General features: G+C 62.7%; 68 protein-coding genes and 1 tRNA gene (2 of these 69 running past the window's edge). 25 read left to right on the top strand and 44 right to left on the bottom strand.

The window, feature by feature from the left end; translation table 11 throughout:
- From NKJ04_RS08145 to NKJ04_RS08095, 11 genes are all read right to left on the bottom strand, one after another.
- Positions 1–182 carry the start of a phage connector family protein gene (locus NKJ04_RS08145; RefSeq protein WP_352554728.1) on the bottom strand. It extends 415 nt beyond the left edge of the window, so 182 of the gene's 597 nt are visible here — the first part of the coding sequence; the start codon lies at positions 180–182; its stop codon lies off the left edge, out of view.
- A gap of 345 nt (positions 183–527) precedes the next feature.
- The gene (locus NKJ04_RS08140) at positions 528–854 is read right to left on the bottom strand and encodes a hypothetical protein (protein WP_352554727.1); all 327 of its coding nucleotides are present in this window, start codon (positions 852–854) and stop codon (positions 528–530) included.
- Positions 851–1186, bottom strand: coding sequence for a DUF6973 domain-containing protein (locus NKJ04_RS08135; protein WP_352674266.1), 336 nt, complete (start codon positions 1184–1186; stop codon positions 851–853). Before NKJ04_RS08135 ends, NKJ04_RS08140 begins: the two co-directional genes overlap by 4 nt.
- A 97-nt stretch (positions 1187–1283) precedes the next feature.
- A complete protein-coding gene (locus tag NKJ04_RS08130; RefSeq protein WP_023814092.1) occupies positions 1284–1709 on the bottom strand; it encodes a hypothetical protein in 426 nt (141 codons plus the stop codon).
- A gap of 474 nt (positions 1710–2183) precedes the next feature.
- Entirely contained in the window at positions 2184–2510 is a 327-nt protein-coding gene (locus tag NKJ04_RS08125; RefSeq protein ID WP_023814094.1) for a hypothetical protein, read from the bottom strand.
- Positions 2511–2613: 103 nt separating this feature from the next.
- Entirely contained in the window at positions 2614–3039 is a 426-nt protein-coding gene (locus NKJ04_RS08120) for a hypothetical protein (RefSeq protein WP_023814095.1), read from the bottom strand.
- Entirely contained in the window at positions 3039–3671 is a 633-nt protein-coding gene (locus tag NKJ04_RS08115) for a hypothetical protein (protein WP_352674264.1), read from the bottom strand. Before NKJ04_RS08115 ends, NKJ04_RS08120 begins: the two co-directional genes overlap by 1 nt.
- A gap of 46 nt (positions 3672–3717) precedes the next feature.
- Positions 3718–5451, bottom strand: coding sequence for a hypothetical protein (locus NKJ04_RS08110; protein WP_352674263.1), 1734 nt, complete (start codon positions 5449–5451; stop codon positions 3718–3720).
- A 372-nt stretch (positions 5452–5823) separates the two neighbouring features.
- Positions 5824–6813, bottom strand: coding sequence for a Coat protein (locus tag NKJ04_RS08105; RefSeq protein WP_352554723.1), 990 nt, complete (start codon positions 6811–6813; stop codon positions 5824–5826).
- A gap of 181 nt (positions 6814–6994) precedes the next feature.
- Complete coding sequence (locus tag NKJ04_RS08100) at positions 6995–7906, bottom strand: hypothetical protein (RefSeq protein ID WP_352674262.1); 912 nt, start codon at positions 7904–7906, stop codon at positions 6995–6997.
- 252 nt (positions 7907–8158) lie between these two features.
- Positions 8159–8731, bottom strand: a complete 573-nt coding sequence (locus NKJ04_RS08095; RefSeq protein ID WP_352674260.1) for a hypothetical protein — start codon at positions 8729–8731, stop codon at positions 8159–8161.
- Between the two features lie 256 nt (positions 8732–8987).
- Between NKJ04_RS08095 and NKJ04_RS08090 the strand changes: the two genes are divergently transcribed.
- The gene (locus NKJ04_RS08090; protein WP_027040217.1) at positions 8988–9302 is read left to right on the top strand and encodes a YMGG-like glycine zipper-containing protein; all 315 of its coding nucleotides are present in this window, start codon (positions 8988–8990) and stop codon (positions 9300–9302) included.
- A 242-nt stretch (positions 9303–9544) separates the two neighbouring features.
- On the opposite strand, the gene NKJ04_RS08085 is transcribed toward NKJ04_RS08090, so the two are convergent.
- The 5 genes from NKJ04_RS08085 to NKJ04_RS08065 form a co-directional block, all read right to left on the bottom strand.
- Entirely contained in the window at positions 9545–10081 is a 537-nt protein-coding gene (locus NKJ04_RS08085; RefSeq protein WP_352674258.1) for an SMI1/KNR4 family protein, read from the bottom strand.
- Complete coding sequence (locus NKJ04_RS08080; protein WP_352674256.1) at positions 10082–10519, bottom strand: hypothetical protein; 438 nt, start codon at positions 10517–10519, stop codon at positions 10082–10084.
- Positions 10520–10841: 322 nt separating this feature from the next.
- Complete coding sequence (locus NKJ04_RS08075; RefSeq protein WP_352674255.1) at positions 10842–11267, bottom strand: hypothetical protein; 426 nt, start codon at positions 11265–11267, stop codon at positions 10842–10844.
- A gap of 533 nt (positions 11268–11800) precedes the next feature.
- Positions 11801–12121, bottom strand: a complete 321-nt coding sequence (locus NKJ04_RS08070) for a Bbp19 family protein (RefSeq protein WP_352674253.1) — start codon at positions 12119–12121, stop codon at positions 11801–11803.
- On the bottom strand, positions 12118–13887 hold the full coding sequence (locus tag NKJ04_RS08065; RefSeq protein ID WP_352674251.1) for a portal protein: 1770 nt from the start codon (positions 13885–13887) through the stop codon (positions 12118–12120). Before NKJ04_RS08065 ends, NKJ04_RS08070 begins: the two co-directional genes overlap by 4 nt.
- A 301-nt stretch (positions 13888–14188) precedes the next feature.
- On the opposite strand from NKJ04_RS08065, the gene NKJ04_RS08060 reads away from it, so the two are divergent.
- The gene (locus NKJ04_RS08060) at positions 14189–14800 is read left to right on the top strand and encodes a class I SAM-dependent methyltransferase (RefSeq protein ID WP_352674249.1); all 612 of its coding nucleotides are present in this window, start codon (positions 14189–14191) and stop codon (positions 14798–14800) included.
- Between the two features lie 285 nt (positions 14801–15085).
- Here NKJ04_RS08060 and NKJ04_RS08055 read toward each other — a convergent pair whose 3' ends face one another.
- Together NKJ04_RS08055 and NKJ04_RS08050 are read right to left on the bottom strand one after the other, a co-directional pair.
- Positions 15086–15211: a hypothetical protein gene (locus NKJ04_RS08055; protein WP_281035567.1), complete on the bottom strand. Its 126-nt coding sequence runs from the start codon at positions 15209–15211 to the stop codon at positions 15086–15088.
- Entirely contained in the window at positions 15180–15764 is a 585-nt protein-coding gene (locus tag NKJ04_RS08050; protein WP_352611222.1) for a hypothetical protein, read from the bottom strand. The genes NKJ04_RS08055 and NKJ04_RS08050 overlap by 32 nt, the downstream gene beginning before the upstream one ends.
- Before the next feature lie 125 nt (positions 15765–15889).
- Between NKJ04_RS08050 and NKJ04_RS08045 the strand changes: the two genes are divergently transcribed.
- The gene (locus tag NKJ04_RS08045; protein WP_352674247.1) at positions 15890–16261 is read left to right on the top strand and encodes a nuclear transport factor 2 family protein; all 372 of its coding nucleotides are present in this window, start codon (positions 15890–15892) and stop codon (positions 16259–16261) included.
- Between the two features lie 840 nt (positions 16262–17101).
- Here NKJ04_RS08045 and NKJ04_RS08040 read toward each other — a convergent pair.
- The 4 genes from NKJ04_RS08040 to NKJ04_RS08025 all read right to left on the bottom strand — a co-directional run bounded on the left by NKJ04_RS08040 (position 17102) and on the right by NKJ04_RS08025 (position 19685).
- Positions 17102–17857, bottom strand: a complete 756-nt coding sequence (locus tag NKJ04_RS08040; protein ID WP_352674245.1) for a phage terminase large subunit family protein — start codon at positions 17855–17857, stop codon at positions 17102–17104.
- A gap of 374 nt (positions 17858–18231) precedes the next feature.
- The gene (locus NKJ04_RS08035) at positions 18232–18933 is read right to left on the bottom strand and encodes a terminase large subunit domain-containing protein (protein ID WP_352674243.1); all 702 of its coding nucleotides are present in this window, start codon (positions 18931–18933) and stop codon (positions 18232–18234) included.
- Positions 18890–19279 carry a hypothetical protein gene (locus NKJ04_RS08030; protein WP_352674241.1) on the bottom strand — a complete coding sequence of 130 codons (390 nt, stop codon included), beginning with the start codon at positions 19277–19279 and terminating at the stop codon, positions 18890–18892. The genes NKJ04_RS08035 and NKJ04_RS08030 overlap by 44 nt, the downstream gene beginning before the upstream one ends.
- Positions 19272–19685, bottom strand: coding sequence for a hypothetical protein (locus NKJ04_RS08025; RefSeq protein ID WP_352674240.1), 414 nt, complete (start codon positions 19683–19685; stop codon positions 19272–19274). The genes NKJ04_RS08030 and NKJ04_RS08025 overlap by 8 nt, the downstream gene beginning before the upstream one ends.
- 697 nt (positions 19686–20382) lie before the next feature.
- Between NKJ04_RS08025 and NKJ04_RS08020 the strand changes: the two genes are divergently transcribed.
- Positions 20383–20652, top strand: a complete 270-nt coding sequence (locus NKJ04_RS08020) for a hypothetical protein (protein WP_352674238.1) — start codon at positions 20383–20385, stop codon at positions 20650–20652.
- 73 nt (positions 20653–20725) lie between these two features.
- On the top strand, positions 20726–21031 hold the full coding sequence (locus NKJ04_RS08015; RefSeq protein ID WP_023813813.1) for a hypothetical protein: 306 nt from the start codon (positions 20726–20728) through the stop codon (positions 21029–21031).
- A gap of 14 nt (positions 21032–21045) precedes the next feature.
- Here the strand turns inward: NKJ04_RS08015 and NKJ04_RS08010 are convergent, their stop codons facing one another.
- The gene (locus NKJ04_RS08010) at positions 21046–21474 is read right to left on the bottom strand and encodes a DoxX family protein (protein ID WP_352441241.1); all 429 of its coding nucleotides are present in this window, start codon (positions 21472–21474) and stop codon (positions 21046–21048) included.
- Positions 21475–22040: 566 nt separating this feature from the next.
- Between NKJ04_RS08010 and NKJ04_RS08005 the strand changes: the two genes are divergently transcribed.
- The 4 genes from NKJ04_RS08005 to NKJ04_RS07990 all read left to right on the top strand — a co-directional run bounded on the left by NKJ04_RS08005 (position 22041) and on the right by NKJ04_RS07990 (position 23517).
- Positions 22041–22220, top strand: coding sequence for a DUF3606 domain-containing protein (locus NKJ04_RS08005; protein WP_023813816.1), 180 nt, complete (start codon positions 22041–22043; stop codon positions 22218–22220).
- Positions 22221–22482: 262 nt separating this feature from the next.
- Positions 22483–22926, top strand: coding sequence for a GFA family protein (locus NKJ04_RS08000; protein WP_352611206.1), 444 nt, complete (start codon positions 22483–22485; stop codon positions 22924–22926).
- Between the two features lie 94 nt (positions 22927–23020).
- Positions 23021–23257: a DUF982 domain-containing protein gene (locus NKJ04_RS07995; protein ID WP_023813818.1), complete on the top strand. Its 237-nt coding sequence runs from the start codon at positions 23021–23023 to the stop codon at positions 23255–23257.
- Between the two features lie 14 nt (positions 23258–23271).
- Complete coding sequence (locus NKJ04_RS07990) at positions 23272–23517, top strand: DUF982 domain-containing protein (protein ID WP_023813819.1); 246 nt, start codon at positions 23272–23274, stop codon at positions 23515–23517.
- A 90-nt stretch (positions 23518–23607) separates the two neighbouring features.
- Here the strand turns inward: NKJ04_RS07990 and NKJ04_RS07985 are convergent, their stop codons facing one another.
- Both NKJ04_RS07985 and NKJ04_RS07980 read right to left on the bottom strand, forming a co-directional pair.
- A complete protein-coding gene (locus NKJ04_RS07985; protein ID WP_352674235.1) occupies positions 23608–23745 on the bottom strand; it encodes a hypothetical protein in 138 nt (45 codons plus the stop codon).
- An 88-nt stretch (positions 23746–23833) separates the two neighbouring features.
- Positions 23834–24142, bottom strand: coding sequence for a hypothetical protein (locus tag NKJ04_RS07980; protein ID WP_352674234.1), 309 nt, complete (start codon positions 24140–24142; stop codon positions 23834–23836).
- Between the two features lie 147 nt (positions 24143–24289).
- Here NKJ04_RS07980 and NKJ04_RS07975 point away from each other — a divergent pair, with 147 nt between their 5' ends.
- The gene (locus tag NKJ04_RS07975; RefSeq protein WP_352674232.1) at positions 24290–25228 is read left to right on the top strand and encodes an alpha/beta fold hydrolase; all 939 of its coding nucleotides are present in this window, start codon (positions 24290–24292) and stop codon (positions 25226–25228) included.
- Here NKJ04_RS07975 and NKJ04_RS07970 read toward each other — a convergent pair.
- Positions 25208–25756 (bottom strand): MgtC/SapB family protein, encoded by a 549-nt coding sequence (locus NKJ04_RS07970; protein WP_127297318.1) that lies wholly within the window; start codon positions 25754–25756, stop codon positions 25208–25210. The two genes, NKJ04_RS07975 and NKJ04_RS07970, sit on opposite strands and share 21 nt — an antisense overlap.
- Before the next feature lie 141 nt (positions 25757–25897).
- The gene (locus tag NKJ04_RS07965) at positions 25898–26965 is read right to left on the bottom strand and encodes a sensor histidine kinase (protein WP_352611202.1); all 1068 of its coding nucleotides are present in this window, start codon (positions 26963–26965) and stop codon (positions 25898–25900) included.
- A gap of 199 nt (positions 26966–27164) precedes the next feature.
- Here NKJ04_RS07965 and NKJ04_RS07960 point away from each other — a divergent pair, with 199 nt between their 5' ends.
- The 5 genes from NKJ04_RS07960 (at position 27165) to NKJ04_RS07940 (ending at position 29374) form a co-directional block, all read left to right on the top strand.
- Positions 27165–27641 carry a pyridoxamine 5'-phosphate oxidase family protein gene (locus NKJ04_RS07960; RefSeq protein ID WP_352674230.1) on the top strand — a complete coding sequence of 159 codons (477 nt, stop codon included), beginning with the start codon at positions 27165–27167 and terminating at the stop codon, positions 27639–27641.
- A gap of 375 nt (positions 27642–28016) precedes the next feature.
- Positions 28017–28310 carry a hypothetical protein gene (locus NKJ04_RS07955; protein WP_127297320.1) on the top strand — a complete coding sequence of 98 codons (294 nt, stop codon included), beginning with the start codon at positions 28017–28019 and terminating at the stop codon, positions 28308–28310.
- An 83-nt stretch (positions 28311–28393) separates the two neighbouring features.
- A tRNA-Gln gene (locus NKJ04_RS07950) sits at positions 28394–28467 on the top strand.
- Between the two features lie 316 nt (positions 28468–28783).
- Positions 28784–28969, top strand: a complete 186-nt coding sequence (locus NKJ04_RS07945) for a hypothetical protein (protein WP_127297322.1) — start codon at positions 28784–28786, stop codon at positions 28967–28969.
- A gap of 198 nt (positions 28970–29167) precedes the next feature.
- Complete coding sequence (locus NKJ04_RS07940; protein ID WP_013530768.1) at positions 29168–29374, top strand: hypothetical protein; 207 nt, start codon at positions 29168–29170, stop codon at positions 29372–29374.
- A gap of 92 nt (positions 29375–29466) precedes the next feature.
- On the opposite strand, the gene NKJ04_RS07935 is transcribed toward NKJ04_RS07940, so the two are convergent.
- A complete protein-coding gene (locus tag NKJ04_RS07935) occupies positions 29467–29709 on the bottom strand; it encodes a hypothetical protein (protein WP_023813828.1) in 243 nt (80 codons plus the stop codon).
- Between the two features lie 281 nt (positions 29710–29990).
- Between NKJ04_RS07935 and NKJ04_RS07930 the strand changes: the two genes are divergently transcribed.
- Positions 29991–30308, top strand: a complete 318-nt coding sequence (locus tag NKJ04_RS07930) for a hypothetical protein (protein WP_023813830.1) — start codon at positions 29991–29993, stop codon at positions 30306–30308.
- Positions 30309–30411: 103 nt separating this feature from the next.
- Here the strand turns inward: NKJ04_RS07930 and NKJ04_RS07925 are convergent, their stop codons facing one another.
- Complete coding sequence (locus NKJ04_RS07925) at positions 30412–31281, bottom strand: NmrA/HSCARG family protein (RefSeq protein ID WP_352674228.1); 870 nt, start codon at positions 31279–31281, stop codon at positions 30412–30414.
- A 103-nt stretch (positions 31282–31384) separates the two neighbouring features.
- Between NKJ04_RS07925 and NKJ04_RS07920 the strand changes: the two genes are divergently transcribed.
- The 3 genes from NKJ04_RS07920 (at position 31385) to NKJ04_RS07910 (ending at position 34017) form a co-directional block, all read left to right on the top strand.
- Positions 31385–32275, top strand: coding sequence for a LysR family transcriptional regulator (locus tag NKJ04_RS07920; RefSeq protein WP_352441248.1), 891 nt, complete (start codon positions 31385–31387; stop codon positions 32273–32275).
- A gap of 424 nt (positions 32276–32699) precedes the next feature.
- Positions 32700–32945, top strand: a complete 246-nt coding sequence (locus tag NKJ04_RS07915) for a DUF982 domain-containing protein (protein WP_023813833.1) — start codon at positions 32700–32702, stop codon at positions 32943–32945.
- A gap of 70 nt (positions 32946–33015) precedes the next feature.
- Positions 33016–34017 (top strand): aldo/keto reductase, encoded by a 1002-nt coding sequence (locus tag NKJ04_RS07910; protein ID WP_352441249.1) that lies wholly within the window; start codon positions 33016–33018, stop codon positions 34015–34017.
- 57 nt (positions 34018–34074) lie between these two features.
- Here the strand turns inward: NKJ04_RS07910 and NKJ04_RS07905 are convergent, their stop codons facing one another.
- From NKJ04_RS07905 to NKJ04_RS07875, 7 genes are all read right to left on the bottom strand, one after another.
- Positions 34075–34563 (bottom strand): GNAT family N-acetyltransferase, encoded by a 489-nt coding sequence (locus NKJ04_RS07905; protein WP_352441250.1) that lies wholly within the window; start codon positions 34561–34563, stop codon positions 34075–34077.
- Positions 34564–34671: 108 nt separating this feature from the next.
- The gene (locus NKJ04_RS07900; protein ID WP_352441251.1) at positions 34672–35343 is read right to left on the bottom strand and encodes a glutathione S-transferase family protein; all 672 of its coding nucleotides are present in this window, start codon (positions 35341–35343) and stop codon (positions 34672–34674) included.
- Between the two features lie 147 nt (positions 35344–35490).
- Positions 35491–37476 carry an AI-2E family transporter gene (locus NKJ04_RS07895; protein ID WP_352441252.1) on the bottom strand — a complete coding sequence of 662 codons (1986 nt, stop codon included), beginning with the start codon at positions 37474–37476 and terminating at the stop codon, positions 35491–35493.
- Between the two features lie 153 nt (positions 37477–37629).
- Positions 37630–38697 (bottom strand): D-alanine--D-alanine ligase family protein, encoded by a 1068-nt coding sequence (locus NKJ04_RS07890; RefSeq protein WP_352441253.1) that lies wholly within the window; start codon positions 38695–38697, stop codon positions 37630–37632.
- 24 nt (positions 38698–38721) lie between these two features.
- Positions 38722–39339: a cysteine peptidase family C39 domain-containing protein gene (locus tag NKJ04_RS07885; protein ID WP_352441254.1), complete on the bottom strand. Its 618-nt coding sequence runs from the start codon at positions 39337–39339 to the stop codon at positions 38722–38724.
- A 94-nt stretch (positions 39340–39433) separates the two neighbouring features.
- Positions 39434–39949: a hypothetical protein gene (locus NKJ04_RS07880; RefSeq protein WP_352674224.1), complete on the bottom strand. Its 516-nt coding sequence runs from the start codon at positions 39947–39949 to the stop codon at positions 39434–39436.
- Between the two features lie 189 nt (positions 39950–40138).
- Positions 40139–40567, bottom strand: coding sequence for a VOC family protein (locus tag NKJ04_RS07875; RefSeq protein WP_128304593.1), 429 nt, complete (start codon positions 40565–40567; stop codon positions 40139–40141).
- Positions 40568–40897: 330 nt separating this feature from the next.
- On the opposite strand from NKJ04_RS07875, the gene NKJ04_RS07870 reads away from it, so the two are divergent.
- Positions 40898–41200, top strand: coding sequence for a hypothetical protein (locus NKJ04_RS07870; RefSeq protein ID WP_245273301.1), 303 nt, complete (start codon positions 40898–40900; stop codon positions 41198–41200).
- Here the strand turns inward: NKJ04_RS07870 and NKJ04_RS07865 are convergent.
- The 3 genes from NKJ04_RS07865 to NKJ04_RS07855 form a co-directional block, all read right to left on the bottom strand.
- Entirely contained in the window at positions 41177–42376 is a 1200-nt protein-coding gene (locus NKJ04_RS07865; RefSeq protein ID WP_352674334.1) for an aminotransferase-like domain-containing protein, read from the bottom strand. The two genes, NKJ04_RS07870 and NKJ04_RS07865, sit on opposite strands and share 24 nt — an antisense overlap.
- A gap of 174 nt (positions 42377–42550) precedes the next feature.
- Positions 42551–42994, bottom strand: a complete 444-nt coding sequence (locus NKJ04_RS07860) for a GNAT family N-acetyltransferase (RefSeq protein WP_352674222.1) — start codon at positions 42992–42994, stop codon at positions 42551–42553.
- Between the two features lie 60 nt (positions 42995–43054).
- A complete protein-coding gene (locus NKJ04_RS07855; RefSeq protein WP_352554528.1) occupies positions 43055–43807 on the bottom strand; it encodes a pyridoxamine 5'-phosphate oxidase family protein in 753 nt (250 codons plus the stop codon).
- A 35-nt stretch (positions 43808–43842) separates the two neighbouring features.
- Here NKJ04_RS07855 and pdxR point away from each other — a divergent pair, with 35 nt between their 5' ends.
- Complete coding sequence (pdxR, locus tag NKJ04_RS07850; protein ID WP_352674220.1) at positions 43843–45267, top strand: MocR-like pyridoxine biosynthesis transcription factor PdxR; 1425 nt, start codon at positions 43843–43845, stop codon at positions 45265–45267.
- A 50-nt stretch (positions 45268–45317) separates the two neighbouring features.
- Here the strand turns inward: pdxR and NKJ04_RS07845 are convergent, their stop codons facing one another.
- Positions 45318–45812: a hypothetical protein gene (locus NKJ04_RS07845; RefSeq protein WP_352674218.1), complete on the bottom strand. Its 495-nt coding sequence runs from the start codon at positions 45810–45812 to the stop codon at positions 45318–45320.
- Positions 45813–45929: 117 nt separating this feature from the next.
- On the opposite strand from NKJ04_RS07845, the gene NKJ04_RS07840 reads away from it, so the two are divergent.
- Entirely contained in the window at positions 45930–46529 is a 600-nt protein-coding gene (locus NKJ04_RS07840; RefSeq protein WP_352674217.1) for a DUF922 domain-containing Zn-dependent protease, read from the top strand.
- An 82-nt stretch (positions 46530–46611) separates the two neighbouring features.
- Here the strand turns inward: NKJ04_RS07840 and NKJ04_RS07835 are convergent, their stop codons facing one another.
- Both NKJ04_RS07835 and NKJ04_RS07830 read right to left on the bottom strand, forming a co-directional pair.
- A complete protein-coding gene (locus NKJ04_RS07835) occupies positions 46612–47670 on the bottom strand; it encodes a Gfo/Idh/MocA family protein (protein ID WP_352674215.1) in 1059 nt (352 codons plus the stop codon).
- 50 nt (positions 47671–47720) lie between these two features.
- On the bottom strand, positions 47721–48425 hold the full coding sequence (locus NKJ04_RS07830) for an SDR family oxidoreductase (protein ID WP_023813851.1): 705 nt from the start codon (positions 48423–48425) through the stop codon (positions 47721–47723).
- Positions 48426–48552: 127 nt separating this feature from the next.
- Between NKJ04_RS07830 and NKJ04_RS07825 the strand changes: the two genes are divergently transcribed.
- Entirely contained in the window at positions 48553–49452 is a 900-nt protein-coding gene (locus tag NKJ04_RS07825; RefSeq protein ID WP_352674214.1) for a LysR substrate-binding domain-containing protein, read from the top strand.
- Here NKJ04_RS07825 and NKJ04_RS07820 read toward each other — a convergent pair.
- Entirely contained in the window at positions 49449–49910 is a 462-nt protein-coding gene (locus NKJ04_RS07820; RefSeq protein ID WP_023813853.1) for an Lrp/AsnC ligand binding domain-containing protein, read from the bottom strand. The genes NKJ04_RS07825 and NKJ04_RS07820 overlap by 4 nt on opposite strands.
- A gap of 127 nt (positions 49911–50037) precedes the next feature.
- On the opposite strand from NKJ04_RS07820, the gene NKJ04_RS07815 reads away from it, so the two are divergent.
- The gene (locus tag NKJ04_RS07815; RefSeq protein WP_352674213.1) at positions 50038–51033 is read left to right on the top strand and encodes an ornithine cyclodeaminase family protein; all 996 of its coding nucleotides are present in this window, start codon (positions 50038–50040) and stop codon (positions 51031–51033) included.
- Positions 51034–51391: 358 nt separating this feature from the next.
- Here the strand turns inward: NKJ04_RS07815 and NKJ04_RS07810 are convergent, their stop codons facing one another.
- Positions 51392–52009, bottom strand: coding sequence for a helix-turn-helix domain-containing protein (locus NKJ04_RS07810; RefSeq protein ID WP_128306018.1), 618 nt, complete (start codon positions 52007–52009; stop codon positions 51392–51394).
- A gap of 137 nt (positions 52010–52146) precedes the next feature.
- Between NKJ04_RS07810 and NKJ04_RS07805 the strand changes: the two genes are divergently transcribed.
- Positions 52147–52817, top strand: partial view of an NAD(P)/FAD-dependent oxidoreductase gene (locus tag NKJ04_RS07805; protein ID WP_352674211.1) — the 5' portion only. It continues 463 nt past the right edge of the window; only the first 671 of its 1134 coding nucleotides appear in the window; its start codon is at positions 52147–52149; its stop codon lies beyond the right edge, outside the window.

The raw sequence follows: 52817 nt of genomic DNA, 5'->3' as shown, positions 1-52817 counted from the left end.
GCAACCGTGGCGCGCAGGATGGCGAACACCCAGGCACATTTGGTAAGTTCTGCTTCCCTTGCGAGGTCGAAATGCAAGTTGAGCAGCCGTGCCGCCTTGACGTCCTGATCGAGACTGTCGATCGGCGCCTCGTCGAGCACGGCCAGCGCCATGTTGGCGATATCGAGCGGGGTGATGGCCATGGGTCAGCGCCTCGTCCATGTGGGTCGGGTCATGATTTTCTCCGGGCATGAAAAAAGCCGCTGCGAAGCGGCTGGGGGTTTGGATGGCGATATTCAGAGATCGTGCTCTACGCCCCCTCCGATCTCCCTTCGTGGGGTTGAAGAGTGGTCCGCGTAGCGGACGGAAAGCCAACTGCTTGGCTTTCCGAATGACGAAAGCCGGCAGGACGGAGGGGGCGCTAAGAAATATTGTCAGAACGAGGAACTACGGCGGCAGCGCACTATTTTCCAAGTCTCAGTCCGGACATGCTATCGACAAAACGCGCGAGATCTCCGGCATCTCACTGTTATTCGTGATTCCAACCCTTAAAATATCGGACGAAATCCACTAATCGAGCAATTCGAAAGATGGAAACTTACGGACCACCCAAGCCATGGAGATAGATATCCATCCCGGCTTGTAACTTTCCCATCCTTGCTGCAAGAAACGCTCGCGCTGGATTCCTCATTCACGAAAACGAGGTGGTACGTCGTTCCAGATCCTGCCGCTTCATCCAGTTTGGTGCCTGCAATTTCCAGCGTTCCGCCCACAAATCCGTCCTTCTCAAGCTTGACGAGAAGAGGGCTGCAATAAACAAAAATTGCAGCAGCCACCAAGATAGTTGCGGTCGTCAGAACCATCACTTTCTTCATTTTCTTTTCTCGTGAAAGATCATTGCCGGAGGCAGTGAAGTCTGAAGTAGTCCGGCCTCCAGGGCAAGGCGCGCGATTTCGTCGGGCGCGACCCCGGGTAAAGCTTCGCCCAACACACGGCCGACATTGTTATTTATCAAATCCATCGCGCGCTCATATCGGTCATTCGGATGGGATATCTCATAGGCATCCGATATCTTCTTCGCTTCGTTGACCCCAAGCGATTGCGCCATCTTGGCCGACCATCCGGCATGTCTCAAAGCACCCGCTGCATTATTGACGCCTGGATGAGATTGGAGCGATGCCGTTCCCATGAGGAATTGCGGTGACAATGCACTATTTCCAGTTCTCAGTCTGAAGATTCACTGCAGTCACATGGGTGCGGCCGACAAAAATGAGCCGTCGTCGCAATTCAAAAGCGTAATCCCGTTACTGTTCGTAAGGCTCGACCACGGCAAACGGTATTCCCAACGACTCCAGCAGATCGAGAATGCGTTGCGAGATGACGAGGCGATAATCTGCTGCGATACCGAAGTCGTCGCGGCCAGCCTCGCCATTCACTTTCAACCAGACAAATGGCGGAAGTTCCTGCCCAGGCTGGTCCTCATGGAACTCTTCGGAGGTTGTCACTTCGACTTCGGCGAACGTCGCACCTGAAAAGCCCATCTTGTGCAGAGCGCGCTGGGTTTCTTCGGTGGCGAGGTAACACGGGAACGTCGTAACGAGCACATCGCCGAACCAGCCCTCTACCTCGTAGTGAAGCTTGGTCACAATCGGCGGATGGACACTCGTGTCAAGAACGGTGTGGTTGCCAAGCCCACCAGCAACGTTCGGTTCTATGTAAAAATATTGCATCACTCACCTATCGGAGGATTGAACAGATTTCAGTATTTCTTATCGAGGTAATGGCGATTATTGATCATCCCCGTTGACGGGGAGAAGGTCCCGGCAGGAGGTTGAGGGGCAGCGAAGGTCTGAAAATCTGGCGCTACAGAACGCCCAATCCGCGAAGTTGTTGTCCACGAATATCTCGGCAAATCTCTCGGGCGGGAGGGTCGTGCCGTTGACGCGAGCGATTTTGAGATTCCTTGCCCACATATCCCGGATTGCTGCCGGGATTCCTCCGGGCATGTGCATGGCTTGGGCAATTGCGTGATGCCACCGTCCATCGCCACCAAACAGAGATTGCAGTTTGGGGGCCATTCTTTTCAAGCCCTCTTCCGACTCTTGAGAAAGTTCTCCGATCGCCCAGAGCACATAAACATCCAGCAGTCTAAGCAGCGGCTGTCCGTCATAACGTGGGTTAGTCGACATTTAACCTCTCACGCATCATAGGTGGCATAATAAATAACGCGTTCGCAGATAGCGGAAACGCTTGGCTTTTCTTTCTGCGGATGCAACCAAAGCCTCGGTAATCTCGATCGCAAGGTTGATTTCGAGAAAGTATGCCAGGCCCTCTTTAGCTGCCTCGGCTGGTACCAACACCCCATCCTGCTGAGGCAAAACCATTGCGTCTGAATCCTCGGTCCAAGGCTCCGCCGCGTAGATTGTGGGCTCCGCTGCGTAGACCGGGTCCTCCTCGTCAAATTCCGACAACCGTCCAACGATATCCAGCAACTTCATTTTTTCCCCATAGGGAAAATCCTCCTCGGCCATTCGGATGCAGTGTCTTCTGGAATTACGGTGACAGTGCACGCTGCAGTCACATGGTGCAGCCGACAAAAGACGGACTGTTATCGCATTCAACAAGCGTAATCCGTTACTGCTCGTAGGGTTCGACCACTGCAAACGGTATTCCCAATGATTCCAGCAAATCAAGAATGCGCTCCGAGATGACAAGGCGATAGTTTGCTGCGATCCCGAAGTCGTCGCGGCCAGCCTTCCCATTCACTTTCAACCAGACGAAAGGTGGAAGTTCCTGCCCAGGTTGATATTCATGAAACTCTTCGGATGTCGTCACTTCGGCTTCAGCGAACGTCGCACCCGAAAAACCTATGTTCTGCAGTGCACGCTGGGTTTCTTCGGTGACGAGGTAACACGGGAACGTCGTAACGAGCACATCACCGGTCCAGCCCTCTACCACGTAGTGGAGCTTGGTCACAATCGGAGGATGGACGCTGGGGTCCAAAACGGTGTTTCTGCCAAGCCCACCAGCCACATCAGGTCTGATATAGAAATACTGCATTATCCACCTATTGGAGGGTTGAACAGATGTCCGTATTTTTTGTCGATATAAGCCACGTAGTCCAGCACCTGCTGACGAGTGGCCTGAGGATGCGACGCATAAAATTCGTCCCATTCGTATCGGAAAATTTTGTTGTGCAAGAGGTTGTCCAAGCTTTTAGGAATCCCACGCAGATTCTGAAGCGAGTGCATCTCCTCTTCGGCCACGAGCCCGAGATATCTGTTCAAGATTTGCTGCTCAGCCGCGTGGTGGACCACAACTTCACCCTCCAGTTTCGGGTTCGCGTCGAGAAACGTTTTGCGGTAATTTTTTGAAAGAGCCTTGCCAAACGATGCCCCCGCGTACTTTATCTTTGAGGGGTCTCTCGCGATTGACTTTATTATTTCAAGAAGCTCGGCCTTGTCGGGCTTTGCACCTGTGCCCAAGCGGTAAGCGGCCTCATTTGCTGCATTTACTGCACGAGCCTCCGCACCGACGGCTTGGCGAGCCACCGCGCCCTCAGCGGCAAGCTCCGATGTGGCGCGCGAACCACTTGTTGCAAACTCCTCCAGCGGTTTGGCAAACTTGCCGGTCCCGCCGCGGATTATGGCCAAGCCTTTTGCAACAGCTTCGCCGACTGTCTCTAATGCCAAGCGCCCTTCAGCAACCGCCCCCGAGCCAGGGGTGGCGGGCAGTTGCTCAAGGAAACCCAAACAAAGGAGAATCGTGCAGATCCTGGAGAGCTATCCCAATGTCATGCGGGATTCGGCCTAGGGCCTCGAAACCCTCGCTCAGATAATCGCCGAAGTCGTCCGCAGCTCGTTGGAGTGCAGACCGGGCTTCGCCAGGAGGCGCTGATGGAAGCCGTCCTTGCACTGTCGCAGCAGTGACGATCGGGCCGACTTGGGCCGATCGAGAAAGGCCAGCTTGATCCAACTGCTGAGATAAGGCCTGGCGGACACCCGGATCGGGCGCTGCTGCTAGAAGATCACGCAGGATGATGTCCTTCTTAGCCTGCGGCATGTTTTTGTCGCCGAAGGTGTCAGCTATGCTTTGGACAACGGCCTTCGGCAGAGGTTGAGGGGTCTCGATGCCGAGTTGCCTCTGGGCTGCGACAGAGACGGCGATGGCCCATTTGTACGCCTCCGGATTGCCGGTCTCCGACTTGCCATCCGGGCTCGTTGTCGCCTTCCACGCGGCGTCGACATTGGGGAAGACCTCGCGGACGTAGCCAGCAGGGTCCGCCCGCCTCATGTCCAGGGTCTTGAGCGCAGCGGCAGCCGTAACCCGATACCGTGTCTCCTCTTCGTTGGAGCCGACCGGCCCAGGCTCCGCATCGCGCAGCGCTGCGTGGATCGCCTGGTTGGGCATCGTCCGCATGCCAAAGGCTTGGCGGCCGACATCCATCTTCAAGCTGAAGTCTTGGTACCGATCGCCGCCTTCCTCGGCGCCATAAACGGCGGCGAAGTCGGCGGGGCTGGGCATCTTGCCGGAATAGCTTCCCGTATTGGCGATCGCGTTCGGGGCGTTCTGCGCAGCGAGAGCGATGTTGGTGCGCGCCTCGATCAATTGGGCCGTATTCGCGGCGTGTGCCTGGTTGATCAGCCGCTGAATGTCATCTGGAGACAGGTCGGCGAGATGGTCGGTTGCGGGCTTGATCGCCGTATCAGGCGCCGGAGCAATGTCCCCAAACGCCTGCGCCACGCGCTCGTCTGGCGTGAGCTTGCCAACGCGATCGCCTTTCCCGGCAGCCGCCTCTGATCTGCCCGAGGCAAGAACCCAAGTGATCGGCTGAACGTCTCCCGAAGACTCTTCCGGGGTCCTGACACCAAACGTCTCCAGCGCGCGTTTCGGATCCTTGGCGATCAGCGCCTCGAAACGCGTCTTGGCCGCGGTGCCGAACCAGTCCTTCACCTTCTGCTGTCTGATCCCGGGGTCGAGCCCCATCTTGGCGATCAAGTCGAGCCCTTCCTGGCGGGCTACTTCGAAGGTGACAGGATCGTCGGGATCGGCGTTGCCGATGGCGATGCCGCTGGTCGTGAGCACCGTGTCGACCTGCGCTTGTTCATAGTCTTCGCGCTGCTGAAGCTGCCGCTGCGCCATGCGCAGCGAGCCAACCCTGCGCATCGTCTCCTTGTGCTCGGCGAAAGCGGCGCGCTGGCTCTCAGGCATGTTCGGCAAAGCCTTGTCGAACAGCCTGTCGAACAGGCCGGTCTTGACGACCCTGCCGTCGTACGCATTGACCTGGCCGTACATGGTCTCATGCAGGCCGGCGCCGTCAGCCGGGGCGTTGGCCGTCACCTCATCTTCCGCCTGCGCGATCTGGCCGTGGAAGCGGCGGCGGGCCAATTCGGCGTCGAACGCCTCCTGCTGGTCCTTCATCTGCTGGTAGCGCTCGGCGACAGCGGAAAGGTGATCGCCCAGCCCGTGCATGGCGCCGCCGATTGGCGACCCCTGCGGATATTGCGGCGCGTTGCCGGTGTCGAGCCGGCGCTGGCCAATGGAAAGGGGGATGATGTGTACCATGGCTGTTCCCTGCTCACGAAGCACTGAGGGCTGAACGGCCGAAAATCACCCGGCCGCTGCGGCACGGCCGGCAATGGCGCTCGAGGCCGATGCCTTCGTCGGATCCGGATTTTGGAGAGGCCGCCAACGAGCGTGTTGCCCACGCATTGATTCGGCGGGCCAATCCTGTGCCGGCGATGGATTCCGGCTCTGTTTGTCACGCCAGGATCGGAACATGGCCGGCGCCAAGTTTAGAAAAGAAGCGGGAGCGCATCGCCCCCGCCCCCCGCCTCGGTCCTATCAGGCCTCGGTCGTCTTCAGCGCGATGAACGTCATGTTCTTGACGCTCGACGCGGTGCGGTCCCAGTTCGCAGCCAGCGCCAGTTCCGCATCGGTGGCGAATTCGCCGGCCGAGGAGGCGTCGAGGAAGCGGGTGCCGGGCACATGCGGCACAAAATGCCGGCGGCCGACCATTTCGGTGATGCCGCCGCCATGGCCCTGGCGCGGCTTGCGGTCGAACTCCAGCGGGCCGCCCTCGGTGTTGACCGGCAGCTCGTTCCACAGGATCGCCTTGTCCTTGAACATGAAGGCGGTGTAGACGCCCGCCGTGACCGGGATATCGTCGTCGACCACGGCCCGCAGACCCATATAATAGGGGATCAGCGGTCCGCCCTGCTCGGAAGACGGCACATAGTCGATGAGGTCGGCGAGCTTCAGCGCCTTCATCTGCTTGGAGTGCATCCAGATCGTCTTGAACTTGTCCGCGCGGTCGCCCATCAGATAGGCGGCCTCGATGATGTCGGTGTCGACGATGGAGGCGCCGGTGGTGCGCACCAGGTCGCCGCCGTCATTGGCGACGTTGTCAGCGACGACGCCTTTCAGGATGCCGAGCAGGGTCAGCTTGTTGGCGCGCTGCCAGTACTCGGTCTGCCGCTTGACGATCAGCTTCTGCGGATCGTCGCCGGCTAGGATCGAGGTCAGGTCCGGAACGCCCCACGCCTGGGCGCGGACATTGCGGGCGGCGACCTCGCGGCGCGAGCCGATCTTCTTCATCTCGATGGAATCGGCCGGATCGTCATTGACCGGCTCGGACGGGTCGTTGCCGAGATCCTTCCAACCGGGCATGTCGACGGAGCGGCCGCCCATCGACAGCTTTGACGAGATGGCCGGGTCGGAAAACAGGATTCCGGCCTGGTAGATTTCGAGCGACTGGACATGCTCCTCGAAAGCATATTGCGCATAGACGGACGGAACGATCGCGTCCGCGATACGGGTGTAGGCATCTGCCATTTTTCTCTTCCTTCAGGTTTGGGTTGGCGGCGGGTGCCCCCTCACCCAGCCTCTGCTTCGCTCGGCTGACCTCTCCGGGGGAGAGGAGACTTGCGACGTCGGCGCGCCTCTTCTCCCTGACGAGGAGAAGGTGGACGCGAAGCGGCCGGATGAGGGGCGTTTCAGTGCGGCTGATCGATCGTCAGCGCGGGTTGTTGGGCATCCAGCGGTCGGGATTTTCCCCCGCCTCGCGAGCCAGCCGCCTTGCGCGGGCGGGGTCGCTTTTGACGAGGGCTGAAATATTGGTCAGGTTGCGTTCGCCGGCGGCATTGCGCTTGAACGGATTGGCTCCGCTGAAAGAAGCACCGCCGTCGATCGTGTCTTCCCGGAACATCGCCTCGCCGATCGCCTGGAACGCCCTGGCGATCTGCGGATCGGTCAGCGCCCCGTCAGGCAGAAGGATGCCCTTCGCCTTGTAGGCGTCGACCAGGCCGAGCTTCTTCATCGCCCGGTTGGCGACCTCCAGTCTCTGGCGAAAGCCGTCGCTGTCGGTCGGTCCCCAGTCTCTGACAAGCTCGTCATGGGTGGCTTCCACCGAGTGGGCCAGCGCGATCTCCTTGTGCTTGGCCTGCTCGGCCATGTAGCCGACGAACTTGTCGTGATAGGCCTGCGCGGTCTTCGGCGAAGCGCCCGCCTCGACCGCCCAGGCCTTGGACGCCTGAGCGAGTTCGTCCGAATAGGCGAAGTTTTCCGGCAGCCCTTCCGGCCTGAGGTATCCGACCTTTTCGGACGAGGTGACCGGACGCATGGCCTCGGGCAGCCGGGCATGAAACCGGTCCCAGTCTTCCCGAGATGCGTCAGGCTGGGGAATGCGCAGGCTCTCACCCTGCTGCCGCTCCAGCTCCGCATAGGATGTGAAAACCCGATCGAGGCTTTCAGGCTTGGTCCAGCCCTTGGTTTCAGCGAGCTTGCGGTTGCCTTCGGAAAGACCGTCAAACCAACTTTTGCCGCCAGGCGCGACGGATCCGTTATCCGCGCCTGCCGGTGACTGTGCCGGGTTGCCCGCCGGCTGCGCACGCGCCGCCACGGACCCGGCGTCTGCCAGATCTGTCATGTAATGTTCCTTTGCTAGGGGTTAGAAATGAGCCGGCGGCAAAGCTGCCAATCTCCCCACCTGTGGGGGAGATGTCCGGCAGGACAGAGGGGGGCGCGAAGGAACGCAAGCGTTCGACGCTCTTCGTCACCCGATGCCCTCCCGAGGCATTCAAATGCTAATCAGCAGGACAGGCTGGCGGGACAGCGCCCCCTCTGCCCTGCCGGGCATCTCCCCCCTTGCGAGGGGGGAGATCGGCAGCGTCATCGGCGTTTAGGCGTTGTCCCCCCAGTTCTCCCAAAGCAGCGTGATCGTACCCGTGATCGCCAGCACACCGTCGGCATCGATATCCGTGCCGGTGGCAAACGCCAGGTTGAGATAGAGATCGACCGGCGTCACCGTGCCATCCAGCGTCACGGCGGCGGCGATGTCGGCGGTCAAGGCGGTGGAGAGTGCGGCGCCAGTGCCGTCGAGTGTGCGGACCGTCGAGGCCAGCACGTTGACCATGGTCGAGGCCAGCGTCGCGCTCGATGCGGCGGCCGAGCCCAGCGACCAGGTCAGCGCCGCATTGTCGTTGATGGTCGCCGCACGGGTGCCGAGGACAGCGAACTGCAGCCGGGCCGTGCCGCCCTTGATGCGCACTTTGCCCTTGGTGAAGTCGAAGATCTTTTGGGCGGCATAGGCCAGCGCATCGGTGACCGGCACCTGCATGCCGTCGAAGGCGAAGACGGTCCGGTACGATCCGCCCTGCCCTGTGGTGACGGCTTTCAGGCCAGGCCTGGGCGGGGCAAGGCCGGCCTCGCGGGCGGCGGCACGGGCAAGCGTCCGGGGAAGACCTCGGGTCATGGCATTTCTCCATTTTTTCAGTGGCAATTCTGGCAGCTCGACCAATCAAGCCCCAGCGGGGCGAGCCGTCGAAGGCTGAATCATTTTGACAAGGAGCACCGCTAGCGCCTTGTTCGAAAGAGATGTTTTCGGCCCTCGGCCTATCAACGCCCGAGAAACCATGTCTTATATCGTGAGGCTTCGTGCCCCCGTTCCGCCGCAATGCAACCGCACGGGACGAGCCATAGGGATTTCAGGCCTTTAAGGGAGACCGCACATGAACTTTCACAAAGCCATCGCCGCCGTGCTGATGACCGCCGCACTGGCAGGCTGCGCGCAGACCGAAGGCCAGCAGCGGGCCGGAACCGGCGCGCTGATCGGCGGCGCCGGCGGCGCCCTCGTCGGCCAGGCCATCGGCGGCAACACCGAAAGCACGCTCATCGGCGCCGGCGCCGGCGCCCTGCTCGGCGCGGTCGTCGGCAGCTCCACCACGCCGCAGCGCCGCGGCGAACAGATGTGCCGCTACCAGGACCGCCGCGGCCGCATCTACACCGCGCCCTGCGACGACCGGTACTACAACGGCGATTATTGATCACTAGCCCCTTCTCCCCGTTTACGGGGAGTTGGGGAGTGTTCCGCGCAGCGGACGAAAAGCCAATTGCTTGGCTGGTCGAACAACTAACGCCGGCAGGCAAGGTAGCTTCATCGCCACCGCCTCACCCCTCCGCCCGTGAAGCCTTTTCCAGTGCCGCCTTACGCTGAATTTCGATAGTTCGATTCCAGAAGCGCACCACAGTTCCATGCCCTTGGAGCGCGAAATTGTATCTTGGACGCTCATTTCCAGTCCTCCAGCCGAGCAAATAGATCGGCGAGGTCTCGCGCTATCGCCTCGGCGGATTGCCGTTCCATAAATATAAACGGGATGCGCACGATTGGCATTTCCACTTGGTGGGTGTCGAAGCCATAGGGCCTCCCCTCCTCCGTTTGATGCAAACAACAGGATGCCTGGTGCGTATTTTCAACCTCATATCCTCGATTGAAGTCAGCCAATTCTTCGGCTTTGAAAAAAATTAAATAGCTATCGCCAATGAAGCCTTCACCCCCATTATGCTCCTTGAGGAAGTCAGTGTAATCCTTGGGTAGCGTGACTCCCAAGCCTGCGGACAGGCCATCGACGACCGCGGATTCAGCCGGTGCCTCGAAACTTCCCTCAGTTAAACTATATCCCACCGCTATCCTCTCAGGTCCTTCAGCAACTGATTCCACCACGGCGTAGCCTGTTGTCGGTGAACTTCGCGAGGCAGTGCGAGCCGGGGCAGAATCGAGCTCGTCATCTCCGCTCCTGATTACCTGCGCCGTCACCAGGATCATTCAATCCATTTCCGGCTCGTCGAATGAACGAATCCCGGCTGACTCATTGCCGAGGCGCTCAAACACGTCCAGGGCACGTTCTGAAACAACAAGCTCGTGGTTCGGAGCCATCCCAAAGTCGTCATGTCCACGCTGCCCATGGATCTTCATCCAGACGAAAGGTGGAAGTTTCGTCTCTGGCTGCAGCCGATGGAACAGCTCCGAGGCAGTCACCTCGACATCGGCAAACGTCACCCCCGAAACACCTATCTTCAACAATTCCCGCTGAACTTCTTCGGTAACAAGATAGCAAGGAAAACTCCTTATCAGGACATCACCGATCCAAACATCGATCTCATAGTGCAGTTTGTGCACGATCGGCGGGTGAACGCGGTTGTCGAGAACCGTGTTTTTGCCAAAGTCGCCAGCAACAAATGGCTGTACATAGTAATAATCCATTGCTCACCTATATTTTCCGACAGGCGGGACGAAATGATGACCATACTTCTTATCCATCATTCTCCGATGATCAAGAACTTGCCGCTCTGTCGGATTCGGGTAATTTGCGTAGAATTCGTCATTTTCGGCTCTAAGGATAACAAGATGCAGAATATCATTAAATTTCTTAGGGATACCGCGAAGATTTTCTGCTGAATTTAGCTTTTCTCCGAATTACGGTGACAGTGCACTATTTCCAGTTCTCAGTCTGAAGGTTCACTGCAATCACATGGGTGCAGCCGACAACAATGAACTGTCATCGCAATTCAAAAAGCGTAATCCGTTACTGTTCGTAAGGCTCGACCACCGCAAACGGTATTCCCAATGATTCCAGCAAATCGAGAATGCGTTTCGAGATGACGAGGCGGAAGGGTATTGCGATCCCGAAATCGTCGCGGCCGGCCTTCCCATTTACCTTCAGCCAGACGAAAGGTGGTAGCTCCAGCCCGGGTTGATCCTCTTGACACTCTTCGGAGGTAGTCACCTCGGCGTCGGCGAACGTCGCACCTGAAAAGCCCATCTTCTGCAGTGCGCGCTGGGTTTCTTCAGTGACGAGGAAACAGGGGAATGTCGCAACGATCACATCGCCGAACCAGCCCTCTACCTCATAGTGAAGCTTGGTCACGATTGGTGGATGGACGCTCGAGTCGAGAACGGTGTTTTCGCCGATCCCGCCAGCGACGTTCGGCCGTATTTTAAAGTATTGCATCACTCACCTATTGGGGGGGGGTTGAACAGATGCCCATATTTCTTGTCGATATAAGTCACGTAGTCCAGCACCTGCTGACGAGTTGGCTGGGGGTGCGACGCATAAAATTCATCCCATTCGAATCGGAAAACGGTCTTGTGCAAAAGGTTGTCTAATCTTTTTGGTATGCCGCGAAGATTTTGAAGAGAGTGCATCTCATCTTCAGCAACAAGGCTTGGAAATCTGTTCCATACCTGTCGCTCCGGAGCAGCGGTGCTGCCTCGTGGGTCAGCCGACCTGAGGCGCCGGTGCCGAAACAGCCAATCTCCCCCCTCGTGGGGGAGATGTCCGGCAGGACAGAGGGGCGCGCCGTAGAGCGCCTACCTCTGTCGTCGCCGAACTTTGAACATGCCCATGCCCTTGCCACCTACGGCCAAGCTTGAGCGGCCGCTTGTGATTTGATTGTCGTGCGATGAACGCGGCAAGGTCGGCGGGACCGCGCCCCCCTCTGCCCTGCCGGGCATCTCCCCCACAGGGGGGAAGATCGGCAGCTTTTACCCCTCCGCCCGTGCCGCCTTCTCCAGCGCCACCAGCTGCGCGTCATCGAGCGTCAGAAACCCCATAATGTGCTGCACCACCTCGGCGCGCGCATTGCTCAAGGCGCTGTGCAGTTCGAACCCGTTGGGCGTCCGTGTCCGCGCCATCCACTCGCCATAGGACGGACGCCGGTAATAGCCGGTCGTCGCCGCGAGGTCGGCGAGCACCATCTCGCCGTCCTCGCCGGAAAACACTCGGAGATAGGCCTTGGCCAGCGCGTCGCGCGCCCTGGCAGGGCTGCCGGCCTGCCCGGCATGGGCAAAGCGTTTCCGGCTCATGCGACGCCGCCCGCCGGGCCGACAGGCTGCCCGCTTTGACCACTTTGCGCATCTTGGGCGCCGCCCAGCATGTCTTGCAACCCGTCGAGCAGGCCGCTGTCGCGCGCCTGCACCGCTGCCGGCACCGCATCCTTGGCGGCCTTGCCGGCGGTGGCGATCGCCGCCATGCCGGCCTGCGCCTGGCTTGCCTTGGCGCGGGCGTCGCGAAGGCCGTCGACCTCCTCCTTGCGGCGGAAGATGCGCTGCGGGCTGCGGCCGGCGCTCTGCACGATCTTGATCGCCTCGTCGCTGTCGATGTTGTCCATCACGCCTGGATCGAACTGCGCCATCTGCATGGCCGTCGTCACCACCTGGATGGTGTCGCGTGCCTCGGCCGAGCGGCGCAGCACGTCGAGCGGGCCGGTGAAGGTCGGCCGCACCGCCTTGCCGGCCAGGCTTTCCGGCGGCACGAAGCGGCTGTCTTCGTCATAGAGCCCCTTGTCCTCCAGAATGCCGAGCTCGCGATCGAGATTGCTGGCAAAGCCGGCCTGGATGATCGAGCCGGACGGCCCCAGCAGCGCGCCCTTTTCCTCTTGGCGGATCAGCGCCTCGGTCGCCGTCATCTGCGGGTTCTGCACCAGCGTCTGGAACAGGTTGACGAACATCATGTCGCGGATCTCGTCGGCGCGGCTCTGCGCGTAATTGAAGGCATAGGTCGGGTTCTGCCCGGTCGAGATCGGCGCGATCAGCGGCCTGCCATTGTCGTCGATCAGGCCCGGATAATTCTCGCCCGGATTGAGCACCGGCACATAGTCGAGCCGGGCCTTCGAGGCGGTCGCCGGATCGGTGATCTGCTGCAACGCACGAAGCCCCGAGCGGCGTACGGCATTTTCCTCGCGCACGGTCGTCAGCGCCTCGATAGCAGGCGAAATGCCATAGGGGTCGCCTTCGTAACGGCGCCAGTTGAAGGTCGACACCGGAAAGGTGCGAAAACCGCTTTCCCGCACGATCTCCTCCTCGTCCTCGATGACGTGGTAGGAGGCGAAGGCCGTGTCGAGATATTGGTATTGGCCGCCGAGCCGGTACATCTTGCGCTCGTCGCGCGGCTCAATGCACTGGATCAGCGAGATCTTCGTCTCGCATTTGGCCGGATCGTCGACCAGAACCTTGATCTGCGCCGGCAGTTTTTCATAGCCGAGCAGCTGTGCGGCCTGCCGCGCCGTGCGCTCGTAGCGGCGGTGGAAAATGTCGACTTGGCCCCAGCGGTTGCGGCTGAGATAGCCCTCGACCACCGGGATCGAGGCATAGCGAATCAGCGTCGCGCCGAACCCTTCCTCGGCATAGAGATAGGCCGGGCCATAGCGCACGACATTGCGCAGGCAGGCCTGCGTCGCCGGCACGAAATTCGAATTGGCGGAGTAGCGCAGCGCAAACAGGAAATCGCGCAAGGCCTCCGCCCATTCCTTTTCCTCGTCGGTCTCCTCGTCGTTCATGGCCGCCGTCGACAGCCCGTGCCATTTTTCCGACTGCGGGATGATCAGGCTTTCCAGCCCGGCGGCCAGCCGGTTGGCGGCCGAGTTGATGGTGTTGGCGTAGACGCGGGCGCCGCGCCGCTCCTGCCGCTCGGCCTGCGAGTCCTGGCTGCCGGTTCGGCGGCCGCTCCAGATATCGGGCGCATCGGGGTCGCAGAACTCCGCCACCTGCTCCCACACAGCCTCATACTGACTGCGCTCGCTCTCGAGCTCGGACTGGCGGGACAGGATATTGCGGGCGCGGGAATCGGTCATGATGTTCTCACTTGTTTGGCGCGGCGGAGCTGCCGATTGATTGGAGATGCGGAGGGACAGCACCCCCCTCTGGCCTGCCGGCCATCTCCCCCGCATGGGGGGAGATCGGCAGTTTTGCCGACGGCGCGTTTCCTGCAACGTCGGCAATTGGCGAAAGCGGCAGCACATCCAATCTCCCCCCTTGCAGGGGAGATGTCCGGCAGGACAGAGGGGGGTGCCTCGCGCCAGCCTTCCCTTGTCATCTTTTGCCCACTTGGCGATGCTACGAACTTGCTCGCGGCGGGTTTTGGAGGAGGTCGATGTGACGACAAGCCTTGCCGCCCTGAAAAGCCAAAGCAAACGCGCCGTGAAACGGCTCATCGGTTACGATTCCCGCAACTGGCTACGCATCCGCCAGATCGAGGCGTTCACGCTCTTTCTCGAAGCCGGCAACCGCAAGGCTTCCGACGTGATCGAGATCTCGCCCGGCTGGAACCGCTACTGGCGGGCGATGTGCCCCAATTACCGCTCGGTCGATTTTCCGGCCTTCGACATCTGCAGGGATCGCACCGACGAGCAATATTCCATCGTCATCGCCGATCAGGTGCTGGAACATGTGCGCCGGCCGCACGCGGCGGTGGAAAACATCCACGCCATGACGAGGCCCGGCGGCTGGGCGATGGTGGCGACACCTTTCCTGTTTCGCGTTCACGCCAGGCCGCACGACTACAACAGATGGACCCCCGCCGGCCTCAAGCAGCTTATGGTCGAGGGCGGCTTCGCGGAAGCCAACGTCAAGGTCCACGGCTGGGGCAACAAGGCCTGCGCCAGGGCCCATATCGGCGGCCCCGTCCGCGCCTACGGCCTGTGGCGGGATTTGGGCAATGACGAGGAATACCCGCTGATGGTCTGGGCTTTTGCGAAGAAGGCGTGAGGGGCTGAAGCTGCCCATCTCCCCCCTTGCGGGGGAGATGTCCGGCAGGACAGAGGGGGGGTGCTGTCCCTCGGCCTATCGGCCAAACACAAAGCGCCTTCGGCTGGGCGTGAGATATGCGGAAGGGTAGCGATCCTTCACACCCCCCTCTGCCCTGCCGGGCATCTCCCCCGCAAGGGGGGAGATCGGCTAATCACCCCCGCCTTTTCATCACCCTTGCATGCCGTCGCCACACCCACCAGTCCCACACGCGCTTCCTGAAACTGCGCTTCATCGCGGTCATGGTCATAGCCCCAGCAGCACGCGGCGCTGGCCGGTGAGGCTGCCTGGCGCGAGGTCGGTCTTGATGGTGCCGGCGGTGCCGTTCCGCTGTTCGAGTTCAGCCCGCAATGCCGCCTCGCGCGCCTGCACGTCCTTGTCCTGCGCCGTCGGCGTTGGCGGCAACGGCTTCAGTTCCGGTGGTTTTTGAAACAGACACATGGTTCCAGCCTTCTCCAAGATTAGAGGTTCTTGTCCAGTCGTAGAGGAAAAAGTCTTCGCCGTTGCGGCCGTAACCCGGCAACAGGCAGCGTTGCGTCGCGCCGAGCCGACCGAGCCAGCGCAGCGCCAGTTCATTGGCGGCCAGCGCCCGCGCCTCGACCCGCCAGGCGTCCCGCGCCGCGACCTGAGGCCCAAGCACGGCGTGAAAGAACCCGGTGATCCCAGGCACGCAGCGCTTCATGCGGCGCGTGCCCCAGCTCCAGGCGATCCACAGGCCGCCGCGCTGTTCGGCAGCGCCAAAGCCGGCCTCCGGATTGCCGTCCAGCTCGGCGACATAGGCAAAGTCCTGCAGCGCTGTCAGCGCCAGCAGCGCCGGCGACCAATGGTCGAGCTGGCAGTCGATCTCGGCCCGGTCCTCAGGGCGCAAATTGGCTGCGATGTAGGACAGGTCGCGCAGCGTCGCGGGTATGATGCGAAGGGGCATGAGCAGGCCTGAGCAATAGAATGCAGTTCTCGCTTCCGGGCGGCGTCTCGGCGGCCTGCGCACTTGACCGTCCCCGTCGCCAGTGACCTACTTCGGGCATCGACGGCTACCCAGGAGACGGGCGAATGGACATTCGAGCGACACTGACGCAGCTATGCGATGCCGTCAACGCGCACGATCTCGATCGCATCATGGCGTTCTTCGCCGACGACTGCGTCCTGGAGATGCCGAGGGGAGCCGAGCCCTGGGGAACCCGTTGCGAGGGCAAGCGCAACGTACGGGACGCGCTGGCGACACGCTTCGAAGGCTTGCCCGATGTCCACTACGGCAAGGCTGAGCACTTTGCCGACGAGGCTGCCGAGACCGGCATGTCGAAATGGACCCTCACCGGCACCACCCGCGAGGGTGTGAAAAAGGAAGTTCGAGGCTGCGACTTCTACACGTTTCGCGACGGCAAGGTGATCCGCAAGGATTCTTATTGGAAGATCGTGGAGTAGCTTGCGGCGTCAATACGAATTGCGGTGGTGTGACGGGTAAGAGTACACTGTCATCGTATTCGCTTACAGACAGGTTCTCGTCCACGCAGCCGAATGATTTTGTGCCGTTCAGACAGGATAGGGTCTATTTGCAATCCCGCTCTCGACTCGTTGCTGACATCCCCGCATACAGCGCTTATCTTCCATGAAACTCCAGCACCAAGCAGTTCAGATAACGCCAGTGATTTCAGACACAAAGATACTAAGCGACACAGTGGCTAGCGGTATCGTCTTCATTGTCCTCGCCTCGGCCACACTCTACTGCGTTCGTGAACTTTTGTCCGCGTGGAGAACAGGCTCCATTCGATCAAAAACAGGGCTCGTTCTCCGAAGCTCAGACGTTCTGACTTTCCGACGCCTGGTTGGCGTTACCACCTTCGCAGTGCTTTACTTATACTTTGCCTTTTTGCTGTCGTGGGAGCGGCACTCGCCGTCTCGACTCTCTTTTTTCTGGTGGCTTTGGCTGCCAAGTTTAGCCGATAAGCTAGAATTACGGTGCCGGTGCTTCAGTCCGGAGGTTCGCTGCGGTCACATGGTGCAACCGATAAAAGTGCACTGTCACCGTAATTCACCGTAATTCGGTGTTGCGGACTACAGGCGCAGGGCCGGCGCGCCCTGTCTCTTCGTCATCCTATGGCGGAGCAAGGAGCGGAGCGACGCGGCGCAGACCATAGGATCCATGCCGTGACCTTGGAGCGCTGCTACGGCGCAGGATTCTGACGTGCCGCGTTCCCCGGCGACCATCACGGCATGGATTCTCGGGTCAAGCCCGAGAATGACGAAGTGTGGGGAGCCTTGCCCCTACCGAAACGCCCCCAGCGGGTCGCTCTGCCCCGCTGGCCGTCTCACCGCCCTGAACTCCGCCGGGTCCACCACCGCCTCGCGCAGCATCATCACGCCATAGCGTGTCGCTGCCATCAAATCATCCCGCAGCTTCACAACCTGGCCGTCCTTGCGATGGAACAACCTAAATTCCTCAAACCAGTCGGCGAGCGTGGCAAACACCTTGAAGCGGCCGCTCTGCATGCGGTCGAGCATCTCCATCAGCCCGGCTTCGACCGAGACCGAACCGTCGGGGAATTGCGCGTGGCGGGTCAGCATGTTCAGCCCGTGCGCGGAATATTGCCGGGCAAGCGCCACGCCCGCCCCTTCCAGCGTTTCGCGGCGGCCGTCGCGCGGCCAGGCGAAGGGCAGCCATTCGCCCCATGGTTTGAGCGTCAGCGTCTGCATCGCCGGCGTCTGTTGCGAAGCGCGGGCGGCCTTGGTGACATAGACGATATCGGCCTCCGTATCCCAGGCCAGCTCGACCGCGGCCGAAGGATGGTCCCAGCCGAAATCGAGCGCGCCGAGCCTGGGCCAGTAGCGCGGCAGCCGGAACGGCTCGCAGGCGATCAGCGCCTCGGCCACCGGAAAGATGCGGCCGGAGCCCAGCACCGGAATGCCGCGCGCCCGCGCCTCGCGCTCATGCGCTGGATAGGCGGCGACGATCGCGGCGCGCTCCTGCGGCGTGTAGTGCGCGGCATCGTCGATGGTCATGAAGGTGACGTGTCGAGACATATCAGTCTGCCTAAATTATTTGCTGGAACGAGTAACCGCCATTGATAATACTGTTTATCAATGCAAAGCTGCTGGCCAATTGGGGGAGATACATGATCCGCATAGCAATCGTTGTGGCCATTGCCGCGACCGCGTCGGCATGCCAATCGAACGTTCCGTATGATACGAGCAAGAAAACCTGCAAGATGTACGCCAATTCTTCAGGGTTCCAACGCGAAGTTTGTATCCCGGACACACCAAACAAAGTATGCAATGTCTGGTACAACCAGATTACGGGTGATGAAAGAATATGGTGCCAACCGCTAACCCGGAAAGCAACCGATCCCAAGGCCCGCGCCAGACAGCTTGCGGGCAGCAAATACCCTTGAACGTCTTCATCCGCTGCCTTTGGCCATGCCCTCCACTTGCGCCGCCGAAAGAAACAACAGCACCACATCCGACATCCCAAGCAGCGGCGTGAACGTCACGATGGTGATGCCGCCCGTCGCATTGGTGCGGGTCAGGCCTTCGGAATAGATGTCGAGCGGCGGTTCCTCGTCGAACCAGACGCCGTGCAAAGTCTCGCCCTGCCATTTCTCGCGGCCCTTCTCGAAGCTCTTGAACGACAGCACCGATTCATCGGCCTGCACGTCGCCGCCGCCGCCCCAGCGCACCACGACGCTGTCCAGCGCGCCCGGTGCGCCGCGGCCCATGAAGGTCTGCACAATGGCGTCGGCCGGGATCATGCCGGTGCCCCAGGCCGCCTGCTGCTGCGGCGGGCCGACCAGCACGCGCTGCGGATTGTCACGCGTGCCTTCGCCGGTGACGCCGGCCGCCCACAGCCTGACGGCCGAGTCAAACACCTTGCCTTGCCACCACTGGGGATAGCGGCCGGTCAGGTGCATGGCCCATTCGGCGCCCCCTGCCCTGGTCTTGCCGAGCTGGTTGCCGGCCATGAACAGCCGTTCGCGGTACTGCGCGCCTGCAGCGTGGAATTCCGCCTGGCGTTCATATGGTTTGTAAGCGGCAAGAAGATTAGCGCGACGCCGGCGGTCAAGCTCCGCCAGCAGCGCCAGATATTCCATCTTCACGGACATCACCGGGCTCTTCGAGGAACGGCCTGACGACGGCCTCGAGGGCGCGGATGCGGCTGCGGATCTCGTCATCGCTCAGGCCGTCCATTTGGTTGATCTTGGCATCGAAATCCTTGGGCAGCACCGACAGCACGATCTTCAGATACTGGTCCGGCTTGTCGGCCCGCACCTCGGCGATGACGCCGGCGCCATGTGTGCGGAAATCGGCGCGCACGGCGGCCAGGAAATCGTCGCCCAGTGTTTTCTTGGCGCGCTTGCGGCGCGGCTTCTGTATCGCGGCCGGTTTGGCGGCGGACCTGCGTCTCGCCGGCTTGCGGCGCGTCGGCCTGGCGGCTGTCTTTTCAGTCATGGACGTCACCACCCACGGCGTTGGCATCGGCCGCGGAAATGCCGGCCTTCGGCATCGATCTGGCCCGGCTAGCCGGTTTCTTCGAGCGGGCGTTCTTCCTGGTTCGCTTCTTGGCTCTCAGGGCGCGCTTCGGCCTTGCCGCACCGGCAGGCTTCGCGGCATGGGCAGGCTTTGTCGTCTGTGCCTTGAGCCGCGCCATGACGAGACCGACAAGGGGCCCGGCAATGCTGGCCTGCGGGAACCCGAACCCGCCGGCCTCGTCCCGCACCATGCCGATCTTTACGCTGGGCGAGACCTGCTCGACACGCCCCAGACGAGGCTGCGGTGCGGCGCCCTCGAACTGGCCAATGGCGCTGACGATTTCCTGGCCGTCAGCATCGGTGATGATGGTGGCGTAGCGGATCATGGGTGTCTCTCAGATTGCGAAATGAGTCATCGGGCGAAGGATGGCATTCCTTGGCGCCCCCCTGTCCTGCCGGACATCTCCCCCACGAGGGGGAAGATCGGCAGTTTCTGCGCCGCGCCCTTGCAACATTGGTGTTTGGCGAAATCCAGCGTGATGTCCGATCTCCGCCCGTGTGGGGGAGATGTCCGGCAGGACAGAGGGGGCGCTGGCCCGCCAAGGTCCAGAAACAAAAAACCCGCCTCGGTGGCGGGTCGTTGGCGCAACTCAGCACCATGGATAAAAATGTAGCATAGCTGCACTCACCCCGTCAACCGTTTTCTGAGAAAAAATTCCTAGTCCGGAACCACATCCGCAGCCTGAGCGAAGGCAGATTGGCATCGCTGGCCGTCATCGTCTCGAAGCTTGCCTGACCGGAGCCTTGATCGTAACGAAGGGGCAGAAACAAAAAAACCGCCTCGGGGGCGGGTCGTCGGCGCAACTCAGCACCATGGACAAAAATGTAGCATAGCTGCACTCACCCCGTCAACCGTTTTCTGAGAAAAAATTCCTAGATCGATCGCAATTCCGGCCTGACCGACGCTGGCAAAGCGCGTAAAACCCTGCTTTTGCCGGCGGCTGGTCACAAGCCGGCAGGTGTGAAATCATTCGTCGAAGCTCATGGAATGATTCCCGTCGCACGGCCTTGTGGGAGAGGACGATGGACAGACCAGCCATGGCATCCGTGTTCAGGATGCGGCATGCACCAGCCATGGTTTCCGGCGTGCGCAGCACCGGCCAGGGTCAGGCGGATCCGGTCATCCGCGTGCGTTCGCGGGGCGAAGCCATCCGTTTCGTCGCCAACGCCTACCCCCAATACGACATCGGCGCCGTCGCCATCAGCTGTGGGGATGTTTCGATCGGCAGCCTCGGCAGCCTGGAGGTCAAGGCGCTGTGGCGCGAATATGGCGAACGGCTGACGCAGGAATAGGCGTTCGCCCGCAGCCTTTCTGGAGCGGAAATGCCGCTCGCGCGTTTCAACCCCAGTCACGGGAGCAATCGCCATGAATGTCGCCAACCTGCAACTCGAAGGCCTGTTGATGGCCGTCGCCTCGATCAACCGCCTCCTGGTTCAAAAGGGGGTGCTGACGGCGGAGGAAATCGACCTGGCCTTGCGCAAGACCGAGGCAGGCGAAACCAACCAGGAGCGGTCCGAAGGCATGTCCGCGTCCAGCCGCGACGCCGTCAACTTTCCGATCCGGCTGCTGGAACTCGCCAACCAGTGCCAGCCGGAGGCGGAGATGCCGTCTTTTTCGAAGCTGGCCCGCATGGTCGGCAAGATAAAGGAACCCTACAACGACCAGCTGTGAGGGGGTGTCTCGCCTCAAGCCCTGCCCGGCCATCCCAAATTGAGCGAAAGCACCTTGCCCGGTCCATGCACGGCCGCAAACAGCAGTCCGGCCAGGAACGAAAAATGGTCGACGAAGAAGCCGAACTCGGCCTGGTTGCCGGCCCAGTGGCTGGGTCCGTGGAAGGCCAGGGCGAGGAACAGCACATAGGCGGCGGCGACAAGGGCCGCCTGCGAGAAGAAGGCGCCGGTCAGGAAGCACAGCACCAGCGCGACTTCCAGGATCGCAGCGCACCAGGCCAGGAACAACGGAAACGGAAAGCCGGCGGCGGCGATATAGCCGGCGGTCGCCGCCATGCCCATGAATTTGAAGGTCACGGCCATCAGGAAGACGCCGGCGAAGATCAGCCGGGCGATGAGAAGGGCCGCGGTCTGCCACGGCGATTGAGTGATTTGCGACGACATGCTCGTTCTCCAGCTTTGCAGGTTGCTCGCTCCTAGGACGCGCGACGGACGCCAGGTCCGACACATCAGGCCAATTTTTCTCGAGAGGCCCGAACGGCTTCCGGCGCCGCCCGCGATTGAAACTTGTTGGTAATCACGGAAGTGCTATCGTTAGTCGGGGCTAATGCACCGGCGTGCCGGCGCAGCGATTTTGGGTGGGCTGAAATTTGCGTACAAGCGTCAGGTTTGGGGCGATATCTCATAGCGTGCGGTCGGCGACGCTGGAATGCAGCGGCTGCGGCGGCGCTGGCCAGGTCTTCCAGTGTCCGCGCTGGACGAGTTCCAACGGCCATTGCTGCCCTGCCGGTACGCACCGGCGCGGCTGCCCCGGCCTCAGCGCGGCATGCTCCGAATGTGACGGCGACCACACTGCCGACGCCGACCCCATGCGGCCATCGGCCTGATACATGCCTATCGCAGCCCAGGCCGTGTCGTCTGGTGGAACCGGCGGCGCCAATCTGTGTTATGTCGTGTTGATCGCGGGCGCCGAAGGCTGCGCGTCCCGACAACAGAAAGCGAGGCCTGAGATGGCTGACGACAAGTCGAAGACGAAGCAGGACCGCAAGCAGGTCTCGAGTGAAGAGCCCTACGAGGTTGCCGCCTTTGCCCGCAAATACGGCATTCCGCCAAGCGAGGCACAGACCATCATCAAGCGCTACGGACCCTCGCGCAAGAAGCTCGACGCCCATATGGCGGCCCGCGGCTAGCGCATGTCGCCCAAAAGTGGATCTCGGTTTTGGGAGAACGACATGCATGAAGCGGGTCGTCTGAACTCGTTCGGGCGCGGCGCGCTTTAGGCCCGAAACCATTTCGCCTGGACGGCGTTGAAGATGCTGCGGGCCGTGTCAACCGGGCCTGGTGGTACGGTGAACAGGATGTCTTTTTCCCGGTTTCTCATCCTGGCCAACGAAACGGCAGACGAGCATCTGTCCCATCCGGCCCGCAGCGCACGCATTGAGGGAGGTTGTCATGTCCGACACCATACGCAGGACCGGCAGCTGCCTATGCGGCGGCGTGCAGTTCGAGGTTCACGGCCCGCCGTTGCGCGTCGGCCTGTGCCACTGCAAGGATTGCCGGAAGGCCGGCGGTTCGGTCTATTCGGCCTTTGCCATCTGGCCGCGCGAGGCCTTCGAGACCACCGGCCTCGTCAGCTCCTATGGCACGCGCAGCTTTTGCCCGACCTGCGGCGGCCGCGTCGCCTGGGTCGACGACAACGAGGCCGAGGTGGCGATCGGCAGCCTCGACATCGCGCCGACCGATCTCGTGCCCGAATATGAACTGTGGACCTCCAGGCGCGAGACCTGGCTGCACCCTCTGCCCGGGACCGAACAGTTCGAGCATGACCGCCCAGCGGCGCACAACGCCGAAGCGCCGACGCCGAGATCGCTGTCGGACATCGACGCTGAGATTTGATCTCCGGGAAAGGGAACCCTGCCCTGCCGCCGACGTTACCGGATGCCTCTCACGCATGCCGTCCAGCGACTTGCGGCAATCATGGAGACGACCGTTGAACGACAAGATGTTTCCCCGCCCCATCAGGTTGAAATTCGCGCCGGAGCGCGAGCGCATCATCCGCAGCGCCTGGGAAGGCCTGGAATGCCTCGGCGACTGGCCGGCTGGCCAGGGACGGCGCTACCGGGCGGCGTTGCGCAGTTGCCGCGATGCGCTGGATGGCTGGACGCCGGCGGAAAAAGCGATGCGGGCGATGATCGACGCCGCGCGCGAAGCAAAACTCCTCCAGTAGTTGGAACAGGGGCCATGCCTGATCTCATTTTGCCCACACCGATGCGGATCAAGCCGCATGGGTCGGATACGATCCGCGACGTCGCCACGCTCAAGGATGCCAGCGAAATCCTGATCGACTGGCCGCAGGCCAAGCGCGGGCCGTTCTACCAGGCGGCGCGCGAGAAGGTCGAAGCCGCGCTGGAAACCAAGATAGGTGCTGCCGAGGCACAGGAAGCGTTCGCAGCGCTCTGCAGCCACTCCGGCGTTTTGGTGCGATAGCGGTTTCAATAGAAGGCAGGCGGGGCATCGTGCCTCGCCTGCTTCGTGCAAATCGGTCCTGATCACTCCGTATCCGAATAATCGATCCGATTATTCCGCCGGAAGCTCGCCCTGTACGATCGGGTGAGAGGTTTCGAAGCCAAAACTCTTTGGCGCCAGCAGAATCAAGGCAATCACGATCGCTATCGAGGCAAGCAACGTGGCAGTGGCTGCAATATCTCTCACCATAATCTCTCCAAATTTCAAGTCGTGAGAAAAACGCTCTCAAGATAACGAGGTTCCATTAGCTTGCGCGATAATACCAACGAGCCGGCGTTTATTGTTTCGGCGGCTGGGGCGGCACTTCACCAGGCTTGATCACCGGCGTCTTGCCTTCGTCGAGAGCGGGCGCCGCCATGCCCTGGTCGCCCGTCGGGGGTGGTTTCAGCACGCCGCCGCAGTCGTTGAGCTTCGCGGTCAAATTGCCGTCATCGGCCTGCTGTTCAGGCTGCTGTTTTGCCCCTTGCTCGGTCTGAGCCCTGCATTTGTCGGCCTGCAGCGCCTGGCTGTCGTTCTGCTGCTGGGCCGCGGCCGGCACTGCCAGCGCCAGCATGAGGCCTAGTGGCATGATGGCGAGAGTTCTCATCACTGCCTCCTTCTTTTCTTTCACGGCCGCCCGCGGCGACCTTCCCTTCACAGGGACAACGCCTGTCGAAGAAAAAGGTTGGCCGCCTCGCCGGGCGGCATTGCAACCAAACCCGTTTGCCGGCCGTTGCGCGTGCCGGAGGCGGTCATGTTCGAAGGTTTTCAAAGCACGGAAATCGACATTGGCGATGCCGGCATATACTGCCTGCGTGCCGGCGGCGGCCCACCGCTGCTGTTGCTGCACGGCTTTCCGCAAACGCATCTGATGTGGCGCGACATCGCCCCCGCTCTGGCCAGCCGGTTCAGCGTCGTCTGCGCCGACCTGCGCGGCTATGGCCGCAGTTCCTGTCCGACGTCCACTCCGGACCACGCACCCTATGCCAAGCGTGCCATGGCCGCCGATATGAGGAGGCTGATGGAGAAGCTGGGTTTCAGCAGCTTCATGGTCGCCGGTCATGATCGCGGCGGGCGTGTCGCCTACCGCATGGCGCTCGACCATCCCGACAGCATCGACAGGCTCGCCGTTCTCGACATCGTGCCGACCGCCGATGCCTGGGACCGGGCCGACGCCAGGCTGGCGCTGGGCTATTGGCCATGGTCGCTGCTGGCGCAGCCAGAGCCGTTGCCGGAAAAGATCCTGTCCGGCGCCGCCGAGGCGATCGTCGACAATGCGCTCAACGGCTGGGGCTCGCCGCCATCGGCGTTTCCAGCCGAAGTGCGTCAGGCCTATATCGAGGCCTTGCGCGCGCCTGCCCACGCCCATGCCATCTGCGAGGAATATCGGGCGGCAGCCACGCTCGACCGCGAGCACGACCATGCCGACAAGGCAGCCGGCCGGCGCATCCGCTGCCCGCTGCTGGCGCTATGGAGCGGTCAGGGCGCCTTGGCGGATTGGTATGCCGGCGAAGGCGGGCCGCTGGCGCTGTGGCGCGGCTGGGCCGACGATGTGCGTGGCCAGGCGATGCCGGGCGGGCACTTCTTTCCCGAGGAGAATCCGGCGCGCACGGCCGATCTGCTGGCCGGCTTCTTCGGTGAAACCAGTCACGGCATTTCCCGGCGATCGGAATTACCTTCGCCCTTCCTTTGATCGGGCCGAAGCCCCCTCCTTCTCCGCCTTTGCCTGACTGCCTTCATCACCGGCGGCAAGGCCGGGTCCGCGTTCGAACCGGCGCAGAAAGCCGGCAACGACCAGCACGATCAGCGTGCCGAACCCGGCCACTTGCCAAAGACCCAGTCCGCAGGCGACGCCGATCGCGCCCGCCAGCCACATGCCGGCGCCGGTCGTCAGCCCATGCACCTCGCCGCGCGAAAACATGATCGAGCCGGCGGCAAGGAAGGCGACGCCGGCGGTCACCGCCTCGACCACCCGGATCGGATCGACCTTGACCGATTCCCCCGCGAACATCGGCGCGTGCACGATCTCCACCGTCAGGATGCCGAAGGTGGCGGCGGCGACGCAGACGAGAATATGCGTGCGAAGTCCGGCCGGGCGATTGCGCCATTCGCGTTCGAAACCGATGACCGCGCCATAGAGCGTCGCCAGCAACAGCCGCGCCGCGATGACCGGAAACGAGGTGTAGGTGGAATGGCCGAATTCCTCCACGAGTTGTTCCATGATGTCCCCTCCGAAAGCGTGACGCCACAACGCGGCCACCGGGTCACGGTTCCTGAATCCACCGCCAGGTGCGGCAAGGATGCGGCCGCTTTTGAAAACGCATCTGCCAAAGGGAGGTTGATGGAACCAGACCTCAAGGGCTCAGGAAGGCTCGGTTTCGGGCAGGTCGGCGCCGAGCTCCGGAACGATGATCGAGTCCAGGGGCGCCGTCAGGGACCATTTGAGATGGCCCGGGCTGCGATCCAGCACCGCCAAGCCGTTCAGCGATTGCGGCGCGACCCGTTGCAGGACGACAGTGCCGAAACCCTTGCGCGTGCTTTCGTCTTGCCGCCCCCCAGGCCGCTCTCCTTCACGCACCGGCATCGTCTCGTCCCAAACCAGATGGATTTCCCGCTTGTCCGAAACGCCTTCGACGATCCGCCAGGTGATCTCGAGCCGCCCGGCCTCGCTCGCCAGCGCGCCATATTTTGAAGAGTTGGTGCCGAGCTCATGAAATGCCATGCCGAGATTTTGCACGGCGTTCGGCTGCAGGGTCAAAAGCGGTCCGGACAGCGATACCCGCGCCTCGTGACCGAACGGCTTGAGCTGCTCCTGGGCGAGGTCGAAGAGGCTGGCGCCGGCCCATTCCGAGTTCACCAGCAGATCGTGCGACCGCGACAGCGCCATGATGCGGGAACGGATCAACTCCTCGAATTCACGCGGATCGGTCGAGCGTTTGCTGGTCTCCCGGATCATCGAGAGGATCACCGCGAACTGGTTCTTGACGCGATGGTTCACCTCGCGGAGCAAAAGCCTGATCCGGCGCTCGCTCTCCTTGCTGGCGGTGATGTCGCGGGCGATCTTCGAGGCGCCGATGATCTCGCCGGACGCGTTCCTGATCGGCGAAATGGTCAGCGACACGGCGATGAGGCCGCCGTCCTTGCGTCGGCGGACCGTCTCATAGCTTGCCAGCAGTTCGCCTTTGCGGACCCGGCTGATGATGTCGGTCTCTTCATCCTTGAGATGATCGGGGATGAGCATGAGCACGGACCGGCCGACGGCCTCTTCGGTGGTGTAGCCGAACATGCGTTGCGCCGCCGCGTTCCAACTGGTGATGATGCTGTTCAGATCCTTACTGACGATGGCGTCGAAGGACGAATCGACAATCGCCGCCAGCCGCGCATCGGCGGTAATGGCGATCAAGGCATCAAAGCCCGCCAAATCTGTCACTGTCGACCCCTTCTCCCTCATGCGCGGATTGCGCGCATGGCCACCAATGCGCCGCGGTGGGTTTTGGTTGCAATCGCCTCCCAACATTCCTCCCAGGAACAGTCCGGGCAGTTCATGACTGGACCTTGCACTGGAACCTTGCGCGCTTGCGCGAGTTGCACCCGACACCCCCATGGATGGCTCAATAAGGAGGCACACGATGAGCGACGGCGATCTCGACCGGGTCTGGAAGCTGATGGACAGGATCGGTTTCTGTATGCTGGCCACCCGCGAAGGCGATGACATCCGCTCGCGACCCATGGCGGCGCATGTGGTGCGCGACGAAAACGCAATCTACTTCCTCACCGATGTCGACAGCCATAAGGACGACGAGATCGAAGCCGAGCCCAATGTCGGTCTCGCCTTCGCCGATTCAGGCGGCCAGAAATATGTTTCCGTCAGCGGTCTGGCGGCGGTTTCGAACGACCGCGCCAAGATCAGGGAGTTGTGGTCGACCCCGGCCAAGGCCTGGTGGGACAGTGCCGATGACCCTTCGATCCGCGTGCTTAAAGTGACGCCGAAAGGTGCCCAGTATTGGGACAGTCCCGGCACCGTGGTCAGCTATGTGAAGATGCTGGCGGCAACGGTCAGCGACAGCCGCCCGGAAATCGGTAACACCGGCAAGGTCAGGATGTAGCCGGACGGCGTCGAGGACCTCAGGCAGATGTGCGAATGCCGGTGGGGCGCAGCGAATATCGCCGGTGCGGCACACCGGTGCCGATCAGTCCGGCTTGGGAGGGTCAGGGGCATTCGGTGCTGGATCGGCGTCGGCATCCCTTTGCGGACAGTCCTCATAGCTGTGGTCGCGCCCGCCGCAGAAAGAACAGCACATGGCCTCGCGATCCCCGTTTCCGGGACGCCATTGCGGGGTTTCGTAGGGCTTCCTGCCATCCATCCCCAGCAATGCACGACGGACCATTTGGTTGCGCCGCTACAGACGGCCACCCGGCGGTTGCGGAACCACCCGCCGGGATGCGAGTTTCGGCCAATACATCCATTCGAGGGAACAGCTATGCCGATGCGCCGAATTGCCTTGATGACGGCAGCGATCCTGCTGGCCGCGACCGGCCTCGCCGAAGCCAGGCCCGATACCCGCACGATGAGTTGCGACCAACTTCGGCGACTGCTCCAAAGTCACCATGCCGTGGTGCTGACCACCGGCCCCAACACCTATGACCGCTATGTCAGGCAGTTCGGCAACGAATGCGACTGGCCGGAGGTGCCGATGTCGGCCTATGTCCCGACCCGTGACGGCAGCTGCCCCGTCTACCGCTGCGAGGAACCTGTCACCAACTTTCCGGACTGATACCGCGCCTCCAGTCGGCTTTGCCGCCGCATTGCGTTGATCCCGGCGCGGGAACCGGCTAGGGGTGGGGGCAACTTGCATTTTCCCGCTTCGTCTAATGGTAGGACAGCGCCCTTTGAAGGCGTGAATCGTGGTTCGAGCCCATGAGCGGGAACCAGCAAGCAACCAGCGTTCGGCTGGTTCGAAGCTGCGTGCAGGGCTGGCCAGCCGGCTTCATCGTATTAGCGCGCGGTTGTATTTCGCTCGAAGCAGGACCATCATCCTGGCCGACAGTGGATCGAAGGGGTGGAGCGACATGGAACTGAGTTGCTTTGACGGGGGCGTCCTTGCATCGGCGATGTCCCTGAACATCACGGCGGTTTTCATGATATTGGCCGCATTTGCCGCATTTCGGCTGGTTGCAATGTCGGGTGCTGTCGACCAACTCCAGACGGCGTAGCCCGCAGAGAACCTCCCGTGCAGGAGAACGGCATATGGCCGCGAGAAAGGTGATAGCCGTCAAGGACTGGTCTTGCGGCATGAGCGACGAGCTTGGCCGCATCGTCCTGACCATCAACCCGACCGAGGGTGAGCCCATCCTGGTTTTGATGACAATTTTCCAGGCGGCAAGGATGGCCGGTGAATTGCGGGCCCCGAAACTCGTCTCCATACCTCGGTGAGGCAGCGCCCCCGGGCAAAGCGATCAAGCTCGCCGGGGCAGCCCCAACGCCCTCCCCGGCGAGCCCTGTTGCTCCGTTACGATGAACAATGGAGCAATTACTGCGTTACGGATCCGGGCGCCGTTAAGTTGCATCCGGCCTCCTGAAACCATTTCGCGGACCCCGCGTTGACCACCGGGCCGACACAGGAGACATCTGATGACCGTCAATTGCCGCATATCGATCGACAACCGGCCGGAGGCCACGGACGCCGTTTTCCAGGCGGTTCCCCGGATTGGGGAAAGCGTTGCGCTATCGATCGACGGAACCACGCAGGATCTGCGGGTATCGCGCGTCGTGCACGTCACCAATGGCAGCCTGGAAGGTGCCGCGATCGTCGTCGAAGTGACGACCAACATCCTCTGAATCGAGAGTTATCGTCCGCTACGCTGGCCGGCGCCGCGCGGCGACCGCCGACCGTTGCGGGGACCAGAGCGGCTCACGCGCGGTGAACCGCTCTACTCCTTGCCGCCGTCGGAAATGCCATTGCCGTCGGCGGTTGGCAGGATGCCGAAGTCTTGCGACTTCGCCCCTTGCTCCGCCGTCAGGAAGCCATCCGCGGCAAGACCGCGCCGCAGCAATTCCCTGACGGCGGCCGAACGGCTCGGCATGCGCTTGTCGAAGCGCCAGTTTTCCAGCGCCGCCAGTTCGTCTGACGTCAGCATGATCTGCAACCGTTCCGGGCGTTCCAGTTCAGTCATCGCGCTTCCCTCGCTCTGGACCACGTTTACGTCGAATGAGCATTCAACTCATTTACCTCATAATTAGGAAACCGCTCCTAGCGCGTCAAGACCTCGCGATGTGTGAACCGCTTCTCGTGCTCATGATGAGCCTGACGGGTATTCGGCGTAAGGCGCACACTTGCATAACTATGCTAACTGGTTGATTTATTTGGGTATTATTTAATTCGTGACTTGCCAAGGCGAAGTCTTTGCCGCATTGTGCGATCTGAACAGAAAACCGTTCCCTTCGGGAGGTTTCGATGCGGTATAATTACTCGGCGCGACTGCGCGATGACGTCCGTTCAGCGGTCCAGATCGCCTTCAGGAAGACCGGCATCGTCAGCATCACGGCGGTGGCGGAGCATGTAAGGGTCAGGAATCTGGCCGAAAACGTCGCCCTCGAGGACGTCGAATACCTTGTCTTCCAGGCAGCCCAGTTGATTGGCGCCGCAATTGAATTCGACGGGCTCACCAATTTCGACGGCGTAGCTGGTCTGTTCGTGGATGGGCTCGGTGGCGACGGTGGCGAGCACGTGATCGCCCAACTCGACAGGCCTGGTCCGGCAACCCTGCAGTAGGGCAGTTCCGGCTGAACGCGCATTTGTCCCGTGCCAGTCAGGGGGCCTCCTCAAAAGGCCGCCCTGCTGTTTCTGTACCCTGGTGATGATGAGAGCTGTTCCGTCAGGCGGAGCCGGCGATTTGTGAGGCGAAGTCCCGATAGGGACGCAGCGGGCGGCCCAGAAGCGCGGTCAGGCGCTCGACGTCGCCGGCGTCGGGCAGCATGCCGTCGGTCAGGAACCGCTCGCCCATCAAGCGCATGTCGTACGCCATCCAGGCAGGCAGGAACTGCTTGAGATTCTGCTCGAAACCTTCGGTATCGTCGCCGCCGTAGCTGATCGGGCGTGCCAGCACGTCGGACCAGATGGCCGCGATATCCGTCCCGGTCAGTGTCTGCGGACCGACGAGATTGATCCGCTCCAGCGCAAGCGGCTCTGCGGATCGTTCCCGACGCAGCAGCTCGAGAGCGGCGATTTCGGCGATATCACGCACGTCGATCATGGCGAGCCCCTTGGTGCCGATCGGCATTGTGTAGGTGCCGTAGCCGGTGATGACGTCTTCGATCATCAGGTCGTTCTGGATGAAGTAGGCCGGGCGCAGGATCGTAGCCTGGAAGCCCATCTGCTCGATCATTCGCTCGACGCCGAATTTGCCGGCGAAATGCGGCACGTTCACATAGACGTCCGCATGGATCACCGAGAGATAGACGATCCGCTCGATGCCCGCCGATCGGGCGACGTTCAGCGCGACCAAAGCCTGGGTGAATTCGTCCGGCACCACGGCGTTCAAGAGGAACAGGGTGGAAACGCCGGACATGGCTTTGCGCAGCGAATCGACATCGAGAAAGTCGCCTTGCGCGACCGATACGCCCGCCGGGAAGCTGGCTTTCGACGGATCGCGGACGAGAGCACGGACATCGGCGCCGCGCTTGACGAGGTGCTCGACGACTTGGCGGCCAACATTGCCTGTGGCGCCGGTAACAAGGATGGTCATGGAATTTCTCCTGTTGGGTTGCTTGACAGGCCCAATATGTGTGGCTCACAAACAGTCAAACAGGCCGAAATTTTAGACGTACCGTCTCACTGGTGGAACACTTATGGATCTTCTGGCCCTGACCGATTTCAACCTCGTTGCCCGCCATGGGGGTTTCGGCAAAGCGGCAAGGGCCACCGGCCGGCCCAAGGCAACGCTGTCCCGGCGGGTTGGAGACTTGGAGAGCAGCCTTGACCTGCGCCTGTTTGAACGGGGTGCGCGCAACCTGAAGCTCACCGAGGAAGGGCGAGCACTCTTCGAGCGGACGGGGACCTTGCTCGCCGAGCTGGACGAGACGGCCGCCGAGATCGCCTCGGGCGGCCAAAGACCCAAGGGCAGACTGCGGATCAGCGCACCTCTGCATTTTTCTCAAACCGCGATGGGAAGGATCGCCGCGGGATTTACCCTCAAGCATCCCGAGGTGAGGCTTGAGGTCACGACGGAGGACAGGGCTGTCGACATGATCGAGGAAGGTTACGACCTGGTGATCCGGGTCAATCCGAAACTCGACGAAAGCCTGGTCGGACGGGCGTTTCTCCGCGACCGCCTGGTCGTTGTGGCGAGCCCGGACCTTCCTCGTACGACCGGTGGGCAGGCCGCTCCTGGCGTTGCACGCGGCACAGGCGAACGCCAGACATGGCACGTGAAGGACCATGGTGGCCGCTCGACGATTGCGGTTGAGCCTGTCCTTGCTCTGTCGACGCTGATCATGGTGCGGGATGCGGTGCGGGCCGGCGTCGGTGTTGGACGTCTCCCAATTTCCCTGGTGAGCCACGATTTGGCTGACGGCACCCTGGTGAATTGGGGGGACATCGATGGCCCGGAGATCGCTCTTTGGACGCTCTACCCCTCCCGGCGGCTGCTCAGCGTGCGCGTGTCGGCGTTCCTGGATTTTCTGAAACAGGCCTTCCCGAATGGGACGCCGGACGAACTGGCCGCCTATATCGGCAGGTGATGCCCGGCCGCTTTCGCCGGCAAGAACCTTTATTTTTCGCGGAATGATTTCCGGCGGAACAAGTTGGGGTGACGAAAATTACCTTGTCACCCTTACAAGAGGAGGACGTCGTGAAAGGCTTGGGCAGTCTCCTTGCCGAACTGTCAGCCAGCTGGCTCAAGCGCCGCAAGGCGCAGGCGCCCACTGTCGTGAACACAGTCAAACCCCGCCCCGCCCATCAGGCGCCGCGGCAACGTGCCGCCCACAAACCCAAAACACCGTCCACCCGCGACGTCTCCTCGAACATGTGAGCCGCGCGGACAAGATGGGGTCGCCCAATGCCATTGGGAGGTATCGGCAACTCTCACGCCGGATTGATTGGCATCGACGAAACCTTTGAGCGGCCATAGGCGTTTATCGCTTCAGCCCTATCGAGGTGGTTCCAATGCAAACGGCATGGTTCTCGAAGCCTGTGGCGGTTTCGGTCGGCGTCACCGGTTCCATCCACCATCTGTCCAACACACAGCAGGCCATTGATTTGCTCACCACACATTGGCGTGACGCAGGCAGCCCGAAGCATCAGTCCGCGCTGCGCGCCTGTCGGCGGGCGACGAGCGGCGATGTCGCCCCCGACGTCGCCAGGGCGGCGCTCGTCGAGGCCGCGCGTGAAGCCCACATCCTGATCGAATAGAGTGTCGATTGAATCGGCCAACGTCGATGCGGCTGCTATAGTCGCGCATCCCCTCCTTGGAGACCCCACCATGACCCTGAACACACGCAAGCTCGGCAGCCAGGGGCTGCAGGTCTCGGCCATCGGCGTCGGCTGCATGGGCATGAGCCAGTCCTACGGCCCGGCCGACGAGGCCGAATCCATCGCCACGCTGCACCGTGCCATCGAACTCGGCTGCACCTTCCTCGACACCGCCGAGGTCTATGGCCCTTACGACAACGAAGCCCTGCTTGGCCGGGCGCTGAAGGGCAAGCGCGACCAGGTGACGATCGCCACCAAATTCGGCTTTCGCATCGAAAACGGCAAGCAGGTCGGAACCGACAGCCGGCCCGAACACATTCGAGAGGTCGTGGAAGCCTCGCTCGGCCGCCTCGGAACCGACCATATCGACCTGCTCTACCAGCACCGCGTCGACCCCGCGGTGCCCATGGAGGATGTCGCGGGCGCCGTCGGCGAACTCGTCGCGCAAGGCAAGGTGCGCTTCTTCGGCCTGTCGGAGGCGGGTGCGGCCAACATCCGCCGGGCGCATGCCGTGCATCCGGTGTCGGCCGTGCAGAGCGAGTATTCGCTGTGGGAGCGCAATCTGGAGCCGGAGATCATCCCGCTGCTTGGCGAACTCGGCATCGGCCTGGTGCCGTTCTCGCCGCTCGGCCGCGGTTTTCTCACCGGCCAGGTCAAGCGCGCGGAAGACTATCCCGACGGCGATTATCGCCGCAACGACCCGCGCTACCAGGGCGAAAACTACGACGCCAATGTCGAGGCGGCCGCCAAGGTGAGCGACATCGCCGCTGCCCGCGGCGTCAAGCCCGGCCAGGTCGCGCTGGCCTGGCTGCTGGCGAAGGGCGACGGCTTTGGCATCGACATCGTGCCGATCCCCGGCACTAAGCGCACAAAATACCTGGAAGAGAACGTCGCCGCCGCCGCCATCAAACTCGATGCCGCCGAGATGGCCGCGCTCGACGCAGCGCTTGCGCCGGGAAAAGTCTCCGGCCCGCGCTACACCGAGCGGGGCATGGCGATGGTCGATCGGTAGGGGTGCCTGCTCCAGCGTCCGCGACGGTCTCGCCAAGGTCGTTCCGAATAGACAAGGCTACCGAAAGCCCAGATGCTTCCGATAGCAGTGGGTTTCCACGGTGAACCTGCCGGCGACATCGTCCGGCAGCCAAAGTGCGTCTTCGAAGGTGCGGCTCAAGCGCCACCCTTCGCGGGCATAAAATCTCTGCGCGCGGAGATTTCCCGCCGTGCAGAAAAGCTCGGCCTCCGCCACGCCTTGTTCGGACAAGAGATGCTCGGCGCGTAACAGCAGATCGCGGGCGGTCCCGCTTCCCCGTGCTTGCGGGCTTACATAGAGTTTCACCAGCTCCGCTCCGTTGATGGAGACGAAGCCAAGCAATTCATCGGCTGCCGCCACATGGAATGCATCGGCGGATTGCTCCAGCCACAGCGAAAAATGCGCGGGCGTTCGGTACGCCAGGATTTCGGCCGGAATCAGATGCGCATGGGCATCATGCCAGCCCTGGTGCCATAGTTGCACGATCGCCGGCTGGTCGGCTTCTTGGGCTGGGCGAATTTCAAGCATTCCTCACCGCCTGCAAAAGTCTGGGATCTGCCGCGCCAGGGTCATTTGCCGCTTCCGGCATTTCCAAGAATTACAATCCGCTGCATCATCCCTGGCTTTGCGAACATCTCAGAGCGTTCGCGCGCCATGCCTGTCCAGCGTGCTCGGGGCGTTGACCGCAAATTGCGCAGCGAAAGCCCTGATGTAAGCGGGCCGAGCTTCACCGCGCGCCACATAGGCAGCAAGGTTTTGATATTCGTCCAAAATGCCCGACATTCTTAGTCGCAGCAGCACCGATACCATCAACAGATCGCCCGCGCTGAATGCATCGTCGAGCCACTCGGCGGCGCTCAGGCGAGCCGAGAGCCTGTTGAGACAGGCGCGAACACGATCCTTCACCAATGGCAAACGCTCCTCGCTCCAGGGCTTGTCAGCTTCGAATATCTTTGCCGTCGTTAATTCGAGGATCGGCGGCTCGACTGTGTTAAGTGCGGCAAACATCCAGGTGATCGCACGCGCGCGGGCATCGCGATCGCCGGGCAGCAGGCCCGCGTGCTGCTCGGCAAGATGAAGGATGATCGAGCCGGTCTCGAACAGTGAGAGAGAACCCTCCTCATAGGTGGGGATCTGGCCAAAGGGCTGGAGTGCCAGATGGCCAGGCGCCTTCATCTCCGCGAAGGAAACAAACCGAACCTCATAAGGCTGCCCTGCTTCTTCGAGCGCCCAGCGAACGCGCGTATCGCGCGCCAGTCCCTTGCCGCGATCGGGCGATCGCTTAAATGCCGTGATGGTGATTGTCATCGCATCGTTCCTGATTGGGTGAATTCTTCGGCTCCCTATCGTGAAGACGAATGGGCCTCCCGGAAATCGACATCGGTCTGAACTATTTTCCGCAATTCGTGCCTGGCTTGTCGACCCCGACACTGCCGAAGAAGGCGAAGGCAGGGCCTAACCCGCCGCTGCCGCCGTGACCTTCTTGGACGCGGCCCGCTGTCGCCGCATGCGCCGTTTGGCGACAAGCTTGAGCGCGACCGGCGGCTCGTTTGACAGCGCGCCCAGCACGGCGTCGACCATGCCATGCGCCACGAAATCCGCGTTCATGTCACGGGCCAGTTTGTCGGCCGTCTCCTTGTCCTCAGCAGCGGCCTCCGACCAGAACACGATTCCCACCCGAAGTGCGGCCTTCGCGCGCTTCAGCCGGCGAACCAGGAAACGGGCGTGCTTGACGGAATCCCGGTTCAGGAATCCGACCACGACGGTGTCGACGGTTTCGAGCTCAAGGCGGCGAATGCTGGCGGGCTCCATATCTGCAAAGCCGGCTTTCGATACCGTCGCGCCCTGAACCTCCAGCACCTGCGCCAGCATCGCGGCGGCGGCGTCGTCGAGCTCGCCACGCCCACCGGCGCAAAGCACGGACATATCCGTGCCATCGGGCAGGTCGGTCTCGTCTTCCCCGTTGGGATCGCCATCGTCGCTCGCCTCTGCAGCCACGGGCGGCTCCTCCTCCTCGCCTGCCTCCTCCTGCGCGCTGTCGTCGAGATTGGCTACCAGCATCAGGGCACTGGCCGCCACCTGCCGCCTTTGCAAATCGCCCATGACGCCGCGCACACGGTCCTGTTCGCCCAGCAGAAGCGCCGGAATGGCAACCTTGTCATAGAATTCGACCAGATATTTCTCCTCCAGCATCTCCTCGGCATGATCGGTGGCTTCTTCCGGATCGCCGGCCAGCAGCCGCTGGTACAGGCGCGCATGGGGTTCGAGCACGGGCTCGTTGCCGAACAGCACGTCGAGGAATTCAAACTGCGGCACGTGCCGGCCCAGCACCACCAGGCAGACGGTGAGCGGTGTCGACAGGATCAGCCCGAGCGGCCCCCAAAGCCACGTCCAGAAAATCGCCGCGACGATGATCGCCAGCGGCGACAGTCCTGTCCGCGAACCGTAGAGCCAGGGTTCGATGACATTGCCGGTGATCAGCTCCATCACCACGAACAGGGCGGCCGTCCACAGCACGAGCGACCAGCCCGGCGCAACGGCCAGCGCCAGGAACAGCGGCAACAGCATGCCTATGATGGGGCCGATATAGGGAACGAAACGCAGCGCCAGTGCCAGCAGCCCCCACAGCAGCGCATTGGGAATACCGAGGGCCCAGAGCCCGATCGCGATCGGTATGGCGTAGACGATGTTGACGACCAATTGCATCAACAGATAGCGGCCCACCCGCTTGGCGGCATCCTGAAGCGCTTCAGTGGTGCGGTGGAGGTCGCCATAGCCGACAAGCCGGATGAAGCGGTCGCGCAAATCCTCCCGCTCGAGCAGCATGAAGATGACGACGACGATGATCAGCCCGGCCGACCCAAGCGGGCTGATCAGCGGTCCAACGATGTTCTGCAGGACCTGGAGCGGCCTTTCTCGGGCGACGATCTCGACAGGCACCGGCTCGCGCGCAGGCTTTTCCGGGGTGGCAGCCGGCAGCGAGGGGTCCTGCCTGTCGATCTCCTGGCCGACCCGCTCGACCACCTTGCTCAGTCTGGCAAGGATCCCGCCCCCCACCCCGGTTTCCTTGAGCGAGCGGATCTTGGTCAGGATGTTGGTCTGGTAGACTGGGATGTTCTGCGCCAGTTCGCTGACCTGCGTGGCGACGATGAAGGAGAACAGGCCAAGGGCCGCGAAAGCGCCGAGCACGCTGGCAATGACGGCGGCAATTCGGGGGATACCGACCTTTTTAAGAGCTGAGACAAGCGGCGCCAGGGCGAAGGTCAGCAGCAGCGCGATCGCGATCGGCAGGAAAACCTCGCGCCCGAAATACAGTGCCGCCACTGTCGTGACGATGGCCGCCACATTTGGCAATGAGGTTCGCGGATGAAGCGCGGCCGCTGAAAGGGCGTCCCCCGGCCCATCAGCCGGTGACGCCGTGCCGTTTCGACGATTGGCCACGTGATGCCTCCCTGCCAAATGCCATGATCGGGCATATAGAGCCGACGTGCAACTTTAGCCAACGGTGAAATACACCTCACTCAACAGGCAATGATCCGGCCCGCGTCGGCCGCTCTCAACGCGCGGAATGGAAGTCAGGCTCGCTCGTTCGGATCAGCGCGCCGCATGCCTGGCCAGCGCGTGCTCGATCAGCACGTCGATGGTTTGGCTGTAGCCGATGCCTGATGCCGCCAGCGCCTTGGCGTACATCGAGATGTCGGTGAATCCGGGAATGGTGTTGACCTCGTTGACGAGCAGGCTGCCATCGGCGCGCAGAAAGAAATCGACGCGCGCCATGGCTTCGCAGCCAAGCGCCTGGAATGCCCGCCGCGCCATATCCCTGGCCTTCTCGGCCACATCGGCCGGGATATCGGCGGGCACCTTGACCAGCGCGCCGTCGGCATCGAGATATTTGGCCTCATAGGTGTAGAAGCCATGCTTGCCGGCCGGAATGATCTCGCCGGGCAGCGACACCGTCAGCGACCCGTCGGCGCGCTCCAGCACCGAGAACTCGATCTCGCGACCCTCGACGAATTCCTCGATCAACACTTTGCCGTCGTAGCGGAAAGCCGTGTCGATGGCCTGCTCGAAGCCGTCCCTGTCATTCACCTTGCTGACCCCGAAGGACGAGCCCTGGCGCGCCGGCTTGGCGAAGAACGGCAGGCCGAGCATCCCGGCAATCTCCTGGAAGGAATGCTTGCCGTTTCGATGCACGGTGACGGAGCGGGCAACCGCCAATCCCGCCTCGCGCATCAGCCGCTTGGCGACATCCTTGTCCATGGCGGCGGCCGAGGCGAGGATGCCGCAGCCGACATAGGCGACATCGGCGACCTCGGCATAGCCCTGCACCGAGCCGTCCTCGCCGAACGGCCCGTGCAGCACCGGGAACACGACGTCGATGGGGGGCAGGTCAGGCCGCGTACCGTCCGGCGACACGGCAGCCAGCCGGCCCTTGCCGCCGGGCAACAATGCAACCTCCGGGCCGTCTTCGGATGCCGGCGCCCCTGCCGCGTCATCAAGTTGTTGCAGCAGCCATCTGCCGCTTCGCGAAATAGCGATCGGCACGATGTCGTAGCGCGTCCGGTCGATCGCCTTCAGCACATTGGCGGCCGACAGGCGCGACACGTCATGCTCGGCCGAACGCCCGCCATAGAGGATGGCCACTCTTGCCTTACCGGTCATCGAAATCCCTCGACTGTCAAAAAATCAAATGGCGACGGCAATGCCGCGATTGGCGAAGAAGCGATCGAAATCGGCTGGCGCCAACACTGCGTCTGCCTGTGTGGCGGGGTCATGGCCGGACGGGTTGTGGAAGCGGAAACCCTGGTTGGATGCCGCCGTGACCAGCACCAGATGACCGCCCTTCGAGGGCGGCTCGCGCTCGGGCCAGCGGATCGAACTGCTGACCGACGCGATGAAGAAGCGCGTCCGCTGCATGATCGCCGGAATCTCCGCCGTCGCGACATTGGTCACCACCTCGGCCCGGAGTCCAAAAACCTCTTTCACGAAGCTGACGAAGGGCGCGTAGACCAGCCCCTTGATCGATCCCCCGTTGACGACATAGCCGCCATATAAGGTGCAGCGCCTGGCAAGCTCGATCGTCGGCACGATCTCGCCGCGGCTTGCCAGGATCATCTTCAGGCACGCCATGCCGCAGATGTTGGCCGCCCAGACCGCATACTCATCAAGGGTTTCCGCCCCGGATCGCCTCCACAGCGGATCGCGCCTGAGCGCAACATCCGCGCCGTCGGCGAGCACGTCCAGCGTCAGGTCGGGCGTCTCCCACTGGCTGAAAAACGGCACGGTTTCAGGCAATGGGCTCATGCGGACTCCTCGGGGGGCTGGTCCATCTTGTATACGAGGATACGAGATGGATGAAAAGCCGCTTAGGCCCGTTTGGCGAGCCGTGCGCCGCCGCCTACTCGGCCTTCGTCCAACCGAAAACCAGCCATGCATATTTCGATTTTTCGTCGGGTTCGACAGTGTAGGTCATCTGCATGTCGCCGTCCTTGGCGTAGATATCCAGCCGGGGCGCGGTCTCCAGCTTGAGCCACGCCGAACTCTTGCTGAAGGACCAGGCTCCGCACCAGACGCAAGGCCCCGACGTCGGATCACCCGGCTGATGAAAATTGTAGCGGCCGTCCGCCGTGATCTCCAGATAGTCGAACGCCCCGTAAAACGCGGTCACCGTCTGCTGGAATTCATTGGCGGCCGCTTCCTGTTCCGGTGTCGGCGCATCCTTCATATCGCGCGGCGGCCGGATGGCCCCACCGTTCAGTTTCCATTTACCGACAAAATCCTTCTGGGTCGGAAGATATTCCTCCTGCGCCTGCGCCGATGAAACATAAGCAAAAGGTGATATACTTGTGAGGCCACCGGCCCCGATCGCAAATAAAAGCGTGGCGGCACAGATCGCCCTTGTTGGGTTTTGCATAAAAAATATATCTCCACGGGGGTAAGGGGAGTTTTATTGAGGATTTTGCAGCGCGCGTTGCTTCGATCCGATTCCCGCTCGCCATTTGCACGGTTAGCATCGTGGCCACCAATCTGGCAACGCAAAGCAGCCTCTCTCTCCAGCATCGCCCCATGCGCCCGCGATCCCGGCCGGCTGAATATCGGCAGCTTAGAAGGTGATCTTCACCGAAGCGGCGCTGCGACTATGGGGGCCGTGATGGACGGCCTCGATGTTGTTGCCATCGGGATCGAGCAGGAAGGCGGCGTAATAGCCGGGGTGATAGGGCCGTTCGCCCGGTGCGCCATTGTCCGTGCCGCCAGCCGCAAGCCCGGCCTTGTAGAAGACATCGACCATGGCGTGATCCCTTGCCTGGAAAGCCAGGTGATGGCGGCCGGTGAGTTTTCCCTGTGCGGCCCGGCTGTCGGCAGTGGAGACAAACAGCTCGTCGGCCCAGAAAAAGTCGGCGCCGCTGCCGCCAATCGGGACATCGAGCGCCTGCAGGACCGCCTCGTAGAAACGCCGGCTGGCCGCAAGGTCCCCGACCACCAGTTGGATGTGGTCGATGAGCCGGCCGCGATGCAATTCCTGGGTTTCCATGAAAACGCCTCCTCGTGTGGGTTCGAATTTAGGTTCGGACAGGGCGTCGTCAATGCGGATACTCCTTCCGTCCAGCAAACAAAAGGCCCGCTGGGAGGGGATCCAGCGGGCCTTTGGAAAGCATGTCTAGCCTTCAGAGGTCTGAGGGGGGATCAGACCTAGTAAGAACCTTTGTTGGCCGCGGAGGTTCCACCCGAACAAAAAAATTGCCGATGGCCGGTCGAAACCGCGGAATTCGAGCGGTGGAGGCGATTTCTTTCGCGAGACCACTCTCAGTTTGGAACTTTCCGCTCGCAACCGGGTTTGGTGGCGCGGTGGGAGGAATTGCGATTGGATTGTTTTCAGAGGCTCGAAGCGCTTGTCGACAGCGCCGGTGTCGACGATATCGAGGAAGCAACCGCTCTGCTGCGCCGGTTCAAGGGCAGGTCGCGCGAGGTCGCGGCAGCCATAGATGAGTTCATGCTCGATTTCATGACGTTGGTCTTCGTCGTCGAAAACGGCGAAGAAGGTTTCGAAAAGCCGGTCCGCAAGCTCGCTCGCACCAGGCTTTCAAAGCTTGAGCGGCTGGTGACTGTAATGGCGGAGGCAAAGCCGGCTTCCGGCGCCGGCCTATCCCTTCAGGATGGCGGCTAGCCTGGGAATGCCTTCGCTCACCGCGCGCCGGTCGGCGAGCGTGAAGGACAGCCGCAGCGTGTTGCGCCCGGTGCCGTCGGCATAAAACGCGCTGCCCGGCACGAAGGCCACCCGCGCCTCCTTGACCGCCCGCGCCAGAAGCTCGGTGGCGTCGGCCCCTTCCGGCAGCGTCACCCAGACGAACATGCCGCCTTCCGGATGGCTCCAGGTCACGCCTTCCGGCATGTGGGCTTCCAGTGCAGAGAGCAGCCCGTCGCGGCGCTCGCGATAGGCGCCGATGAGTTTTTCTACCTGGCCGTCGAACACGGCTTCGGCGACGCGATGCATCACCACCTGGTTGATCGACGGGCTGTGCAGGTCGGAGGCCTGCTTCATCAGCACCAGCTTCTCGACGATTTGGCGCGGCGCGCACACCCAACCGACCCGCATGCCCGGCGACAGGATCTTCGAGAACGAGCCGCAATAGAGCGTGCGCGCCTTGTCGATACCGCCGGACCTGATGCAGTCGAGCGCCAGGATCGGCGGCTCGCCTTCGCCGTCATAGCGCAGCGCGCGATAGGCGGCATCCTCGATGACGGCGATGTCGAGTTCGCCGGCGAGGTCGAGCACCGCCTCGCGCTGCTCACGGTTCAGCGTGTTGCCGGTCGGGTTGGCGAAATCCGGCACCAGATAGGCGAATTTGGCCTTGCCGCCATTTGCAGCCGCCGCCGCGCGATAGGCATCGGGCGTCATGTTGCCGCCGGCCGGGGTCAGCCGGTCGTAGCGAGGCTCATAGGCGTTGAAAGCCTGCAGCGCGCCCAGATAGGTCGGCCACGTCACCAGCGCGGTATCGCCCGGCGACAGGAACAGTTTGCCGAGATAGTCCAGCGCCTGCTGCGAGCCGGAGGTGATGAAGAGATTGGCCTCGTCACAGGCGACGCCAAGCTTGCCCATCTGCCCGGCCAGCCAGCGCCGCAGCGGCAGATGGCCTTCCGAGACCTGGTACTGCAGTGCCGCACCCGCCTCGGCGCCGCTCAGCACCGAAGCATAGGCGTCGCGGATCGCCTCGGCCGGGAACAGCGCGGGATCGGGAATACCGCCGGCGAACGAGATTATGTCTGGCTGGTCGAGCAGCTTCAGGAGCTCGCGGATTTCGGACGCTTTCATGCGCGACGAGCGCGAGGCCAACAGATTCATAAGGGTCACGACACGCCTCCCCAGACGCTGCAATATAGGTCAACTTGACTGACCTATATCCCCTGTTGGTCGCGAGTTGAAGTATGCCTGAACGATTTCCCGAATGCGCCAGCGGTGGCGCGATGCTCGAACGCCGCGAGCCGTTCCACAAAAGTGTGCAGTGGTTCCGCCCGCCTATAGGCTCTTCTTGTAGCCGAGATGGCTACCGGTAAAGCCGAGGCTTTCGTAAAAGCGGTGCGCGTCCGCCCGCCCCTTGTCGGTGGTTAACTGGACAAGGCTGCAGCCCCGCGCCCGGCACGCGTCGATCGCCCATTCGATCATCAGCCTGCCGACGCCCCCCGAGCGTCGGTGGCCGGCAACCCGAACCGCCTCGATCTGCCCGCGCCACGCGCCCTTGCGCGACAGGCCCGCAAGGAAAGATATCTGCAAGGTGCCGATCACCTCGCCGCCATCCACGGCCACCACCAGCAACTGATTGGGATCGGCGTTGAAAGCGTCGATATAGCCTTGTGCCAGCGGCAAGGAGGCGTCCTCGCGGCCGGCGCCAAGCGGATCGTCGGCCAGCATCGCGACGATATCAGGCAGGTCGGAGGCCTGCGCACGGCGGAAGGTGATCATTGTGTCGAGATATCGCGAGGCGGCGGCAGCGGCAAGATTTTAATACACTCCCGGCGCTGGCTAAACTTTGCCCTCATACGCTCGCTGCGCCCGCGTCACCGCCTCATCGAGCCTCGCACCCTCGGCATATCTAGCCAGGTTTTGCGGCCGCACCGTCCCAGGCAGCAGCCTCGGACACGGCTCGGCGGCGCCGACCACCATCCGCACCGGGATGACGCCGGCCCACACCGGATGCCCGTAATCCTCCTCGTCGTCGGCGACGCCCTTGGCGCGCACCTTCGACGACGCTTCTTCGATGCGCATGCCGATCACCGTCGTCGCCTTGGCCTCCTGCACCGAGATCGGCCGCAGGGTCTCGCTCCGGCCGGGGTAGAAGCGGTCGACGACGCCGGCCAGCGCCTTCAGTTTCTCTTCAGGCTCATCGATGATCCGCGCCGTGCCGAAACACATCGCCGAGCGGTAATTGGCGGAATGGTTGAAGCCCGAGCGCGCCAGCACCAGCCCGTCGAGATGCGACACCGTCAGACACGCCGGCGTGCCGCCGCGCAGATTGCGCAGCATGCGGCTGGCCGACGAGCCGTGCCAGTAGAGCATGTCGTCCTCGCGCCAGTGGATAGTCGGCGTGCAATAGGGCTGGCTGTCGAACGTATAGGCGACATGGCACAGCAGCCCGGCATCCAGCACCGCGAAGACTGCCGCATGGTCGTAGCTGCCGCGCTCGTGCAGGCGCTTGACGCGGTTGCGGCTGGTGGTCGGAAAGCTGGCTGGCGTATCGTTCACGGCTTGCATCCTTGGTTGTTGTCTGCCAACCATGCGCCATGACATTGGTTGATAAAAGAACCAATCTGATGAAGAAAAACCAGACCAATTTTCCGGATTGGTCGGCGCTGATCCCGGTCCTGCCGGGCGACGGCCCGCGCAGCCGTGAACTATATGCGGCGCTGCGGCGGCTGATCGAGACCGGCGCGCTGGCCGCCGGGGCGAAACTGCCGACCACCCGGGATCTCGCACAGCGCTTCGGCCTGTCGCGTTCGGCGGCGGTTGCCTGTTTCGAAATCCTGATCTCGGAGGGGTTTGCGGTTGCCAAGGTCGGCGCCGGCACCTTCGTCGCGCCTGACGTGCCGCATCTGCCGACAGCACTGGTCAAGCCGCGTCCGCCGGAGATCGACGCGGCGACCTCGCTGCCTTGCGGCCTTGGCGTGGCGGTGTCGGATCCGCGCACGCTCGATATGTTTCGCATCCTGTTGTCGCGTCACCTCACCCGCCCCGGACCGGAGCATTTTCGCTATGGCGACCCGCGCGGCGGCCTGCCGCTGCGCACGGCAATTGCAACTTATCTCAGGACCGCACGCGGCGTGCGCTGCGACGCCGGCCAGATCGTGCTGACTTCGGGCACGCAGCAGGGGCTGGATCTTCTGGTGCGTGCCGCGCTCAGCCCCGGCGATGCCGTCTGGATCGAAAACCCCTGTTACCCGATGGCGCAGGCCGTGCTGGCCGGCAGCGGCGCCAGGGTTTTCGGGGTACCGGTCGACGCGGAAGGGCTCGATCCCGAGATCGGCGAAAGCCTGTGCTCCAAGGCGCGCGCGGCCTATGTCACGCCCTCGCATCAATATCCGCTCGGCGTGACGATGACGATGCGCCGCCGTCTCGCTTTGCTCGACTGGGCGCGGCGCAACGATGCCTGGATCATCGAGGACGACTACGACAGCGAGTTCCGCTATGCCGGCCCACCGCTGACCTCGCTGCAGGGCATGGACGGTTCAGGCCGTGTCGCCTATCTCGGCACCTTCTCGAAAATCCTCTTCCCCGGCCTGCGCATCGGCTATGTCGTGGTGCCCGAAGCGCTGCTCGATGCCGTGATGGCGGTCAGGGCGCGCTCCGACCGCTTCCCCTCGACGCTGGCCGAAGGCGCGCTGACCGACCTGTTGAACGAAGGCCATTTCGCCGCCCATCTCAGGCGCGTGCGCCGCCGCGTCCAGGCCGCGCGCGACGTGCTGGTCGCCGGCCTCGAGGCGCATTGCGGCGATGCCCTCGAAGTAACCGTGCCCGAACAGGGGTTGCATCTGATGGCGACGCTGAAGCGCGCCGGTCCTGACACCGCGATCGTCGAGGCGGCGAAGGCGGCGGGTGTCGGCGCCAGGGCCTTGTCCTCGATGTTCATCGGCGGGGCGCCCCGGCAAGGTCTGGTGCTGGGTTTTTCGGGGTTTTCGGATGAGGAGCTGATGGCCGCGACGGCGCGACTGGGTGGGGTGGTTCGGCAGCAAGCCCGGTGAGCCAACGAGAACCGCCTCATTCCTGCGCCGGCATCGAACTCTAGAGCCCCTCAATCCCCATCCGCTGGCCCGGCCTTGCCGCACTGCGCCAGCACCTTGCCGATGGCCGCGCTCGACCCCTTCAGTGGAAAGCTGATCTCGCCATATTTGGCCGCACTGACGCTGACATCGCCCTTCCCGCGCAACAGGTCGAGCAGCGGATCGGCTTTCGCCAGGTTGACCACGAAGTAATTGTACATGGCCTCCAGCTGCAGCGTCCTGGTCACCGTCTTGCCGTCGGCCTTGAACGCGAACGAACCGCTGATGCCAGGTTCCAGCTGCTGGCCGGTGGCACCGAGATCGTAGCTCAGCACCGGCGTGTCGAAACAGGTGAGCATCAGATGCGCATCGCCTTTCGGCCCGCCGCAGACCGAAGCCGTCAGCACGCTGCCGCCCTCGTCTTCCTCCATCTTCGCACTCCAGCCGTTGCACGACGCGGCAAACGCCGGCTGCGCGGCCTGCAGGACCGCAACCGCACCGACGACGACGAGATGTCCAGCTCTCATGACTCCCCCCAATTGACTGCCTCCAAGGCATTTGCAGCGCCCGTCGGCAGCATATAGGAAAAGCGATCCGATGGCATTGCCCTTGCGGCAGCCGGTCCTGTTTCGCGGAGAGTTGGATTGAGAGCCTGCGTTCGCCTGTGTCTGTCCTTTGCCGCCCTGCTGGCCTCGCCGCTCACCGCTCATGCCGAGTGGAAGCCGGTCGAGAAGATCGAGCCCTACGCGATCTCGGGCCAGTCCGGCGCCGAACTCTACCGCTCGATCGGCGAGAAAGGGCCAAAGCTCGGCATTGCCCGTGCCATCGCCTACACCAATTTCAAGCTGACCTGGGGGCTAAGGGACTACAAGCCCAGGGGCAAGGACTGCGTGCTGACGGCCGGGCGGCCGAAGCTGATCGTCACCTACACTCTGCCAAGACCCTCCGGCTCCCTGCCCCCCGCCGTCCAGAAGAACTGGGAAACCTTCATCGCCGGCGTCGCCGCCCATGAGAAGGTGCATGGCGCCAGCATGGTCCAGATGGTCCACGATATCCAAGCCGCTACGGACGGCCTGACCGTCGCCGAAGATCCCAAATGCAGCAAGACCAGGGCCGAGGTGGTCAAGCGGCTCGACGCGATCTCGAAGGCGCGGGTGCAGGCAAGCCGCGATTTCGACCGCGTCGAATTCGGCAGTGGCGGCAATTTGCAGAAACTGGTTTTTTCGCTCGTGACCGGCCCCTGACTGGTGCAGCCTCCAATCCGAAGTTGGCGGCAGTGCTATCTCGACCGCTGGCGCCCCGCGCTCTCCGCCGCTTCGCCCCAGCTCACCGCGTTTCCGCACTCGCCCGCAGCTCCGCGCGCTTCTCGTCCGATACCACTGCCAGATCCAGCACCTTCTGCAATTCGGCGGCATGGCGGAAGGACGGTTCGGCTTGCACGCCGGATCGCACCGCGTCAGTGAAACGCTGGTAGTTGGTCGGCACCGTGCCGGCGTCGAGCTCTTCCCATATGGCGTTCTCGACGTTTTCGCCGAGGCAGGCCTTGAGCGTCGACCCATCGAGATTGTGCACCACTTCGATGCCCCCCTTCTCGCCATAGATGCGCAGACGCAGCTCGTTGAGATGGCCTGTTGCCCAGCGGCTGGCATGCACCACGCCGAAGGCGCCGTTGGAAAAGTCCAGCGTCATGGCGAAGCTGTCATTGGCGTCGAGCCCGTAGTCGCCGATGCGGTTGCCGGGCGCCTTGTCGAAGGCGCGCAGCCGGCAGAAGACATGGTCGATGTCGACCGCGGCGCCATAGCTGGCGAAATCGAGGATGTGGATGCCGACATCGCCAAGCACGCCATTCGAGCCGTGGCCGCGCGACAGGCGCCACAGCCATTTCGGATCGGTGCGCCAGTCGCCCCAGAATTTCGACACCAGCCAACTTTGCAGATAGGACGCCTCGACATGCCTGACCATGCCGATCTCGCCCGCCTGCACCATCTGGCGAGCCTTCTGCAGCGCGGCGACGTTGCGATAGGTCAGGTTCACCATGTTGACGATGCCGGCGGCCTCGGCGGCGTCGGCCATCTCGGTCGCCTTGCCGAAGTTTTCGGCCAGCGGCTTCTCGCACAACACCGGCTTGCCGGCGGCGATCAGCGTCATGGTGGTCGGGTGATGGATGCGGTCGGGCGTGACATTGGCCACCGCGTCGAACTCGCCCCATGCCAGCGCCTCATCCAGCGCGGTAAAGCGGTTGGGAATGTCAAAGCTGTCGGCGAACTCGCCGACCCGGGCCGGATCGACATCGACCGCGCCGACAATGTCGACGCCGTCGATGGCGATGAAGCGCCGCGCATGTTCCTGCGCCATCCAGCCGGTGCCGAGTATCAAAAGCCGCATTCTTTGCTCCTTGGGGTGAGATGCCGGAGTCCCCCTCCCGATCGACGCCCTCAAATAGCGCGGATAATGCCGCCGTCGACCCGGATGTTCTGGCCGGTGATATAGCCGGCGCCTTCCGAAGCCAGGAAGGCGATGGTCGCGGCGATCTCTTCCGAGGTGCCGTAGCGCTGCATCGGCACGCTGTCGCGGCGCTCCTCGGTGGCCGGCAGGCTGTCGATCCAGCCGGGCAGCACATTGTTCATGCGTACATTGTCAGCGGCATAGGTGTTGGCGAAGATCTTGGTGTAGGCGGCAAGCCCGGCGCGGAACACGGCGGACGTCGGGAACATCGGGCTCGGCTCGACCACCCAGGCGGTCGAGATGTTGATGATGGCGCCGCCCTTCTGCTTGACCATCTGCGGCGCCACGATGCGCACCGGACGGATGACGTTCAGCAGATAGACATCCATGCCGGTGTGCCATTGCTCGTCGGTGATTTCGAGGATCGGCGCGCGCGGCCCGTGGCCGCCGCTGTTGACCAGCACGTCGATGCGGCCAAAGCGCTCCAGCGTCAGGTCGACGAGGCGCTGTAAATCTTCATTGGATTGGTTGGAGCCGGTGACGCCGAGCCCGCCCAATTCCCCAGCCAGCGCCTCGCCTTTTCCGGAAGACGAAAGGATGGCGACCTTGAAGCCGTCCGCCGCCAGCCGCTTGGCCGCCGCCGCACCCATGCCGCTGCCGCCGGCCACCACCACAGCTACTTTTTCTACACTCATCGGATTTTCCTCTCAGGGTTGGCGGGCACCGCAAACGGTGTTTTCGGGAGTTGAACGTCGATATAGCTGGTTTTCCACACCGGTTCGAACCAGAATGCTTGAAATCAACCTGTAGAAAAACTCCTGCATGCCCGAAGCCTTCCTCAGCCTGCCGCCATTGAATGCGCTGCGCGCCTTCGAAGCCTCGGCGCGTCATCTCAACTTCCGCATCGCCGCCGAAGAGCTCAATGTCACGCAAGGGGCGGTCGCCCAGCACATTCGCGGGCTGGAAGCCGATCTCGGCACAAAGCTGTTCGAGCGGCTGCCGCGCGGCCTGGCGCTGACCGATGAGGGCCGCGCCTATGTCCCCAACATCCGCCGCGCCTTCGACCTGATCTCGGAGGCGACGCTGCTGTTGCGCCCCGAACCGGCACGGCTGACGATCAGCGTGACGCCTAGCTTCGCCACCAAATGGCTGATCCCGAGGCTGCACGACTTCGTCGCGCACAATCCGCTGGTCGATTTGCGCGTGCTGGCCAGCGAGAGCCTGTCGAGCTTTCAGGCCGATGGCGTCGACATCGCGGTCAGGCAAGGCCGCCCGCCCTTCGGCGCTGGGCTGATCGTCGACCTGCTGTTTCCCCAGCAGATCGTCGCCGTCTGCAGCCCGGCCTTGCTGCCGGAAGATGTTACTGAAATCGCAGCCTCCGAAATCCAGCACCATGTGCTGCTGCACGATGCCCACAATCTGTGGCCGGAATTCATGGAGAAAGCGGTCGGCCTGAAGATGACGACCGAATTGAAACGGATGCGCTTCAACCAGACGGGCCTCGCCATCGACGCGGCCGTCGCCGGCCAGGGCATTGCGCTCGCCAGCCGCTTCCTCGTAGCCGCTGATCTCGCCACGGGCCGCCTGGTTCAGCCCGTCAGCGGCGAAATGCGCGGCACGCAGGATTTTTATGTCGTGATGCCGAGAAAACAGCGCCACCCCGAGCCTACGCAAGCCGTGCGGCAATGGTTGCTGGATGCGGGAGAAAGGCCGCCGCTCTAGATCGGCAGCAAGGCGTCGGGCTTCACATTGGCGATCGAAGCGTAGGTGTGTGTCTCCCGCACCCCGGGCAGCGGCAGGATGACCCGCTGCAGGAAATCCTGGAACATCGCCATGTCGGCGATGCGCGCCTTGACCAGATAGTCGAAGCCGCCGACGACCATGTGGCACTCGATGATCTCGGGCGCCCGCAACACCGCCTCGGCGAAGCGGTCGAAGACATGCGGCGCCGTGTGGTCGAGCCGCACCTCGATGAAGACGAGCTGCGCCTGCCCGATCCGAGCAGGATCGAGCACCGCGCGCACGGCGCGGATGAAGCCTTCGGCGAACAGCCGCTTGACGCGCTGCGTCGCCCCGGTCGGCGACAGGCCGACCCGCCGCGCCAGATCGAGCGTCGTGCGGCGGCCGTCCTCCTGCAACAAACGCAGCAGCGAGCGGTCGATACGGTCGAGATCGTCCATTTCAGGATTCACGCTTTGTGAGCCGGGCACGCGTGATAGTCACGCCAAAATAACGAAAACAGCATATTTCATCACGCTGATAGATCGCAATACCGTTGTCGTGCAACCCATAACGAAAGCGGATTCCATGACATCAGCGATATCGACCTCCCGCAGCGCCCAGGCCAAGGGTGACACGCCGGTGCTCATCCTGAGCGAGGCAGAGGTGAAAACCTGCATCGACCTGCGCCAGCTTCTCGACGTGCTCGCCGGCGGCTTCAACGCCTTGTCCGGCGGCAAGGTGGTCAATCCGGCACGGCCGCAGCTCGACATTCCGCAGGTCGGCTATTCGCTGGCGATGTCGGCATGGATGGCAGGCATGCATCTGACGGTGAAGATCGTCAACGTCTTCGAGGGCAACGTCGCCAGAGGCATCCCCAGCCACCTCGCCACCATCCATCTGTTCGATCCGCAGACCGGCATGCCGGTCTGCGTCATGGACGGCACCTACATCACCGCCGTGCGCACCTCCGGCTCCGCCGTGCTCTCGGTGCGTGAACTCGCCCGCCGCGACGCCAAGGTCGCGACGGTGGTCGGCGCCGGTGTGCAGGCCGGCCAGCATCTCAATCTTCTGCCGCTGGTGCGCGACTTCACCGAGATCCGCGTCGTCTCGAAGGAATTCGCCGATGCGCAGGCGCTTGCCGCGCAGCATCCCGGCGTCGTCGCCGTCGCCGATATCGAGGCCGCGGTGCGTTCGTCCGACGTCGTCTGCCTGGCAACGCATTCCTATGCGCCGGTGATCTCGGCCGACTGGGTGCGGCCCGGCACTCACATCTCATCGGTCGGCGTCGCCCCGCCCGGCGGCGAACTGCCGGTCGAGCTTATCGGCAGGGCCAGCCTGTTCGTCGAGACCAGGGAGGCCTTTGCCCCGACGCCGGTCGGCTCCTGCGAACTCGCTGACCTCGATCCGCAAACCGGAACCGAGCTCGGCGACATGCTGCTCGGGCGGCGGCCGGGACGGGTTAGCGCCGATCAGGTCACCGTCTACAAGGCCATGGGCGTTGCTATGGAGGACATGGTGGCGGCCGATCTCGCCTATCGCGAGGCGGTTCGGCGGGGAATGGGGCGTGTGGTTGCGATGTAGTGGGGGCTCAATTGTCGAAGCCAGCGCCGCCCGTCAATAGGATCGTCCTTCTCCCCGTTTACAGCAGGGCTATCGCATATGGATTCTTGCGAGGAAGAACCCCCACCCTAACCCTCCCCACAAGGGGGAGGGAACGCTGCCGCGTGCCTTTAATTCTTCTTGGCGCCGAAAAGACAGGCGATTCTCCCGGGTCAGTGCCAACGGAAGTCTCCCTCCCCCTTGTGGGGAGGGGTTAGGGGTGGGGGTCCGTGCCGGGCAGACATCTCAGGAATTCCATATGCGATAGCCCTGCCCTCGTGGGGGGAGAAGATGGCGGCAGCCAGATGAGGGGCGGCGCAGCCATCGAGAATGTTAGTCCCTACCCCTCCACCGTCTCCAGCACGCTCAGCAGCGTGCCTTCCATATCAGGCTCGTCGCCGGAGCAGACGCACAGCATCTCGGCGTCGCCCTCGCCGACCGAGAGGTAGGCATGACCCATGGTGGAATCGATGTAGACGCTGTCGCCCTGTTTCAGCCGCACCGGCGCGTACTGGTCGGTGTGCAGTTCGATCTCGCCCTTGAGCACGATCAAAAATTCCTCGCCGGCATGCCTGGTCAGCGGGCCGAATTCCTGCGGCGTGCGGGCGCGTGCATAGGCGTGGATCGGCACCATGCGCTTGCGCACCAGATCGGTGGCCAGATAGCGGTAGTCGTAGTTGCGGGTCAGCTGGCGCAGCGTGTTGGACTGCGAAGTCACCGAACGACGGGTGCGCGCGGCCGGCTGCTTGCGGTCGCCGCTGAGCAGCTCGGTGACATGGATGTTCAGCCCCTCGCAGATCTGCAGCAGCTTGTCGTAGCTCAGCGACATCTGGTCGTTCTCGACTTTGGACAGCGTCGACACCGCGACGCCGGTCAGCGTGCTGACCTCCTGCAAGGTCCAGCCATGCGTTTTCCTCAAGCCGCGCAGACAATCACCGAGGTTCGGTTGCTCCGACATCGTCAGCTCCGTTGCGCGGCCCATCGAGCCGCCAGTCCACCCTAGGTAGTCCAACTCTCTGCCGCCATCAACAACACCAACAATTTTCTTATACGCTAAATATTGACTGGATACGAAATTATTTCTACCCCTAGGGCATGCAGTCCAAGTCTCTCCAAAAAATCGTCGTCATCGGCGGCGGCATTGCCGGCCTTTCGCTGGCGGCTGCCGTGCAGCCCTGGGCCGAGGTCACAGTGCTCGAGCGCGAGCCGCATCTCGGCTATCACGCCAGCGGCCGCTCGGCGGCGCTGTTTTCAGAAACCTATGGCAATGCACTGGTGCGGGCGCTGTCGCTGGCCAGCCGGCAGGCGATCATCGATGGCGGCTTCGCCGCCCACCGGCGCGGCGCCTTGCATGTCGGCGGTGTCGAAGACAGTGCAGCCGTCGACCGCATGGCGGCCGAGATGCAGGCGCTGGTGCCGAGCGTGCGCCGCCTGTCAGCAACAGAAGTCACCGCGCTGGTGCCGGTCATCGCCACGGCAACCACCTGCGGCGGCGTGCATGAACCCGGCGCGCTCGATGTCGACACGGGAAAGATGCTTGCTGCTTCAGCCTCCGCGCTCAAGGCCGGCGGCGGCGTGATCCGCACCGGCGAGGAAGTGCTGGAGATTTCCCGCTTCGCAAACGGCTTCAGCGTCACCACCAGTGTCGGCGCCTACCAGGCCGACATCGTCGTCGACGCCGCTGGCGCCTGGGTCGATGTCGTCGCCGGGCTGGCCGGTCTCTCCGGTCTCGGCTTCCGGCCCAAGCGCCGCACCGCCTTCCTGTT

Origin of the sequence: Mesorhizobium sp. M0618, from assembly GCF_040320765.1 — a bacterium.
Lineage (GTDB): Bacteria > Pseudomonadota > Alphaproteobacteria > Rhizobiales > Rhizobiaceae > Mesorhizobium.
This window is presented reverse-complemented; position numbering and strand designations above follow the sequence as displayed.

Bases quoted from the DNA above. Each gene is read 5' to 3' on its own strand.
- NKJ04_RS08140 (WP_352554727.1), bottom strand. From the start codon at position 854: ATGAAGAAAGTGATGGTTCTGACGACCGCAACTATCTTGGTGGCTGCT.
- NKJ04_RS08130 (WP_023814092.1), bottom strand. From the start codon at position 1,709: ATGCAATATTTTTACATAGAACCGAACGTTGCTGGTGGGCTTGGCAAC.
- NKJ04_RS08125 (WP_023814094.1), bottom strand. From the start codon at position 2,510: ATGGCCGAGGAGGATTTTCCCTATGGGGAAAAAATGAAGTTGCTGGAT.
- NKJ04_RS08120 (WP_023814095.1), bottom strand. From the start codon at position 3,039: ATGCAGTATTTCTATATCAGACCTGATGTGGCTGGTGGGCTTGGCAGA.
- NKJ04_RS08110 (WP_352674263.1), bottom strand. From the start codon at position 5,451: ATGCACGGGCTGGGCGATCACCTTTCCGCTGTCGCCGAGCGCTACCAG.
- NKJ04_RS08105 (WP_352554723.1), bottom strand. From the start codon at position 6,813: ATGGCAGATGCCTACACCCGTATCGCGGACGCGATCGTTCCGTCCGTC.
- NKJ04_RS08100 (WP_352674262.1), bottom strand. From the start codon at position 7,906: ATGACAGATCTGGCAGACGCCGGGTCCGTGGCGGCGCGTGCGCAGCCG.
- NKJ04_RS08095 (WP_352674260.1), bottom strand. From the start codon at position 8,731: ATGACCCGAGGTCTTCCCCGGACGCTTGCCCGTGCCGCCGCCCGCGAG.
- NKJ04_RS08090 (WP_027040217.1), top strand. From the start codon at position 8,988: ATGAACTTTCACAAAGCCATCGCCGCCGTGCTGATGACCGCCGCACTG.
- NKJ04_RS08085 (WP_352674258.1), bottom strand. From the start codon at position 10,081: ATGATCCTGGTGACGGCGCAGGTAATCAGGAGCGGAGATGACGAGCTC.
- NKJ04_RS08080 (WP_352674256.1), bottom strand. From the start codon at position 10,519: ATGGATTATTACTATGTACAGCCATTTGTTGCTGGCGACTTTGGCAAA.
- NKJ04_RS08075 (WP_352674255.1), bottom strand. From the start codon at position 11,267: ATGCAATACTTTAAAATACGGCCGAACGTCGCTGGCGGGATCGGCGAA.
- NKJ04_RS08070 (WP_352674253.1), bottom strand. From the start codon at position 12,121: ATGAGCCGGAAACGCTTTGCCCATGCCGGGCAGGCCGGCAGCCCTGCC.
- NKJ04_RS08065 (WP_352674251.1), bottom strand. From the start codon at position 13,887: ATGACCGATTCCCGCGCCCGCAATATCCTGTCCCGCCAGTCCGAGCTC.
- NKJ04_RS08050 (WP_352611222.1), bottom strand. From the start codon at position 15,764: ATGCCCCTTCGCATCATACCCGCGACGCTGCGCGACCTGTCCTACATC.
- NKJ04_RS08045 (WP_352674247.1), top strand. From the start codon at position 15,890: ATGGACATTCGAGCGACACTGACGCAGCTATGCGATGCCGTCAACGCG.
- NKJ04_RS08040 (WP_352674245.1), bottom strand. From the start codon at position 17,857: ATGTCTCGACACGTCACCTTCATGACCATCGACGATGCCGCGCACTAC.
- NKJ04_RS08035 (WP_352674243.1), bottom strand. From the start codon at position 18,933: ATGTCCGTGAAGATGGAATATCTGGCGCTGCTGGCGGAGCTTGACCGC.
- NKJ04_RS08030 (WP_352674241.1), bottom strand. From the start codon at position 19,279: ATGACTGAAAAGACAGCCGCCAGGCCGACGCGCCGCAAGCCGGCGAGA.
- NKJ04_RS08025 (WP_352674240.1), bottom strand. From the start codon at position 19,685: ATGATCCGCTACGCCACCATCATCACCGATGCTGACGGCCAGGAAATC.
- NKJ04_RS08020 (WP_352674238.1), top strand. From the start codon at position 20,383: ATGGACAGACCAGCCATGGCATCCGTGTTCAGGATGCGGCATGCACCA.
- NKJ04_RS08015 (WP_023813813.1), top strand. From the start codon at position 20,726: ATGAATGTCGCCAACCTGCAACTCGAAGGCCTGTTGATGGCCGTCGCC.
- NKJ04_RS08010 (WP_352441241.1), bottom strand. From the start codon at position 21,474: ATGTCGTCGCAAATCACTCAATCGCCGTGGCAGACCGCGGCCCTTCTC.
- NKJ04_RS08005 (WP_023813816.1), top strand. From the start codon at position 22,041: ATGGCTGACGACAAGTCGAAGACGAAGCAGGACCGCAAGCAGGTCTCG.
- NKJ04_RS08000 (WP_352611206.1), top strand. From the start codon at position 22,483: ATGTCCGACACCATACGCAGGACCGGCAGCTGCCTATGCGGCGGCGTG.
- NKJ04_RS07990 (WP_023813819.1), top strand. From the start codon at position 23,272: ATGCCTGATCTCATTTTGCCCACACCGATGCGGATCAAGCCGCATGGG.
- NKJ04_RS07985 (WP_352674235.1), bottom strand. From the start codon at position 23,745: ATGGTGAGAGATATTGCAGCCACTGCCACGTTGCTTGCCTCGATAGCG.
- NKJ04_RS07980 (WP_352674234.1), bottom strand. From the start codon at position 24,142: ATGAGAACTCTCGCCATCATGCCACTAGGCCTCATGCTGGCGCTGGCA.
- NKJ04_RS07975 (WP_352674232.1), top strand. From the start codon at position 24,290: ATGTTCGAAGGTTTTCAAAGCACGGAAATCGACATTGGCGATGCCGGC.
- NKJ04_RS07970 (WP_127297318.1), bottom strand. From the start codon at position 25,756: ATGGAACAACTCGTGGAGGAATTCGGCCATTCCACCTACACCTCGTTT.
- NKJ04_RS07960 (WP_352674230.1), top strand. From the start codon at position 27,165: ATGAGCGACGGCGATCTCGACCGGGTCTGGAAGCTGATGGACAGGATC.
- NKJ04_RS07955 (WP_127297320.1), top strand. From the start codon at position 28,017: ATGCCGATGCGCCGAATTGCCTTGATGACGGCAGCGATCCTGCTGGCC.
- NKJ04_RS07945 (WP_127297322.1), top strand. From the start codon at position 28,784: ATGGCCGCGAGAAAGGTGATAGCCGTCAAGGACTGGTCTTGCGGCATG.
- NKJ04_RS07940 (WP_013530768.1), top strand. From the start codon at position 29,168: ATGACCGTCAATTGCCGCATATCGATCGACAACCGGCCGGAGGCCACG.
- NKJ04_RS07935 (WP_023813828.1), bottom strand. From the start codon at position 29,709: ATGACTGAACTGGAACGCCCGGAACGGTTGCAGATCATGCTGACGTCA.
- NKJ04_RS07930 (WP_023813830.1), top strand. From the start codon at position 29,991: ATGCGGTATAATTACTCGGCGCGACTGCGCGATGACGTCCGTTCAGCG.
- NKJ04_RS07925 (WP_352674228.1), bottom strand. From the start codon at position 31,281: ATGACCATCCTTGTTACCGGCGCCACAGGCAATGTTGGCCGCCAAGTC.
- NKJ04_RS07920 (WP_352441248.1), top strand. From the start codon at position 31,385: ATGGATCTTCTGGCCCTGACCGATTTCAACCTCGTTGCCCGCCATGGG.
- NKJ04_RS07915 (WP_023813833.1), top strand. From the start codon at position 32,700: ATGCAAACGGCATGGTTCTCGAAGCCTGTGGCGGTTTCGGTCGGCGTC.
- NKJ04_RS07910 (WP_352441249.1), top strand. From the start codon at position 33,016: ATGACCCTGAACACACGCAAGCTCGGCAGCCAGGGGCTGCAGGTCTCG.
- NKJ04_RS07905 (WP_352441250.1), bottom strand. From the start codon at position 34,563: ATGCTTGAAATTCGCCCAGCCCAAGAAGCCGACCAGCCGGCGATCGTG.
- NKJ04_RS07900 (WP_352441251.1), bottom strand. From the start codon at position 35,343: ATGACAATCACCATCACGGCATTTAAGCGATCGCCCGATCGCGGCAAG.
- NKJ04_RS07890 (WP_352441253.1), bottom strand. From the start codon at position 38,697: ATGACCGGTAAGGCAAGAGTGGCCATCCTCTATGGCGGGCGTTCGGCC.
- NKJ04_RS07885 (WP_352441254.1), bottom strand. From the start codon at position 39,339: ATGAGCCCATTGCCTGAAACCGTGCCGTTTTTCAGCCAGTGGGAGACG.
- NKJ04_RS07880 (WP_352674224.1), bottom strand. From the start codon at position 39,949: ATGCAAAACCCAACAAGGGCGATCTGTGCCGCCACGCTTTTATTTGCG.
- NKJ04_RS07875 (WP_128304593.1), bottom strand. From the start codon at position 40,567: ATGGAAACCCAGGAATTGCATCGCGGCCGGCTCATCGACCACATCCAA.
- NKJ04_RS07865 (WP_352674334.1), bottom strand. From the start codon at position 42,376: ATGAATCTGTTGGCCTCGCGCTCGTCGCGCATGAAAGCGTCCGAAATC.
- NKJ04_RS07860 (WP_352674222.1), bottom strand. From the start codon at position 42,994: ATGATCACCTTCCGCCGTGCGCAGGCCTCCGACCTGCCTGATATCGTC.
- NKJ04_RS07855 (WP_352554528.1), bottom strand. From the start codon at position 43,807: ATGGTTGGCAGACAACAACCAAGGATGCAAGCCGTGAACGATACGCCA.
- pdxR (WP_352674220.1), top strand. From the start codon at position 43,843: ATGAAGAAAAACCAGACCAATTTTCCGGATTGGTCGGCGCTGATCCCG.
- NKJ04_RS07845 (WP_352674218.1), bottom strand. From the start codon at position 45,812: ATGAGAGCTGGACATCTCGTCGTCGTCGGTGCGGTTGCGGTCCTGCAG.
- NKJ04_RS07835 (WP_352674215.1), bottom strand. From the start codon at position 47,670: ATGCGGCTTTTGATACTCGGCACCGGCTGGATGGCGCAGGAACATGCG.
- NKJ04_RS07830 (WP_023813851.1), bottom strand. From the start codon at position 48,425: ATGAGTGTAGAAAAAGTAGCTGTGGTGGTGGCCGGCGGCAGCGGCATG.
- NKJ04_RS07825 (WP_352674214.1), top strand. From the start codon at position 48,553: ATGCCCGAAGCCTTCCTCAGCCTGCCGCCATTGAATGCGCTGCGCGCC.
- NKJ04_RS07820 (WP_023813853.1), bottom strand. From the start codon at position 49,910: ATGGACGATCTCGACCGTATCGACCGCTCGCTGCTGCGTTTGTTGCAG.
- NKJ04_RS07815 (WP_352674213.1), top strand. From the start codon at position 50,038: ATGACATCAGCGATATCGACCTCCCGCAGCGCCCAGGCCAAGGGTGAC.
- NKJ04_RS07810 (WP_128306018.1), bottom strand. From the start codon at position 52,009: ATGTCGGAGCAACCGAACCTCGGTGATTGTCTGCGCGGCTTGAGGAAA.